The sequence below is a fragment of the Blautia sp. HCP28S3_G10 genome (genome assembly GCF_052065235.1).
Taxonomy (GTDB): Bacteria; Bacillota; Clostridia; order Lachnospirales; family Lachnospiraceae; genus Blautia_A.
Genome location: NZ_JBQHUL010000001.1, coordinates 173,014 through 230,684, shown reverse-complemented (window position 1 = coordinate 230,684; position 57,671 = coordinate 173,014). Strand labels below are relative to the sequence as shown.

At 40.8% G+C, this 57,671-nt stretch carries 52 protein-coding genes and 1 other annotated feature (2 of these 53 only partly in view); of the genes, 49 read left to right on the top strand and 3 right to left on the bottom strand.

Annotated features, from left to right (window positions below; translation table 11 throughout):
• The 3 genes in view from ACTNB8_RS01095 to ACTNB8_RS01085 are tightly spaced (at most 36 nt apart) and all read left to right on the top strand, a layout consistent with a single transcriptional unit that may run on beyond the window.
• Window positions 1-842 carry the end of a polyribonucleotide nucleotidyltransferase gene (locus tag ACTNB8_RS01095; protein ID WP_296155595.1) on the top strand. Its footprint begins 1,252 nt before the window's first position, so 842 of the gene's 2,094 nt are visible here — the last part of the coding sequence; its start codon lies beyond the left edge, outside the window; the stop codon is at window positions 840-842.
• A 5-nt stretch (window positions 843-847) separates the two neighbouring features.
• Window positions 848-1,339, top strand: a complete 492-nt coding sequence (gene nrdG / locus ACTNB8_RS01090; RefSeq protein WP_441051540.1) for an anaerobic ribonucleoside-triphosphate reductase activating protein — start codon at window positions 848-850, stop codon at window positions 1,337-1,339.
• A 36-nt stretch (window positions 1,340-1,375) separates the two neighbouring features.
• A complete protein-coding gene (locus ACTNB8_RS01085) occupies window positions 1,376-1,888 on the top strand; it encodes a deoxyuridine 5'-triphosphate nucleotidohydrolase (protein ID WP_441051538.1) in 513 nt (170 codons plus the stop codon).
• 119 nt (window positions 1,889-2,007) lie between these two features.
• Here the strand turns inward: ACTNB8_RS01085 and ACTNB8_RS01080 are convergent, their stop codons facing one another.
• Entirely contained in the window at window positions 2,008-2,382 is a 375-nt protein-coding gene (locus tag ACTNB8_RS01080) for a DUF1292 domain-containing protein (RefSeq protein WP_441051536.1), read from the bottom strand.
• 204 nt (window positions 2,383-2,586) lie between these two features.
• Here ACTNB8_RS01080 and ACTNB8_RS01075 point away from each other — a divergent pair, with 204 nt between their 5' ends.
• Genes ACTNB8_RS01075 through ACTNB8_RS01060 form a run of 4 tightly spaced genes read left to right on the top strand, consistent with a single transcriptional unit; the run spans window position 2,587 to window position 6,923 of the window.
• Window positions 2,587-3,357 carry an exodeoxyribonuclease III gene (locus ACTNB8_RS01075; RefSeq protein WP_441051533.1) on the top strand — a complete coding sequence of 257 codons (771 nt, stop codon included), beginning with the start codon at window positions 2,587-2,589 and terminating at the stop codon, window positions 3,355-3,357.
• 24 nt (window positions 3,358-3,381) lie between these two features.
• Window positions 3,382-5,274, top strand: a complete 1,893-nt coding sequence (locus ACTNB8_RS01070; RefSeq protein WP_441051530.1) for a Type II secretory pathway, pullulanase PulA and related glycosidase — start codon at window positions 3,382-3,384, stop codon at window positions 5,272-5,274.
• On the top strand, window positions 5,234-5,788 hold the full coding sequence (locus tag ACTNB8_RS01065; protein ID WP_441051528.1) for a DUF5662 family protein: 555 nt from the start codon (window positions 5,234-5,236) through the stop codon (window positions 5,786-5,788). The genes ACTNB8_RS01070 and ACTNB8_RS01065 overlap by 41 nt, the downstream gene beginning before the upstream one ends.
• 43 nt (window positions 5,789-5,831) lie before the next feature.
• Entirely contained in the window at window positions 5,832-6,923 is a 1,092-nt protein-coding gene (locus ACTNB8_RS01060; RefSeq protein WP_441051527.1) for a DUF362 domain-containing protein, read from the top strand.
• Window positions 6,924-6,969: 46 nt separating this feature from the next.
• Here the strand turns inward: ACTNB8_RS01060 and ACTNB8_RS01055 are convergent, their stop codons facing one another.
• Complete coding sequence (locus ACTNB8_RS01055) at window positions 6,970-7,563, bottom strand: AAA family ATPase (RefSeq protein WP_441051525.1); 594 nt, start codon at window positions 7,561-7,563, stop codon at window positions 6,970-6,972.
• 215 nt (window positions 7,564-7,778) lie between these two features.
• On the opposite strand from ACTNB8_RS01055, the gene ACTNB8_RS01050 reads away from it, so the two are divergent.
• From ACTNB8_RS01050 to ACTNB8_RS00990, 13 genes are all read left to right on the top strand, one after another.
• Entirely contained in the window at window positions 7,779-8,189 is a 411-nt protein-coding gene (locus ACTNB8_RS01050; RefSeq protein WP_441051590.1) for an ABC transporter permease, read from the top strand.
• A 265-nt stretch (window positions 8,190-8,454) separates the two neighbouring features.
• Window positions 8,455-9,300: a cell wall hydrolase gene (locus tag ACTNB8_RS01045; RefSeq protein WP_441051523.1), complete on the top strand. Its 846-nt coding sequence runs from the start codon at window positions 8,455-8,457 to the stop codon at window positions 9,298-9,300.
• A 103-nt stretch (window positions 9,301-9,403) separates the two neighbouring features.
• Window positions 9,404-10,894: a threonine synthase gene (gene thrC / locus ACTNB8_RS01040; RefSeq protein ID WP_441051521.1), complete on the top strand. Its 1,491-nt coding sequence runs from the start codon at window positions 9,404-9,406 to the stop codon at window positions 10,892-10,894.
• 82 nt (window positions 10,895-10,976) lie between these two features.
• Complete coding sequence (locus tag ACTNB8_RS01035; protein WP_441051519.1) at window positions 10,977-11,321, top strand: anti-sigma factor family protein; 345 nt, start codon at window positions 10,977-10,979, stop codon at window positions 11,319-11,321.
• Window positions 11,322-11,351: 30 nt separating this feature from the next.
• Entirely contained in the window at window positions 11,352-13,991 is a 2,640-nt protein-coding gene (gene polA, locus ACTNB8_RS01030; protein ID WP_441051517.1) for a DNA polymerase I, read from the top strand.
• A 1-nt stretch (window position 13,992) separates the two neighbouring features.
• The gene (gene coaE / locus ACTNB8_RS01025; RefSeq protein ID WP_441051516.1) at window positions 13,993-14,583 is read left to right on the top strand and encodes a dephospho-CoA kinase; all 591 of its coding nucleotides are present in this window, start codon (window positions 13,993-13,995) and stop codon (window positions 14,581-14,583) included.
• A complete protein-coding gene (locus tag ACTNB8_RS01020; protein WP_441051514.1) occupies window positions 14,580-15,377 on the top strand; it encodes an MBL fold metallo-hydrolase in 798 nt (265 codons plus the stop codon). Before coaE ends, ACTNB8_RS01020 begins: the two co-directional genes overlap by 4 nt.
• A 15-nt stretch (window positions 15,378-15,392) precedes the next feature.
• Entirely contained in the window at window positions 15,393-15,665 is a 273-nt protein-coding gene (locus ACTNB8_RS01015; protein WP_441051512.1) for an ACT domain-containing protein, read from the top strand.
• Window positions 15,666-15,710: 45 nt separating this feature from the next.
• Window positions 15,711-17,075: a PFL family protein gene (locus ACTNB8_RS01010; RefSeq protein WP_296155628.1), complete on the top strand. Its 1,365-nt coding sequence runs from the start codon at window positions 15,711-15,713 to the stop codon at window positions 17,073-17,075.
• 159 nt (window positions 17,076-17,234) lie between these two features.
• Window positions 17,235-18,146 carry a hypothetical protein gene (locus ACTNB8_RS01005; protein WP_441051510.1) on the top strand — a complete coding sequence of 304 codons (912 nt, stop codon included), beginning with the start codon at window positions 17,235-17,237 and terminating at the stop codon, window positions 18,144-18,146.
• A 43-nt stretch (window positions 18,147-18,189) separates the two neighbouring features.
• Window positions 18,190-18,436, top strand: a binding site (T-box leader).
• A 126-nt stretch (window positions 18,437-18,562) separates the two neighbouring features.
• The gene (locus tag ACTNB8_RS01000) at window positions 18,563-19,585 is read left to right on the top strand and encodes an ABC transporter substrate-binding protein (RefSeq protein ID WP_441051508.1); all 1,023 of its coding nucleotides are present in this window, start codon (window positions 18,563-18,565) and stop codon (window positions 19,583-19,585) included.
• A gap of 37 nt (window positions 19,586-19,622) precedes the next feature.
• Entirely contained in the window at window positions 19,623-20,534 is a 912-nt protein-coding gene (locus ACTNB8_RS00995; protein ID WP_441051587.1) for an ABC transporter permease, read from the top strand.
• Between the two features lie 2 nt (window positions 20,535-20,536).
• Window positions 20,537-21,331 (top strand): ABC transporter ATP-binding protein, encoded by a 795-nt coding sequence (locus ACTNB8_RS00990; protein WP_441051506.1) that lies wholly within the window; start codon window positions 20,537-20,539, stop codon window positions 21,329-21,331.
• Window positions 21,332-21,346: 15 nt separating this feature from the next.
• On the opposite strand, the gene ACTNB8_RS00985 is transcribed toward ACTNB8_RS00990, so the two are convergent.
• A complete protein-coding gene (locus ACTNB8_RS00985; RefSeq protein WP_441051504.1) occupies window positions 21,347-22,555 on the bottom strand; it encodes a nucleotidyltransferase in 1,209 nt (402 codons plus the stop codon).
• Window positions 22,556-22,819: 264 nt separating this feature from the next.
• Between ACTNB8_RS00985 and pta the strand changes: the two genes are divergently transcribed.
• From pta to ACTNB8_RS00840, 29 genes are all read left to right on the top strand, one after another.
• Window positions 22,820-23,827, top strand: a complete 1,008-nt coding sequence (pta, locus tag ACTNB8_RS00980) for a phosphate acetyltransferase (protein ID WP_296041827.1) — start codon at window positions 22,820-22,822, stop codon at window positions 23,825-23,827.
• 41 nt (window positions 23,828-23,868) lie between these two features.
• A complete protein-coding gene (locus tag ACTNB8_RS00975; protein ID WP_441051501.1) occupies window positions 23,869-25,059 on the top strand; it encodes an acetate/propionate family kinase in 1,191 nt (396 codons plus the stop codon).
• 193 nt (window positions 25,060-25,252) lie between these two features.
• Entirely contained in the window at window positions 25,253-25,780 is a 528-nt protein-coding gene (locus tag ACTNB8_RS00970) for a YceD family protein (protein ID WP_441051498.1), read from the top strand.
• Window positions 25,781-25,783: 3 nt separating this feature from the next.
• Window positions 25,784-25,966, top strand: a complete 183-nt coding sequence (gene rpmF, locus ACTNB8_RS00965; RefSeq protein WP_077610953.1) for a 50S ribosomal protein L32 — start codon at window positions 25,784-25,786, stop codon at window positions 25,964-25,966.
• 82 nt (window positions 25,967-26,048) lie between these two features.
• Window positions 26,049-27,404 carry an MATE family efflux transporter gene (locus tag ACTNB8_RS00960; RefSeq protein WP_441051496.1) on the top strand — a complete coding sequence of 452 codons (1,356 nt, stop codon included), beginning with the start codon at window positions 26,049-26,051 and terminating at the stop codon, window positions 27,402-27,404.
• On the top strand, window positions 27,401-29,233 hold the full coding sequence (locus ACTNB8_RS00955; protein ID WP_441051493.1) for an ABC-F family ATP-binding cassette domain-containing protein: 1,833 nt from the start codon (window positions 27,401-27,403) through the stop codon (window positions 29,231-29,233). Before ACTNB8_RS00960 ends, ACTNB8_RS00955 begins: the two co-directional genes overlap by 4 nt.
• Before the next feature lie 126 nt (window positions 29,234-29,359).
• The gene (gene plsX, locus ACTNB8_RS00950; protein ID WP_441051490.1) at window positions 29,360-30,412 is read left to right on the top strand and encodes a phosphate acyltransferase PlsX; all 1,053 of its coding nucleotides are present in this window, start codon (window positions 29,360-29,362) and stop codon (window positions 30,410-30,412) included.
• A 4-nt stretch (window positions 30,413-30,416) separates the two neighbouring features.
• Entirely contained in the window at window positions 30,417-31,115 is a 699-nt protein-coding gene (rnc, locus tag ACTNB8_RS00945; RefSeq protein ID WP_441051488.1) for a ribonuclease III, read from the top strand.
• Between the two features lie 27 nt (window positions 31,116-31,142).
• Window positions 31,143-34,703: a chromosome segregation protein SMC gene (gene smc / locus ACTNB8_RS00940; protein WP_441051486.1), complete on the top strand. Its 3,561-nt coding sequence runs from the start codon at window positions 31,143-31,145 to the stop codon at window positions 34,701-34,703.
• Window positions 34,704-34,718: 15 nt separating this feature from the next.
• Complete coding sequence (gene ftsY / locus ACTNB8_RS00935; RefSeq protein WP_441051484.1) at window positions 34,719-35,672, top strand: signal recognition particle-docking protein FtsY; 954 nt, start codon at window positions 34,719-34,721, stop codon at window positions 35,670-35,672.
• Between the two features lie 17 nt (window positions 35,673-35,689).
• Window positions 35,690-36,901 carry a threonine ammonia-lyase gene (ilvA, locus tag ACTNB8_RS00930; RefSeq protein WP_441051483.1) on the top strand — a complete coding sequence of 404 codons (1,212 nt, stop codon included), beginning with the start codon at window positions 35,690-35,692 and terminating at the stop codon, window positions 36,899-36,901.
• A 126-nt stretch (window positions 36,902-37,027) separates the two neighbouring features.
• Window positions 37,028-38,947: a BMP family ABC transporter substrate-binding protein gene (locus tag ACTNB8_RS00925; RefSeq protein WP_441051481.1), complete on the top strand. Its 1,920-nt coding sequence runs from the start codon at window positions 37,028-37,030 to the stop codon at window positions 38,945-38,947.
• 8 nt (window positions 38,948-38,955) lie between these two features.
• The gene (locus ACTNB8_RS00920; protein WP_441051479.1) at window positions 38,956-39,573 is read left to right on the top strand and encodes a metallophosphoesterase family protein; all 618 of its coding nucleotides are present in this window, start codon (window positions 38,956-38,958) and stop codon (window positions 39,571-39,573) included.
• Between the two features lie 63 nt (window positions 39,574-39,636).
• A complete protein-coding gene (ylxM, locus tag ACTNB8_RS00915) occupies window positions 39,637-39,960 on the top strand; it encodes a YlxM family DNA-binding protein (protein WP_296155656.1) in 324 nt (107 codons plus the stop codon).
• Between the two features lie 3 nt (window positions 39,961-39,963).
• The gene (gene ffh, locus ACTNB8_RS00910; protein WP_441051478.1) at window positions 39,964-41,310 is read left to right on the top strand and encodes a signal recognition particle protein; all 1,347 of its coding nucleotides are present in this window, start codon (window positions 39,964-39,966) and stop codon (window positions 41,308-41,310) included.
• A 45-nt stretch (window positions 41,311-41,355) separates the two neighbouring features.
• Window positions 41,356-41,601, top strand: coding sequence for a 30S ribosomal protein S16 (gene rpsP, locus ACTNB8_RS00905; protein ID WP_005424344.1), 246 nt, complete (start codon window positions 41,356-41,358; stop codon window positions 41,599-41,601).
• A gap of 59 nt (window positions 41,602-41,660) precedes the next feature.
• A complete protein-coding gene (locus ACTNB8_RS00900; protein WP_296155661.1) occupies window positions 41,661-41,891 on the top strand; it encodes a KH domain-containing protein in 231 nt (76 codons plus the stop codon).
• Between the two features lie 54 nt (window positions 41,892-41,945).
• On the top strand, window positions 41,946-42,452 hold the full coding sequence (gene rimM / locus ACTNB8_RS00895; RefSeq protein WP_441051475.1) for a ribosome maturation factor RimM: 507 nt from the start codon (window positions 41,946-41,948) through the stop codon (window positions 42,450-42,452).
• Complete coding sequence (gene trmD / locus ACTNB8_RS00890; protein ID WP_441051473.1) at window positions 42,453-43,208, top strand: tRNA (guanosine(37)-N1)-methyltransferase TrmD; 756 nt, start codon at window positions 42,453-42,455, stop codon at window positions 43,206-43,208.
• Window positions 43,209-43,221: 13 nt separating this feature from the next.
• Window positions 43,222-44,247, top strand: coding sequence for a tRNA preQ1(34) S-adenosylmethionine ribosyltransferase-isomerase QueA (queA, locus tag ACTNB8_RS00885; RefSeq protein ID WP_441051470.1), 1,026 nt, complete (start codon window positions 43,222-43,224; stop codon window positions 44,245-44,247).
• Between the two features lie 91 nt (window positions 44,248-44,338).
• On the top strand, window positions 44,339-44,920 hold the full coding sequence (locus tag ACTNB8_RS00880; RefSeq protein WP_441051467.1) for a DUF6553 family protein: 582 nt from the start codon (window positions 44,339-44,341) through the stop codon (window positions 44,918-44,920).
• 54 nt (window positions 44,921-44,974) lie between these two features.
• Window positions 44,975-47,896, top strand: coding sequence for an insulinase family protein (locus tag ACTNB8_RS00875; RefSeq protein ID WP_441051465.1), 2,922 nt, complete (start codon window positions 44,975-44,977; stop codon window positions 47,894-47,896).
• Between the two features lie 27 nt (window positions 47,897-47,923).
• The gene (gene era / locus ACTNB8_RS00870; protein ID WP_441051463.1) at window positions 47,924-48,832 is read left to right on the top strand and encodes a GTPase Era; all 909 of its coding nucleotides are present in this window, start codon (window positions 47,924-47,926) and stop codon (window positions 48,830-48,832) included.
• A gap of 3 nt (window positions 48,833-48,835) precedes the next feature.
• Window positions 48,836-49,597 (top strand): DNA repair protein RecO, encoded by a 762-nt coding sequence (recO, locus tag ACTNB8_RS00865; RefSeq protein ID WP_441051460.1) that lies wholly within the window; start codon window positions 48,836-48,838, stop codon window positions 49,595-49,597.
• 92 nt (window positions 49,598-49,689) lie between these two features.
• Window positions 49,690-51,084 (top strand): glycine--tRNA ligase, encoded by a 1,395-nt coding sequence (locus ACTNB8_RS00860; protein WP_441051458.1) that lies wholly within the window; start codon window positions 49,690-49,692, stop codon window positions 51,082-51,084.
• 713 nt (window positions 51,085-51,797) lie between these two features.
• The gene (locus ACTNB8_RS00855) at window positions 51,798-53,048 is read left to right on the top strand and encodes a 6-phosphofructokinase (RefSeq protein WP_441051456.1); all 1,251 of its coding nucleotides are present in this window, start codon (window positions 51,798-51,800) and stop codon (window positions 53,046-53,048) included.
• Window positions 53,049-53,198: 150 nt separating this feature from the next.
• Window positions 53,199-55,829 carry a pyruvate, phosphate dikinase gene (ppdK, locus tag ACTNB8_RS00850; RefSeq protein WP_441051454.1) on the top strand — a complete coding sequence of 877 codons (2,631 nt, stop codon included), beginning with the start codon at window positions 53,199-53,201 and terminating at the stop codon, window positions 55,827-55,829.
• A 143-nt stretch (window positions 55,830-55,972) separates the two neighbouring features.
• Entirely contained in the window at window positions 55,973-56,656 is a 684-nt protein-coding gene (locus ACTNB8_RS00845; RefSeq protein ID WP_441051452.1) for a hypothetical protein, read from the top strand.
• A gap of 43 nt (window positions 56,657-56,699) precedes the next feature.
• Window positions 56,700-57,671 carry the 5' portion of a DNA polymerase Y family protein gene (locus tag ACTNB8_RS00840; RefSeq protein WP_441051449.1) on the top strand. The gene runs 264 nt beyond the window's last position, so 972 of the gene's 1,236 nt are visible here — the first part of the coding sequence; it begins with the start codon at window positions 56,700-56,702; the stop codon falls past the right edge of the window.

The following is a 57,671-nucleotide window of genomic DNA, read 5'->3' as shown; positions in this document are numbered from 1 at the left end:
AGTTCCCATATGCAATTCGTACTGTTTCTGAAACATTTGAGTCCAACGGTTCCACATCTCAGGCAAGTATCTGTGCATCTACCATGTCTCTGATGGCGGCTGGTGTACCTATTCATAAACCGGTTGCAGGTATTTCCTGTGGTCTGGTAACAGGTGCAACAGATGATGACTATATTGTTCTGACTGATATTCAGGGTCTGGAAGACTTTTTCGGAGATATGGACTTTAAGGTGGCAGGTACACATGATGGTATCACAGCTATCCAGATGGATATCAAGATTCATGGTCTTACAAGAAATATTGTTGAAGAAGCTATTCGCAGAACAAAAGAAGCGAGAGAGTATATTCTTTCAGAAGTTATGGAAAAATGTATTGCACAGCCTCGTGAGCATGTAAACAAATACGCACCGAAAATCATTCAGATCCAGATCGATCCTCAGAAAATTGGTGATGTTGTAGGCCAGAGAGGAAAGACTATAAATGCAATCATCGAGCGTACAGGTGTTCAGATTGATATTACAGACGAAGGTGCAGTATCCATCTGTGGTGTAGATCAGCATGCAATGGATGAAGCTTCAAAAATGATCAGAACGATTGCTACTGATTTTGAAGCAGGACAGATCTTTGAAGGTACTGTTGTAAGCATTAAGGAATTTGGAGCATTCGTAGAATTTGCACCTGGAAAAGAGGGAATGGTACACATTTCCAAGATCAGTGATCACAGAATCAATCATGTTGAAGATGTTCTCACACTTGGTGACAAAGTTAAAGTTATCTGCCTTGGAAAGGATAAAATGGGCAGAATCAGCTTCAGCATGAAGGATGTACCGAAAGAAGCATAAAAATTATGAGATATCACAATATAACAAAGGATGACATGCTCAATGGTGATGGCCTGAGAGTTGTTCTCTGGGTTGCCGGCTGCAATCATTGCTGCCGGGAATGCCAGAATCCTGTTACCTGGGATCCTAATGGAGGCCTTCCGTTCACAGAAAAAGAGAAAAATGAGATTTTTACAGAGCTTGAAAAAGATTATATAAGCGGAATTACTTTTTCAGGAGGAGATCCTCTTCATCCTTCCAATATTTCAGCTGTTACACGACTTGCAAAGAAAATCCGTGAGAAATATCCGGACAAAACAATCTGGCTTTATACAGGTTCTGTATGGGAAGAAATCAGCCATGAAGAGATCATACGCTACCTTGATGTATGCGTAGATGGAGAATTCGTGGTGGAACAGAAGGATATCAGCCTGAAATGGAAAGGATCATCAAATCAGCGTGTTATCGATGTTCCTGCAACACTCAGAGAAGGCAGGATCATATTACATGCCAGTTAACTATATATCTGAAAACAGATATACAGGAGGAAAATTTTGAGAAGAATAGCAAAATTTCATAAAGTAAGTGAAACACGTTTCACAGAAGACTGGATTGACAATTTTCCTGGAACTTCAGAATCTGATATCAGGACTATTTACAATAGAATCAAACTTCCGGTACGGGCAACTTCAGGAAGTGCCGGATATGACTTTTTCAGCCCTGTAGATGTCGTTCTAAAACCTGGTGAAGCAGCTAAAATTCCTACGGGTATCCGTGTGGAAATGGAGCAGGACTGGGTTTTAAAATGTTATCCACGCAGTGGACTGGGGTTTAAATATCGTCTTCAGTTGAATAATACAGTAGGTATCATTGACAGTGATTATTTCTATTCTGATAATGAGGGGCATATCTTTGCAAAGATCACAAATGACAGTAACGAGGGAAAAACTGTAGAAATTCCAGCAGGTACAGGTTTTATGCAGGGGATTTTTGTTGAATATGGTATAACTGTGGATGACAGTGCTGACGGAATACGTAATGGCGGATTTGGAAGTACTACAAAATAAAATACAGAGAACCTGCCACTGGCAGCTTCTCTTGCATACTTTGACATTTAAAACGGAGCAGTCAGTTTATTTGTAAACTAACTGCTCCGTTTTCTTGTGTAACAATGACTAATTATATATTATTCCAGTGGCTCACCGGCTGCCTCAGCTTTACGTGCATTATCAAGAACAATATCAAATGCCTGGGCTGCCTTAGCATATTCATCATCGCTTTCAATATTGCTTAAAATAGGATCGCCTTTTTCGGTACGGGCAAAAGAATAAAGATAAACTTCACCAGCCTGATTCTGACCGTTTTCGTCCAGCGGAAGAAGAGCCATATATTCCTTCTCATCTACTGGGAATACTGTCAGGATTGCACATTCTACCTCTGTGTCATCTTCCAGAGTAAGAGTAATCGTGTTGTGCTCGTTGACGGAAGATCCGCTGCAATTTTCCCCACAGGTTGCGCAGTCGCTGGGAGAACATTTTGCACTTATAAATTCATCGCTCATAGTTATTTCCTCACTTTAGAATTAGTAATATGCCTGTTTTATGTGCTTCATCAGCAGTAACAGTAATATTAATATTTTATCAGAATTGTATCTTAAATACAAGAAGATAGAAGAGGCAATCAGAAAATAAAAAAATTTGTTTTATCTGTCAGAAGAATCATGTATAATAAAATTATGCATTTATTTATTTGAAGGAGATTAATAATGAAATTTATTTCATGGAATGTAAATGGAATCAGAGCATGCATCGCAAAGGGATTTGAAGAGCGATTTCAGGAACTGGAAGCAGATATTTTCTGTGTTCAGGAAACAAAATGTCAACAGGGACAGGTTGAACTGAATCTGCCGGGATATTACCAGTACTGGAATTATGCAAACAGAAGAGGCTATTCGGGAACTGCAATTTTTACAAAGGAAGAACCGCTTTCTGTTTTATATGGACTTGGAATTGAGGAACACGACAAAGAGGGCCGAGTAATTACACTGGAATTTCCAAACTTCTATTTTGTAACTGTATATACACCAAACTCACAGAGTGAACTTAAAAGGCTTGATTACAGGATGCTGTGGGAAAAAGATTTCCTTGATTATCTTTTGAAACTCCAGAAAATGAAACCTGTTATCTGTTGCGGAGATCTGAATGTGGCTCATAAGGAGATTGATCTGAAAAATCCAAAAACCAATCGTAAAAATGCAGGTTTTACTGATGAAGAAAGAAGCTGTTTTTCAAGACTTCTTGAAAATGGCTTTATTGATACTTTCCGTTATTTTTATCCTGACAAAGAAGGAATTTACTCCTGGTGGTCCTACAGATTTAAGGCCAGAGAAAAAAATGCAGGATGGAGGATAGACTATTTTCTGATTTCAGCTTCTCTGAAAGACTGTCTTCAGGATGCCAAAATCCATACAGAAATTCTGGGCTCTGATCACTGTCCGGTGGAAATAGATATGGAACTGCCTGTAAAGACAGACTAACAAAGAGCAAAGGAGATATTTATTATGGATAAACATGTCAGTTTTGCTGTCTGTAAGGGAAATCCTGTAATTCTTGGGGCAAACAGAGTTCCTGCAGGGATGAATTTTGCTCTGGAAGTGCCGGTGGAAGCAAAGGCTGCGCTTGTGCTTTATAGGAAAGGTGGGGGAGTTCCATTCAGAGAACTTCCATTTGACAATTCCATGCGTACAGGAAAGCGTTGTGCCATGTTACTGAACGACTTTAATGATAAAAAATTCGAATATAATTTCAGAATTAACGGAAAAATTGTTCAGGATCCATGTGCTTATGGAATCATGGGAAGAGAGAAATTTGGTGTATTGACTAATCAGGAAGATGAACATCAGATTCGCTGTTCTTTTCTTAACAGTGAAGCATATGACTGGAAAGGGGATATTCTCCCACAGATTCCCTATAATGAAGCTGTTATTTATAAGGTTCATGTACGTGGATACACAAAACAGGCACGTATCACACATAAAAAACGAGGGACATTCGCAGGGCTTACAGAAATGATTCCGTACTGGAAAGAGCTGGGTGTTAATGTTATTGAACTTATGCCTGCCTATGAATTCTGTGAAATTTCTTCTGCCTCAAATGAAAACGGATTTATTATCCGTAAACAGCAGGAAGACAGAGTAAATTACTGGGGCTATGTTTCAGGTTTCTATTTCGCACCCAAGAAATCTTACTGTGCAACTTCAGACTCTGAAAATGAATTTCGTGATATGATCAGAGCCATGCATGAAGCAGGAATCGAATGTATAATGGAAATGTATTTTCCTGAAGATATAGCACCTCTTTATGCACTTCAGGCAATATGGTTCTGGAAGATGTTTTATCATGTAGATGGTTTTCACCTGATAGGTGATGGTGTTCCGCAGCAGCTTATAAACGAAGATCATATTCTTTATGGAACAAAGAAAATATTTATGAATATTTCCGGAAATCCGGATTCTTCCAATATGCTCGCCGAATATCAGACAGGATTCCAGCAGGATATGCGACGTTTTCTTAAAAGTGATGAGGGAATGGTTCAGGGAGCTGAATTTCACATCAGAAGAAATGTCGGAAATTTCGGAACAGTTAATTATATGGCAAGTCAGGATGGGTTTACTCTTTATGATACAGTTTCTTATAATTATCGTCATAATGAGGCAAACGGTGAGGGTAATCACGATGGCAGTGATTATAATTACTCCTGGAACTGTGGTGTAGAAGGTTTTACGCGCAAACAGGCTGTCCGTAAAATGAGAGAACAGCAGCTTAGGAATGCATTTCTCATGCTTTTGCTCAGTCAGGGAACGCCTATGATCTACAGTGGTGATGAATTTGGTAATTCTCAGGAAGGAAATAATAACGCTTGGTGCCAGGATAACCCTACGGGCTGGACAGACTGGAAAGCAATGAAAAAGAATCCGTTGCTGTTTTCTTTTGTAAAGAAAGCTATTGCGTTCAGAAAAGAACATCCCATCCTCCATATGAAAAGTGAAATGCGGGGCGTGGACTACATGGCAAAGGGATTTCCTGATATTTCATTCCATGGCGAAAGAGCCTGGTATCTTAATACAGAAAATACCAGCAGACTTCTTGGCGTGATGTATTGTGGAGAATACGCTGTCAGAAAAGATGGCTCACCGGATGATTTTATTTATGTTGGATATAATTTTCACTGGGAAACCAGAAGCATCGCACTTCCAAATCTTCCTGAACATATGGTATGGAAAAAATATGCAGATACATCAGAACAGGCAGAAGACCTGTGGTTCAAGGAAGGAACAGAAGAGTTTAAAAAATCTATACAGATCAGTCCGCGGACAATAGTTGTACTGATTGCAGAACAGGAGGAACAGAAGGATGCATCCATGGCTGCACTTCAAAACGATCACAAAGCATAAACTTCTGGTAATGAAATATTGTTTCAGAATTGGATTATATAAACAGGGGCTTCTTCATGATCTGTCCAAATATTCACCGACAGAATTCCTGGTTGGCTGTAAATATTATCAGGGGACAAGAAGTCCAAATAACGCAGAGAGAGAAGATATAGGTGTTTCAACCTCCTGGCTCCATCACAAAGGCAGAAATAAACATCATTTTGAACATTGGGTAGATTATTCACTGAATAGCGAACAGCCGATAATGGGAGCACAGATGCCGCGCAAATACGTTGCAGAGATGGTTATGGATCGAATCAGTGCTTCAAAAAATTATCAGGGAGATTCATATAATCAGAGTCAGCCTCTTGAATATTTTCTCAAGAGCAAAGAAAAACTGTGGTTCATTCATCCACAGACCAAAAAGGAACTGGAAGCCCTGCTCCGGATTCTGAATGATCATGGAGAAGAAAAATTACTTCATTATATTAAATACAGATACCTGAAAGGGGAAACACATAAAATCAGATACTGATTTTTCCTACTTTCAAAGTTATAAGACTAGGAGATAAATTATTGTGAAAAGAAATCAGATTTTTATCAAAAGCGGCACAGAATACAAAAAAATGACAAAAGAATTGCTTGCTGAAAGCGAACTTGCAGATATGATCGGAGACCGTAGTCTCCGTATTGGCATCAAACCGAATATGGTATCGGCTTCAGCTCCTTCCAACGGGGCAACTACACATACGGAGATCATTGCGGGAATTCTGGAATACCTGAAAGAAAACGGATTCCGTAATATGATGATTCTGGAAGGATCATGGGTGGGTGACAGAACTTCTGATGTATACAAAGTATGTGGATATCAGCAGATCTGTGACGATTATGACGTTGTTTTTCATGATACCCAGAAAGATAAAAGTTTTTCAAAAGACTGCAAAGGTCTTCAGCTCAAAATTTGTGACAGTGTAAAAGACATTGATTTCCTGATTAATGTTCCGGTCCTCAAAGGACACTGCCAGACCAAGATCACCTGTGCACTCAAAAACATGAAAGGACTTATCCCAAACTCTGAAAAGAGACATTTTCATTCAATGGGACTTCATAAACCCATTGCTCATCTGAATACAGGAATTCACCAGGATTTTATTGTGATCGACAATATATGCGGTGATCTTGATTTTGAAGACGGAGGAAATCCGGTCGTTATGAATAGAATTCTGACAGCTGTAGATCCTGTCCTTGTAGATGCTTATGTATGTGATATGCTGCATTATGATGTATCTGAAGTACCTTATGTAGGACTTGCTGAAAGACTCGGGGTCGGCTGTTCGGATATCAGTAAAGCAGACATCCGTGTGTGTGGTGAAAACCTGCAGGTAAATGTTCCGAAACGCCAGAAGGTTGTAGAACTTGCTGATGCAGTAGAAGCAGTAGATTCATGCAGTGCATGTTATGGATATCTGATTCCTGCACTCGATATGCTGAAGCAGGACGGACTTCTCGAAAAATTGCGGGAAAAGATCTGTATTGGTCAGGGGTATCGGGGCAAGACAGGAGAACTTGGTGTAGGGCACTGTACCCGTAATTTTAAATGTCACCTTGAAGGATGTCCCCCAACAGAACAGCAGATATACGAATTTCTTAAAGAATATATCACAAAATAAAAAAGCGGGAGAGGTGTGTTTACACCTCTCCTTGTTTAATATCAAGTCATCTGTCAGCAGCTTCCATAATTAAATTTACTATCTGATCCTGTGAAAAGTGACTGCTGTCTATACAGATATCATACTGTTCCATATCACGCCAGCTTTCATCTGTAAAGAATTCATAATAAGCTCGTCTTTCTTTATCCATCCTTTTTACCAGTTTACGCGCACTTTTCTCTTCTCTGCCCAGACGTTCCATAATAGTCTTTACCCGTGTTTCAAAAGGAGCGTAAATAAAAACACGAAGTGCTCTGTTTCCGAGAATATGATTTGCACATCTTCCGACGATGACACATTCTTCTTTGTCTGAAAGTGAAAGAATAATATCCCGCTGAAGCTCGTAGAGGACATCATTCATGGGCATTACACGATGTTCCGGACTGATCTGTATTTCATGGTCAATCGGAAAATTCCATGCATTTGGTTTTTTTTCATCAACTTCAGCAAGCGTACTGTAAGGAATCTTTTTTTTCCTGCCGGCTATTTCAATCAGTTCTTTATCATAAAAACCAATTTCCATTTTATCAGCCAGTGCTTTTCCTATAATACGTCCGTTGCTTCCAAACATTCTGTTAATCGTAATAATACGTTTACTCATAAAGATTCCTCCTCCCAGTGAAGTTGTTTTTATATTTGTATATATAATAACATATTTATTGATGATTTTCCACAAAATATAAACAGGTATACAAAATACCTTAGACAAATAGACGAAAATTTAAGCTTCAATTAAGAATAATTCATTTGTCTTTCACAGAGCACACAATAAGAAAACACATTTGATGTGTAGAGTGTAGAGTAAAAACAGGGAATCTGAAAATTGCGGACGGAAGATTTTTAAGGAACGCTGATGTGGATAATCATTCTTATGTGATCATACTGTCATATGATACAGCAATTGAGCTGCTTGGCAGGCTAGATGTGGCGGGAGAATCAATTGCCCTGAATGGAAAATCTTTTCTTGCAGCAGGTGTAGTGCAGGAAGACAACAGCAGTTCTGTAAGCAATGGAAATATTCTTTCAGAATCTAATTCTGATGAGGACAGCAGTACAGTAATGCTGAAGGGGTACATACCTTTTTCCATACTTACGAGAATTTCCGACAATATCCTCGATATAACTTCATTCCTTGTTTCAGCAGCAGTCGGAGTTCTTTTTGGTTTGTATCCGGCAGGAAAAGCTGCAGGAAAAAAACCAATTGATGCATTGCGTTACTCAGGATAAAACGTCTTCATCTGTCGAAATATACAGATTTTTTACGACCGAAAATGTTTGACCTCATCTTCAGTTACAGGCTATAATACAGATATATTTCAGTATTGCAGCTGTTTGTCTGACTTTAGTTTTAGCCGACAAAAATCTGCTTCGGAAAATTTTACTTGACATATTGAGCAATATTAAATATAATTTTCCTATGCATTACAGAAATGTTACAAAAGAAATAAATTAAGAAAAAAAGACATAATGAAAATGCAAGGAATGTTAAAGTATGAGGAAAACTGATTTAAAAGCAGGTAATGATCATGACAGAGAAATGAATAATAACAGAAAGGGGAACTCTTCTTTTCGCGGTTTTATATCTCTGAGCGTATGCGCAATTACAGTATTAACTGTAACCGGAGGTTTTAAGCTCGCGGGCAGCGAAAAGCAGAGACAGGTGTATGCTGCGTCTGAATTGCAGGGCGGTTCTTTCTATACATCTGATGCCGGTTATGATTTGCCGACAGGAATTGCAGGTGTGGCATCCGGAGTCAGCGGAACACCATCTGCCGGAATGACTGTCAATCGTATCGGAACATCCTGCGAAGATGTTATTGTGGGACAGCGTGTTCAGAAGATCACCAGTGATGCTGTGGAAATGAATATCAGCGAATCCATGGCAACAACTGTAGATACCTTTGATTCCAAGGTTATGACAATGTCGTCATCAGCAAAAATGATGTCTGACGAAGATTATGAAAATCTTCTGAAAATTGTAGAAGCGGAAGCAGGAACCGAAGATCTGAAAGGAAGAGTCCTGGTCGCCAATGTTATTATGAACAGAGTAAAATATTCTGAGTTTCCTGATAATATAACAGATGTGATCTGGGAATATAATAACGGAGTACCGCAGTTTTCACCGGTAGCTGACGGAAGCATTAATACGGTAAATGTTTCAGATGAAACAAAAGAAGCTGTAAGACAGGTTCTTGAAGGAACTGATTATTCCAAAGGTGCACTGTTTTTTATTCAGAAATCTGCCGCTGAAAAGAAAAATATAGAATGGTTTGAAAAAAATCTGACCAGACTTTTCGGACATGGCGTTCATGAATTTTATACATATCCAAATCAATAATAAGTATAAACCCTGTGGTTTTCCGCAGGGTTTTTTCTTGCAAGTATACTGACGTTGTGGTAAACTGTTTGCAGAAATCAGTAAAGAAAGGCAGGAAAGATACATGCAGGTATTTTACAAAAGCACCAGGGGAAAAGGTGAAGAAGTAACAGCTTCTATGGCTATTTTAAAAGGACTTTCCGAAGATGGAGGTCTTTTTGTTCCAACAAATATTCCTAAACTGGATACCCCGATTGAGAAACTTGCAGAAATGACATATCAGGAAACAGCATATGAAGTAATGAGCCGTTTCCTTACAGATTTTACAGAGGAAGAACTCAAAAACTGTATTGCCAATGCATATGACGATAAATTTGACACCACTGAAATTGCTCCTTTACATGAAGCAAATGGTGCATATTTCCTTGAACTGTTCCATGGTTCCACTATTGCATTCAAAGATATGGCACTTTCTATTCTGCCCCATCTTATGACAACAGCCGCAAAGAAAAATCAGGTTAAAAATGATATTGTAATTCTTACTGCAACATCAGGAGACACCGGAAAAGCTGCTCTTGCAGGTTTTGCAGATGTTCCGGGTACCAAGATTATTGTTTTTTATCCGAAACATGGTGTAAGTCCTATCCAGGAAAAACAGATGGTTACCCAGAAAGGGGATAACACATATGTTGTCGGAATTACAGGAAACTTCGATGATGCCCAGACAGCTGTCAAAAAAATGTTCAATGACCATGAACTGGCTGCCGAGCTTAATGAGGCAGGATTCCAGTTTTCATCAGCAAACTCTATCAATATCGGCCGTCTGGTTCCTCAGATTGTTTATTATGTTTACGCATATGGCAAACTTGTTTACCGCAAAAAAATCAAAGCCGGTGACAAAATCAATGTTGTAGTACCAACAGGTAACTTTGGTAACATCCTTGCTGCATATTATGCAAAACAGATGGGACTTCCGATTAACAAACTGATCTGTGCTTCCAATGAAAACAAAGTTCTTTTTGACTTTTTCCGCACAGGTACATATGACAGAAAGAGAGACTTTATCCTTACAACGTCACCTTCAATGGACATTCTGATCTCGAGCAACCTGGAACGTCTTATTTATCGTATTACAGGCGAAAACGCAGAAAAATGTGCTGAACTGATGCAGGCACTCAGCCAGGGTGGTGAATATACCATAACCGACGAAATGAAAGAAGGTCTTGCTGATTTTTATGGTAATTACTGCAGCGAAGGTGAAACAAAGGAAGCTATCAGTGCGACCTACTATGGCAGCAATTATGTAATTGATCCACATACTGCTGTTGCCGCGGGAGTATATCAGAAATATCTTCGCGATACAGAAGACCATACACCAACTGTGATTGCTTCTACTGCAAGCCCGTATAAATTTACCAGAAGTGTAATGGATGCCATTTCTGACAGATACCAGGGAATGGATGATTTTTCTCTTGCAGATGCACTTTCTGAACTTTCCGGAGTCAGAGTTCCCAAAGCAGTAGAAGAGATCCGTACAGCACCAGTTCTTCATGATACAGTAGTAGATGCACCGGATATGCCTGCAACTGTAAAGAAAATTCTTGGAATTAAATAACAAAAACTGATCATTATTTATCACATTCGGGAACCTGCGGCTACAAGCTGCCGGTTCCCACCGTAATTTAAGGAGTTTTATTATGACAGGTATGACATGTCGAAAAGCTGAAGAAATGGTAAACAAATATATTGCTCATAAACTTTCTGTGGATGAACTGGAAGATTTTCTGGATCATGTAGAATCCTGTTCTTCATGTTATGATGAACTCGAAACATACTTTATTGTACACAGAGCCTTACAGCAGCTGGACGAAAAAGAGGATGGAACTGTCTATGATTTCAGGAAACTCCTTCAGCAGGATATACGTAAATCGCGCAGGTATATCCGTCAGAAAAGAGGACTTCGGTTTGCTGTAATTGTTTTGTTGCTGATTTCGATAGCAGCCTTGCTTGCACTTGTTATTTTTGGTATATTAGGATTATAAATTTCCGAAATGCAACAGGAGGATAGCAGTTTGAGTGAAAAAATTTTATTGATAGATGGACATAGTATTTTAAACCGTGCTTTCTATGGACTTCCTGATCTGACCAATTCAGAAGGAAAACATACTGGCGCGGTTTATGGTTTCCTGAATATACTTTTTCGTATTCTGGAAGAAGAGAAGCCTCAGTATCTGACTGTTGCTTTTGATCTGCATGAACCGACATTCAGGCATAAAATTTATGATGCCTATAAGGGAACCAGAAAACCAATGCCCCAGGAACTTGTACAGCAGGTACCCCTTATCAGGGAGGTCCTCACGGCAATGGGAGTTAAAACGGTTTCCATGGCCGGTTACGAAGCAGATGATCTTCTTGGCACGCTTGCCAGAAAAAGCGAAAAAGAAGGAATGGATGTAACAATTCTGTCAGGTGACCGTGATCTTCTGCAGCTCGCAACAGACAAGGTAATGATCCGGTTACCAAAAACTTCAAAAGGTAAAACAACCATAGAAAATTTTCATGCGGCAGAAGTGCTGGAAAAATATCAGGTTACTCCACCACAGATTATCGAGCTGAAAGCACTTATGGGAGATTCGGCAGATAATATTCCCGGAATTCCCGGAGTTGGTGAAAAAACAGCCACCAAAATGATCACGGAATTTGGCTCCATCGAAAACGCATATGCGCATCTGGAAGAAGTGAAACCAAACAAGGCAAAAGAATCTCTCCGTACGCACTATGACATGGCTTCTTTAAGTAAAACACTGGCTACGATCAACACAGACAGTCCTCTTGAATTTTCTTATGAAGATGCAAAACTTGGAAATCTTTATACACCGGAAGCCTATCAGCTTTGCAAACAACTTGAATTCAAAAATCTTCTCAGCAAATTTGATGTTTCAACTCTGACAGAAGATCCTGTAGAGGAAAATTTTTTCACATGTGCTGATCTTTCAGGGACCGAGGCACTGTTTCAGAAGGCAGCTTGCAGAAGTTATGCCGGAATTGAACTTCTTGCAGACGGTGAAAATGTATTTGGTGCTGCAGTGGCTGTAGACGAAGATGAAGTCTATTATCTTCCGGCAGAAGGACTTGTGACAGGTGAGTATCTCTGTGAAAAAATAAAAAATCTTGCAGAAACGACTGTAATCTGCGCTATGGATATCAAGTCGCTCCTGAAACATGTAGAGCTTACAAAACCATCTCAGATTTTTGATACAGGTATTGGTGTTTATCTTCTGAATCCACTGAAATCTTCTTATACTTATGATGATGTTGCAAAAGAATATCTGGACGGAAAACTTCTTCCTGCAAGGGAAGATCTTCTTGGAAAAACTTCGTTCAGAAAAGCATGGGAAAGTTCTATGGAAGAACTTATGAAATATGCCTGTTATTCTGCATATACTGTTTACTGTTCACGTAAGGCTGTCGAAAATGCCCTTAGAGAAAATGAAATGTGGAAGGTTTATCAGGAAATAGAACTTCCGCTTGTATTTACTCTTGATTCCATGGAAAAATATGGTATCCGTGTCAAAGGAGAAGAACTGAAAAAATACGGAGACAAACTTGAAGTTCGGATTCGTGAACTGGAAAAACTGATTTATGTTCAGGCGGGAGAAGAATTCAATATTAATTCCCCCAAACAGCTGGGTATGATACTTTTTGATAAAATGGGTATCCCTGGTGGTAAAAAAACAAAAACCGGATATTCTACAGCTGCTGATATCCTTGAAAAGCTTGCACCGGAGCAGCCAATTATTAAAGATATTCTTGAGTACCGTCAGCTTACCAAACTTAAATCAACATATGCAGACGGACTGAGTGCGGTTATTGAGGAAGACGGAAGAATTCATTCTACTTTTAATCAGACAATAACTGCTACAGGCCGAATCAGCAGTACAGAGCCAAATCTCCAGAACATTCCTGTCCGCATGGAACTCGGACGTATGATACGCAAGGTTTTTGTACCTGAAGAAGGATATGTATTTCTGGATGCTGATTATTCTCAGATTGAGCTCAGAGTACTTGCACATATGTCAGGAGATGAAAAACTGATACAGGCATATAAAGAAGCGCAGGACATTCACCGTCTTACAGCTTCTCAGGTATTTCACATACCGTTTGATGAGGTAACAGCTCTTCAGAGACGAAATGCAAAAGCTGTAAATTTCGGCATTGTGTATGGAATCAGTTCCTTTGGTCTCAGTCAGGATCTGAGTATAACCCGTAAGGAAGCTGCCGACTATATTGAAAAATATTTTGAAACCTATCCAAAAATCAAGGGATTTCTTGATAGACTCATAGAGACAGGACGGGAAAAAGGCTATGTTTCTACTATGTTTGGAAGAAGACGTCCTGTTCCGGAGTTGAAATCAAGTAACTTTATGCAGCGTTCTTTTGGAGAACGTGTTGCCATGAATTCACCGATACAGGGAACTGCTGCGGATATCATTAAAATTGCAATGAATCGTGTTTATGGACGCCTTATGCAAGAGGGGCTTAAATCAAGACTTGTACTTCAGGTTCACGATGAACTTCTTATAGAAACAAAAATAGAAGAGATTCCGTCTGTTTCCAGAATCCTCGAAGAAGAAATGAAGGGTGCTGCCAGACTTTCTGTTGAGCTTGAGGTTGACATGCACGAAGGAAACAGCTGGTACGAGGCTAAATAATATGAAAGTTATTGGAATAACCGGTGGTGTGGGCGCCGGAAAAAGTACAGTTCTCAGTTATATGCAGGAACACATAGGAGCCTGTATCATAGAAGCAGATAAAGTCGGCCATCTGGTAATGGAGCCAGGACAGATCTGCTACGACCAGGTAATTGCATTATTTGGAGAACAAATCATAAAAAAAGACAAAACTATTGACCGGAAGATGATTTCCGATATAGTATTTGCTAATGAAATATTTCTGGAAAAGCTGAATGAGATCATTCATCCAGCCGTCAGAAATTATATTATAAACAAGATCCAACAGCAGCAGGAAAATGGTTGTCCGATTGTTGTTGTTGAAGCTGCTCTTTTGCTGGAAGATCATTATGATGAATTCTGTGACAGAATCTGGTATGTTCATACAGAAAAAGAAATACGTATCAGCCGTCTGATGAAAAACAGAGGATATTCCAGAGAAAAGGCAGAAAGTATTATTGCAAGTCAGGCTTCTGAGGCATTCTTTATGTCGCATGCAGATTATGTTATCAAAAATAACGATGATCTGAAAAATACCTGGCAGCAGATAGAAGAAGGGATCAGACAGCTATGAGATTTTGCAGTATTGCCAGTGGAAGCAGTGGTAATTGTATTTATGTAGGATCAGAACAGGCACATATTCTTGTGGATATTGGAATCAGTGGCAAAAAAATGGAAGCAGGCCTTAATACACTGGACCTTACCGGACGTGATCTTGACGGAATCCTCATCACACATGAACATTCCGATCATATTAAAGGCCTCGGGGTTATTTCGAGAAAATATGGGGTACCTATTTATGCTACCGGAGGTACTGTTGATGCAATGGAACGTTCAGGAAAACTGGGCAAAATCCCGGAGGGAATCTTCAGAGAAATCAGAGAAGATGAACCTTTTATGATTAAGGATCTCCGGATCAATCCTTTTACAATTCCTCATGATGCGGCACAGCCTGTAGGCTACCGCGTAGAATGTGACAACCATTCCGTCGGGATCGCTACTGACCTTGGAAAATATAATAAATATATAATCGAAAATCTCCAGAATCTGGATGGACTTCTGCTTGAAGCAAACCATGACATTCGGATGCTTCAGGTGGGCAAATATCCGTATTATCTTAAGCAGAGGATTCTGGGGGACAGAGGACATCTGTCCAATGAAAATGCCGGCAGACTTCTTTGCAGACTTCTCCATGACAATATGAAATGGATTTTTCTCGGACATCTCAGTAAAGAAAATAATTATGAAGCACTGGCATATGAAACTGTTTGTTCAGAGGTAACACTGGGAGACAACCCTTACAAATCAAAAGATTTCAGAATTCAGGTAGCGAATCGAGATTTTGCCTCCGAAATAGTTACCGTATAAAGAAAGGAAAAAATCATGAAAAAAACAATCATTACAGTAGTAGGAAATGACACCGTAGGTATCATTGCAAAGGTATGTACATATCTTGCCGAAAACAACGTTAACATTCTGGATATTTCGCAGACTATCGTACAGGGTTACTTTAACATGATGATGGTTGCAGATACCAGCAACTCAGTCAAAGATGCAGCCGCTCTTTCCAGAGATCTTTCTGAAATAGGAGATAAAATCGGAGTAGTTATCCGCTGCCAGCACGAAGATATCTTTAATGTAATGCACCGCATCTGATTTGTCCGGAATTATATTTACATTACATACAAAGGAGAGTTTCACATGATCAATATCTTTGAAGTAAACGAAACAAATAAAATGATCGAACAGGAAAATCTTGATGTGCGTACAATTACAATGGGCATCAGCCTCCTGGACTGCATTGACAGCGATCTCGATATAATGAATGAAAAAATATACCGAAAAATCACCGAAAAAGCCAAAGACCTTGTCGCAACCGGAGATAAGATTGCAACAGAATTCGGAATTCCGGTTGTTAATAAACGAGTTTCTGTAACACCGATCGCACTTATAGGCGGAGTTGCATGTCATTCCACAGATGATTTTGTATCAATAGCCAAAACTCTTGACAAAGCAGCCAAAACAATTGGGGTTAACTTTATAGGTGGTTATTCGGCTCTTGTAAGCAAGGGAATGACTCCTGCCGAAGAACTTCTCATTCGCTCTATTCCGGAAGCTCTGGCGGTCACTGAACGCGTTTGCAGTTCTGTAAACGTAGGCTCGACAAAAACAGGAATCAATATGGATGCTGTTAAGCTTATGGGTGAAATTGTACTGGAAACAGCAGAAGCATCAAAAGATCAGGATTCTCTTGGCTGCGCAAAACTTGTTGTATTCTGTAATGCGCCGGATGATAATCCGTTTATGGCAGGTGCATTTCATGGTGTAACAGAAGCTGACTGCATTATCAATGTAGGCGTCAGCGGTCCGGGAGTTGTAAAAACAGCTCTTGAGCAGGTCAGGGGAGCAGATTTCCAGACTTTATGTGAAATGATCAAACGTACAGCCTTTAAAGTAACACGTGTAGGACAGCTGGTTGCACAGGAGGCTTCCAGACGTCTTGGAGTACCGTTTGGAATTGTTGACCTCTCTCTTGCACCAACTCCGGCAATCGGCGACAGTGTAGCTGAGATCCTTGAGGAGATCGGACTTGAAAGAGTAGGTGCACCTGGAACAACGGCAGCACTTGCACTTCTTAATGATCAGGTCAAAAAAGGTGGTGTAATGGCTGCACAGGCAGTCGGTGGTTTAAGTGGTGCATTTATTCCTGTAAGTGAAGATCAGGGCATGATTGATTCCGTAAATCTCGGAGCACTTACACTTGAGAAACTTGAAGCAATGACATGTGTTTGCTCTGTAGGTCTTGATATGATAGCTATTCCCGGTGATACAAAAGCATCTACGATAGCAGGTATTATTGCGGATGAATCTGCAATCGGAATGATCAATCAGAAGACTACCGCAGTCAGAGTAATACCAGTCATTGGAAAAGGAGTAGGAGAGACTGTAGAGTTTGGCGGACTTCTTGGTTATGCACCGATCATGCCGGTAAATCAGTTCTCCTGTGATGCGTTTGTTGAAAGAGGCGGTCGTATTCCAGCTCCGATCCACAGTTTCAAGAACTAAAATATTTTCCTGGAGCAGATAATATATAACAGTAAAATCCCTAAGTATGTAAAATGCATATTTGGGGATTTTTTGTTGAAAATACTTTATTTAACTTTATATTTATGATATAACATAATTAATGTTATTTTTAAAAAATAAAGATAAAAGGTGGGAAAAATGAAATATATTGAAGATGTCCTGGGTCTTCCTGTAACATATCATCACTGGAAAGGAGAGTTTGAACTGCCTTTCTATATAACAGAACGATACAAAATACGTCTGGTAGAAATTGGCACTTTAAAATGTGTTTTCCTATGGCCATCATGTGAACTGAGCCAGATGGGTTCTCTGCGTAAACAGATTCGCAGGATTCGTATGGAAGAGGCTCTGCCTGTAGTATTTATTCTTGAATCGGTAGACCGTTACAGACGAGGCTCCCTGATATCCGAGGGTATTCCTTTTGTGGTTCCGGACAATCAGCTTTATCTGCCTTTTATGGGTGTTATGCTTCAGGAAAAATATTATGCCAGACAAGCACCACTTGAACAGCTGCAGCCCTCAGCACAACTACTGCTCTTCTACTGGGCATACAGGGAGCAGAAACGTCTGTATATGAATGAAGCAGTAAAATCTCTCGGCCTTTCTGCAATGACCGTAACAAGAGCATTCCGTCAGTTGGAAGAAACAGGATTGTTCACAGTTGGCAAGGAAAAAGTACAAAAATATCTGGAAGGCGATCTGGATACGGAGGCTCTGCTTGCGGCTATGGAAAAGTATCTGGAATCACCCGTTTCTGAAATCTTATATATCAGTCGAAGCGAAGCTGAAACAGCTGATTTTTTGGTTGCAGGAGAAAGTGCTTTGTATAAGCAGAATTTTCGGGATGAAGAGCCCCCTGTTCCATGCACTGCTGTTTTTAAAAAGAAAAGCCACTTATCTGGAAGCAAAGTGTTTCTAGACGCTGCATCTCAGACAAAAGTTGAGTTGTGGAAATATAATCCTGATATACTTGCAAATAACGGAATTGTTGATCCGCTTTCACTTGCTCTCAGTATGGGGATGCCTGTTTTAAGTTTCTGGAAAAAATAAAAAGTCTTGACAACGGCAGTTTTATGTAGTAAAGTATGAAACAACAAAACCGATGAGGAAGAAGAGTAGACAGTTTTGCAACATTCCAGAGAGCAGGGCATGGTGGAATCCTGTATGAAGCAGATTGTTGAATGGCCTTCCGAGGGCAGTCCGAAATTTTAATCTGAAGAGTAGGCACTGACGGGAACCGAACTCGTTATCAATCAGGAGTGTATGTTTGTACATGAGAAAGTGGACGATACGTCAATTTGAGTGGTACCGCGATAATAAGTTTTATTACCGTCTCAAGCATAGCTTGAGGCGGGTTTTTATTTTTACGTAGCACCACAGCTTTCTTTCTCGCAGACAACTGCCGGAAGTTGGCTTGATATTTCCGGTAAACGAATTTTTATTGATGAGAGAGGAGAAACAAAACAATGAAAAAAAGAATGATGGTACTCACAGCAACTTTAATGACAGCTATGATGGCAGCAACTCCGGTTATGGCAGATGATTTTAAAATCGGTATCTGCAATTATGTCGATGATGCTTCCCTTAATCAGATCGTAGACAATATTCAGTCTCATCTGGAAGAACTCGGCGAAGAAAAAGGAGTCACTTTTGATGTTTCTTATGATAACTGCAATGCAGATGCAAGTGTTATGGAACAGATCATCTCTGATTTCCAGGCAGATGGTGTTGACCTGATGGTAGGCGTCGCTACACCGGTCGCAATGCGTATGCAGTCAGCAACAGAAGGAACTGATACACCGGTCGTTTTCTCTGCTGTATCTGACCCTGTCGGTTCAGGACTTGTAGATTCTCTTGAGGCACCAGGTTCAAATATTACAGGTACCAGTGATTATCTGGATACTTCCTCTGTTATGAAACTGATCCAGGCACAGATTCCTGATGTAAAAAAAATCGGTCTTCTTTATGATGTAGGTCAGGATTCTTCCACAACAGCAATCCAGGAAGCAAAAGATTATCTTGACGAGCAGGGTATTGAGTATGTAGAACATACAGGAACAACTACTGATGAAGTTCAGCTTGCAGCTGATGCAATGATCGCAGATGGTGTTGATGCTGTATTTACACCAACTGATAATACCATTATGACAGCAGAACTTTCTATTTATGAAAAATTTATCAAAGCAGGAATCCCGCATTATACAGGTGCTGATTCTTTTGCCCTGAATGGAGCTTTTGTAGGATATGGCGTTGATTACGCAAATCTCGGACAGAAGACAGCTGATATGATTGCGGATATTCTTGTAGATGGTGCTGATCCGGCTTCTACTCCGGTAGAAACATTTGATAACGGAACTGCAACAGTAAATACGGAAACCTGCGAGGCTCTTAATCTTGATTTTGAAACTATCAAAAAAGATTTTGAACCACTTTGTACACAGGTAAATGAAATCACCACAGCTGAAAGCTTTGATGACATCGAAAAATAAAAACTAACTGGAGGAAGTTATTGTGACAGTAGCAACTATGTTCTCACTTGGAGAGACTGCGCTTAAACTCGGACTGATCTGTTCTCTTACAGTTCTTGCCCTGTTTTTGAGTTATTCTATGCTGAATGTTTGTGATCTTTCTACTGACGGCTGCTTTACTTTTGGAGCAGCTGTCGGTGCGGCAGTGGCAGTAAGCGGTCATCCTTTTTTATCTATTCTTGCAGCTATGATCGCCGGCATAGGTTCAGGTTTTATAACAGCAATATTACAAACCAAACTGGGGGTCGACAGCCTTCTTGCCGGAATTATTGTAAATACAGCACTGTATTCTGTAAACATTGCAGTGATGGGTGGTTCGTCTCTTATAAATATGAACAGAACTACCACTGTTTTCACAATGATGAAGGATTTTCTTGCAAGAACACCTTTGAGCGGAAGAGAGGACATTATTGTTGCATTGATCGCAGTTGTCCTCGTTATTGCTTTTCTTGTATTTTTCCTTAAAACAAGACTTGGACTTGCCATACGTGCAACGGGAAATAACCCTGATATGGTAAAATCTTCATCTATAAACCCGGCATTTACTACAGTTATCGGATTATGTATTGCTAATGCATTTACTGCATTATCCGGTTGTCTTCTTTCACAGTCACAGAAGGCTGTTGATATTAATATCGGACAGGGTATGGTTACTATTGCCCTTGCTTCCCTTTTGATAGGAGGAACTCTTCTCGGAAAGGGAGGAATTTTTGTAAGGGCTGTAGGAATGGTGCTCGGATCATTTATTTTCCGTCTTGTATATACAATTGCCCTGCGGTTCAACATGCCTGCATTTATGCTGAAACTGGTTTCGTCTGTCATTGTTGTTCTGGCCATTTCAGGCCCTTACCTGAAAAAACAGTGGCCACAACTTAAAAGACGAATGACTCACAGAAAGGGAGGCAAATGACTATGTTAAAGATCAGTCATATTTCCAAAACCTTCAATCCGGGTACAATAAATGAAAAAAAAGCGATCATTGATCTTTCTCTTGAATTAAAAAAAGGTGATTTTGCAACCATAATCGGATCAAACGGTGCAGGAAAATCAACTCTTTTTAATGCGATCTGTGGAGATTTTCTTACAGATTCCGGTTCTGTTGAGCTGGATGGAAAAGACATTACTTTTACTCCACAGCATAATCGTGCAAGAAATATAGGCCGGCTTTATCAGGATCCAATGCGTGGAACGGCACCTGGAATGACAATTGAAGAAAATCTGGCACTTGCTGCCGGTAAAGGCGGATGGCTTTCGCATATAACCAGACAGGAAAAAGAACGTTTCCATGAAGAACTGAAATTACTGGATATCGGTCTGGAAGAACGTATGAGTCAGCCGGTAGGGCTTCTTTCCGGAGGACAACGTCAGGCATTGACGCTTCTTATGGCAACTATGAATCCACCCAAACTTCTTCTGCTGGACGAGCATACGGCTGCACTTGATCCGGGTACTGCCGAAAAGGTTTTGAATCTTACCAGAAAAATCGTCGAAGAGCATAATCTTACCTGTCTTATGATCACACACAATATGCAGTCAGCACTTGATCTGGGTAATCGGATTTTGATGATGGATTCCGGAAACATTGTACTTGATATAAGCGGAGAAGAGAAAAAGCAGCTGACAGTAGATGGACTTCTTGAAAAATTCAGAATTGGTGCCGGAAAGGCCCTTGATAATGACCGTATCCTTCTGTCAGGTGAAAAATAATCAAAAACAGCTGGTTCAAATAATGACCAGCTGTTTTTTGTATTCATGAACAAATGCTTTTTTTGTCTTGTTTGAAAGAACGCTTTCATATATATTGGAAGCCAGAACATTTTCCCGCCAGACAGGAAGTGCGGATTCAGAAAGCAGAGAAGCAGCATCGGCAGCTTTTACTATGACAGGAATGGAAGTTTCTGCTTTGATTCTTTTCAGAAGCGGAGCAGCTTCCCTCCTGAAGCCTAGAATTCTTCCATAGGGAAGTATCTGTGGAATTTCTCTGGTTCCCAGTACCGTATGAAGCAATGCCCTCTGAATTCTTGCTCTGGTAAGTTCTTTTGTTTTCAGAATATCTGTAAATTGCATAAACGACTGAAACTGATTTCTCCTGCTGATAATCCTTGCCGCAAGATCAGCTGACATGTCTGCATATTGCAGCAGAGATTCTGTTGTTTCATTTAGAAGTCTGTAAGAAAGTAAAAGATCAAAATCATTTTCACAGACAAATTCATTGTTAAGCCTGGCATTTTCCATAATGGACAGACAGATTTCCGGAAGCAGCCCATCAAGATCTTCGGGCGAATTACCTGCTTTAAAAAAATGTCTTATTGCCGAAGCAGACGGAGGCTGATTCTTCCTTATAGCCAGCTGGTGGTAATCTGCACCAATCCGCTTCAGAGTAACTGGTTGTATATTGCTTTTCAGACGAAGCAGTGCCTTACAGTATTCGATCCCAAGAATGTTATTAGGAGTTGAAAGAATACTGTCTACATCATCAAAATATTCTTTCAACGCCAGACTTCTTGCGGCAGGAAATGAAAGGCCTGTTTTGAGAAGCTTTTTCAGCTGCACCTTATAATCTTCCGGCTCATGAACAAGAACTTCTGCCAGAGCCTGCAGTTCTGTCACTTCCCCATTTTCGCTTCCAAAACAGAGACAGTCGGTCACACCAAGTCCATGAAAGAGTGAAACACCGCCCATGGCAAAAGTTTCCGCACTTGCCGTACTGAAAGAAACCGGAAGCTCCAGTACAAGATCCGCGCCGCATCGAAGTGCCATTTCTGCACGGACATGTTTCGGCAGAAGAGCAGGTATTCCCCGTTGAACAAAATCGCCACTCATGGCAATAATAATATAATCTGCATTCAGATTTTTTCTTACATAATCAAACTGATACTGATGACCCTGATGGAAGGGATTGTATTCTGCAATGATTCCGATAATATTCATAATTACTCCTGTTTTCATAAAATCTGTCCTGTCTATTGTATCATTTAATTCCCTGAAAAATCAAAAGTATTTTTATGGAAATTACTGACAGTCGCTTTGTTCACAGTAACAGAATTGCACTTTAAAAAATACCTTTTATTGTAGGAATCTGACATAGAAGCACTTGAAATCATACTGTTCAGGAGGTATAATAATTTCAACTGTGGAGTGTATTAAATCTTCACGTGGTCAGAAGACCGAAATAACGAAAGGAGCCATTTAATCATGGGATTTGTTGATTTACTCAAAAAAAGAGCAAAAGAAAGCGTAAAAACAATTGTACTGCCAGAGACAGAGGATATGAGAACTCTGGAAGCAACTGACAAGATCCTTAAAGAAGGAGTTGCCAAAATTATCCTGATCGGTAATGAAGAAGAAATTAATAAAAAAGCTAAAGAAGGCGGATTTGATATTTCAGGAGCAACTATTGTTGATCCTGAAACTTCCGACAAAACTCAGGCATACATTGATAAATTTGTTGAACTGAGAGCCAAAAAAGGTATGACACCTGAAAAAGCAAAAGAAATTCTTCATACTCAGTATCCATATTATGGTGTTATGATGGTTAAAATGGGTGATGCAGACGGTATGGTATCCGGTGCATGCCATTCTACAGCAGACACACTTCGTCCATGTCTCCAGATTCTGAAAACAAAACCGGGCACAAAACTTGTATCCGCATTTTTCCTGATCGTTGTTCCGGATTGTGAATATGGTGCAAACGGTGCATTCGTATTTGCTGACTCCGGACTGAACCAGAACCCGACTCCGGAAGAACTTTCCGCAATTGCTGCTTCCTCAGCAGAATCTTTCCAGCTTCTTGTACAGGAAGAACCAGTAGTTGCAATGCTTTCACATTCCACAAAAGGAAGTGCAAAACATGCAGATGTTGACAAGATGGTAGAAGCTACAAGAATCGCAAAAGAAGAACATCCGGAACTGAAACTTGATGGAGAATTCCAGCTTGATGCAGCAATCGTACCTAGCGTTGGAGCATCCAAAGCACCAGGAAGCGAAGTTGCTGGTAAAGCAAACGTTCTTATCTTCCCTGACCTTGATGCAGGAAACATTGGATACAAACTTGCTCAGCGTCTTGCAAAAGCAGAAGCTTACGGACCTGTTACACAGGGTATTGCCAAACCAGTCAATGACCTCTCCAGAGGATGCTCTGCTGATGATATCGTTGGTGTTGTTGCTATTACAGCAGTTCAGTGCCAGGCTGAAGACAAATAATTAATACATATTTTGAAACCATATTGAAGGAGAATATTAAAATGAACGTATTGGTAATTAACTGCGGAAGCTCCTCTCTGAAATATCAGCTGATCAACTCTGATACAGAGGATGTTCTTGCAAAAGGTCTCTGCGAGAGAATTGGTATTGACGGAAGACTTGTATATCAGAAAGCTGGCTGTGACAAAGAGATCACAGAAGCTGCAATGCCTACACACAAAGAAGCTATCCAGCTCGTACTCGATGCACTTACAAATGAAAAAACAGGTGCTATCAAGAGCCTCGCTGAAGTAAACGCTATCGGACATCGTGTTGTACACGGGGGAGAGAAATTTGCTTCTTCAGCAGTCATCACCGACGAGATGATAAAAGCAGTAGAAGAGTGCAATGATCTGGCACCTCTTCACAATCCTGCAAACCTGATCGGCATCCGTGTATGCGGAGAACTTATGCCAGGTGTACCACAGGTTGCTGTATTTGATACTGCTTTCCATCAGACAATGCCTCCAAAAGCATATCTGTATGGACTTCCGATTGATTACTACAAGAAATACAAAGTTAGAAGATATGGTTTCCACGGAACCTCTCACAGCTTTGTATCCAAACGTGCTATTGACTTCCTTGGCCTTGACAAAGACAATTCTAAAGTTATTGTCTGCCATCTTGGAAACGGTTCTTCCATCAGTGCTGTTCAGAACGGCAAATGTGTAGATACAACAATGGGTCTTACACCACTTGAGGGCGTTGTAATGGGAACACGTTCCGGTAACATCGATCCTGCTATCATGGAATTCATTGCAAAGAAAGAAAATCTTGACATTGCAGGTATGATGAATGTTCTGAACAAAAAATCCGGTCTTCAGGGAATGTCCGGTGTTTCCAGCGATATGCGTGATATTGATGATGCAATCGCAGCAGGAAATGAAGATGCAAAGAATGCATTCGATGTACTTTGCTATGGTATTGCAAAATTTGTTGGCGGATATGTAGCAGCTATGAATGGTGTGGACGCAATCGTATTCACAGCAGGAATTGGCGAAAACGATTGCAAAGTTCGTGAAACAGTTTGCTCTTACCTTGGATACCTTGGAATCACTATTGATAAAGAGGCTAACGGAAAACGAGGAGAAGAAATGGTTATCTCCACAACTGATTCCAAAGTTAAAGTTGCAGTTATTCCTACCAATGAAGAACTTGCAATCTGCAGAGATACTGTAGCCCTTGTAAAATAATCGTATCTGTCGCAGACAGTACACTTCCCGGAAGGGAAAGCAGATATTTCAGAAAAGATCCGTTTTTCGGCGGGTCTTTTCTGTTCAGTCAGAATTTTTTTGTTCCATTACAAAAAATGGTAAAAATAAAATTTCTCGTTGACAAATGAATTCCTCCTATGTATAATTGTCTGAGTGTGAATAGGAGAGTATTATGCAGATTCATTTATCAGATATTGCAGACAGCGAAGGAAAGAAAATTCAGATTACTTCAGAACTGGAACTTAAAAAAATCAGTTTTCAGTTAGGAGAGTTCCCAATACTTCAGAAAAGTCCTGTAGAACTGACGATCATAAATACAGGTGATCGTGTGCTGGAACTTGAAGGTCAGGGAAACGTTACAGTTGGAATCCCGTGTGACCGTTGTCTCGAAGAGGTATCCGTTGAGATTCCTTACAGTATTGAGAGAAAACTTGATATGAAACAGTCTGATAGCGACAGAGTAAAGAATCTGGACGAGAATGACTATCTCACTGGAATGGACCTGGATGTGGACCGGTTGGTCTATCTTGAGGTACTGATGAGCTGGCCTTTGAAAGTTCTTTGTAAAGACGATTGCAAAGGAATCTGTAGCCAGTGTGGTAAGAACCTGAACAAGGGACCCTGTGGATGTACAGAGGAACCCAAGGATCCCCGCATGGCAGCTATCAGTGATATATTTAGAAAATTTAAGGAGGTGTAACCTATGTCCATATGTCCAAAGAACAAATCATCTAAAGCTAGACGTGATAAAAGACGTGCAAACTGGAAAATGAGTGCTCCGAATCTGGTAAAATGCAGCAAATGCGGCGCCCTGATGATGCCTCACAGAGTTTGTAAAGCCTGCGGAAGCTACAACAAGAAAGAAATCGTGAAAGTTGAAGACTAATCACAAGTGAGAAACAGAATCCTTTTGAGGGTTCTGTTTTTTTCAATAAAAATTTACATTGATGATTATCTGGAGGGATTTTATGGAACAAAAGAATCAGATCACAGAAGGTGTGATCTGGAAACAGCTATTGTTTTTCTTTTTTCCGATTCTGATTGGAACTTTTTTTCAGCAGATATATAATACGGCCGACAGCATTATTGTCGGTCGTTTTGTGGGTAAAGAAGCGCTGGCTGCTGTCAGTGGTTCTGTAAATCAGATTGTAAATCTGATTGTAGAAGTATTCGTAGGTCTTACTTCAGGAGCTTCTGTTATCATTGCACAGTTTTATGGAGCAAAAGACAGGAAAAATCTTGATATCACTTTACATACTTCCTATGCATTCGCACTTACAACAGGTCTTGTGACAGGACTTATAGGGGTGATTATATCTTCACCTGTTCTTCGGCTTATGAAGACACCGGAAGAACTTATGGCTGATTCAGCCATATACCTGCATATATACTTTCTCGGTATTATTTTTAATATAACCTATAATATGGGGGCTTCTGTCCTGAGAGCCTCCGGCGATTCCCGACGTCCTCTGTATGTATTGATCATTTCCTGTGTACTGAACATATTTCTGGATATTCTGCTGGTAGTATTCTTTGGTCTCGGAGTCAGAGGTGTGGCCATCGCCACAGTCACCTGCCAGGGTATCAGTGCTGCACTTGTAACCGCTTTTCTCATAAAAGGAAATGAACTTTTCCGCCTGAATCTGCGCAGAATACGTTTTCATCTGGTCTCTTTTCAGGCTATTACACGTATCGGAGTACCTGCTGCTCTGGAAGCAGCCATGTATACAGTTGCAAATATTGTCATTCAGGTATTTGTTAATGAACTGGGAACAGATACAGTTGCAGCCTGGGGAACACTCGGTAAAATAGATGCTGTATTCTGGATGGTTGTTAACTCTTTTAGCATTGCGATCACGACCTTCGTTGGACAAAATTGGGGGGCAGGCAAAGTAAAACGTATGCGAAAAAGCGTTCTGGTCTGTCTTGCAATGTCTTACGGAGCAGCTTTTCTTGTAAGTGGCAGCCTTTATGGATTTGCAGAACAGCTTTACAGCCTTTTTACAACAGACAGAACTGTAATTACTATCGGACTGAATATGCTTCGTTTTCTTATGCCATCTTATTTTCTGTATGTTGCTATCGGTATTTTGTCAGGTGCACTCCGGGGTGCTGGCAAAGTACTAGTTCCTATGATCCTTACCTGCGGTGGAGTCTGCTTCATACGGATTGTATGGATGTTCGGGGTACTCCCCCGGTATCCGGGTATTAAGACCATCATGATCAGTTATCCGATATCCTGGGGAATCACAGCAATTTTATTTGTTATTTATTATCTGAATAAATTTCCAAAAGTCGGAAACATTCAAGGAGAAACAGAATGAATATTTTAAATCTTGAACACATCAGCAAAGTTTATGGTGACAAAGTTATCTTTAATGATATATCATATGGGGTTCACCAGGGAGACAAAATTGGAATTATCGGTATAAACGGAACAGGAAAAACTACTTTTCTGAAGATTCTTGCAGGACTGGAAGAAGCGGATGAAGGACAGGTGATCACACAGAATGGATTACGAATCTCTTACCTTTCACAACATCCTGCTTTTCCCGAAAATACAACTATTCTTTCCTACGTCACTGCCGGACAGATAGAACAGACCTGGAATCCTGAAACAGAAGCGCACATGGTTCTTAACAGACTTGGAATAAAAAATCATGAAGAAGAGATCAGCCATCTTTCGGGCGGGCAGAAAAAAAGAGTTGCACTTGCTGCGGTACTTGTAAATCCTTCTGACGTTCTGATCCTTGATGAACCCACTAACCATCTGGATAATGAGATGGCTTCCTGGCTGGAAGATTTCCTGAACAATTACAAGGGTGTAGTTATTATGGTTACTCATGACAGATATTTTCTGGATCGTGTTACAAATAAAATCCTGGAAATAAGTCATGGCAAACTTTACAGTTATGAAGCAAAATATTCACGGTTTCTGGAAATGAAAGCGGAAAGAGAAGAAATGGAGCTTGCTTCTGAACGAAAACGCCAGAGTATTCTCAGAATGGAAATTGAATGGGCCAAACGAGGATGCAGGGCAAGGAGTACGAAACAGAGAGCAAGACTTGACCGTCTGGAAGCTCTGAAAAACGGTGGGGCTCCTGTTCGTGACAAAAATATTGAAATTGATTCCGTAGAAACACGAATGGGTAAAAAAACAATCGAGCTTCATCATATTTTCAAAAGTTTCGGTGACAGAATCTGTATACGCGATTTTAACTATATTGTACTGAAAAATCAGCGGCTTGGTATCATCGGACCCAATGGTTGCGGAAAATCCACGCTTCTGAAAATCATTGCCGGAATCATCCAGCCGGACAGTGGCGAGGTGGAAATTGGCGATACTATAAAAATCGGTTATTTTTCACAGGAAATTGAAGATATGAACAGCAGTCAGCGAGTTATTGATTACATCAAAGAGGTTGCAGAATATATTCCGACAAAAGACGGCCTGATAAGTGCCTCCAAACTTCTGGAACAGTTCCTTTTTGATTCAGCCATGCAGTATTCTCCGATTGAAAAACTTTCCGGTGGCGAGAAAAAAAGACTCTATTTACTGAAAGTTCTGGCTGCCGCACCAAATGTACTTCTTCTGGACGAGATAACAAACGATATTGACATCCCGACACTGACAATTCTTGAGGATTATCTGGATTCTTTTGCCGGAATTGTCATTGCAGTTTCTCATGACAGATATTTTCTTGATAATGTGGCTGATCGTATTTTTGAATTTGACGGAAATGGAAATCTTACACAATATGAGGGTGGTTACACTGATTATCTTGAGGCAAAAGCGCGTAAAGAAAATGTTTCTGGAAATGAAACTGACTGTGGCAGAACTTCTGTTCAGGCAGCTGATGCAGATGTTAAAAAAAGTTCTGCCAAAACATGGAAGCAGAACCGTCCGGCAAAACTAAAATTCTCCTTCAAAGAGCAGCGGGAATATGAAACAATTGATGATGATATTGCAGGTCTTGAAGACAGAATCCGGAAACTGGAAGAAGATATTATGGCAAATGCCACCAATTCCGGAAAGTTGAATGAATTAACACAGGAAAAAGAAGAAGCAGAAAAACTTCTCGAAGAAAAAATGGACCGCTGGGTATATCTGAATGATCTTGCAGAACAGATTGAAGCGCAGAAAAATAGCTGACAATATGTGAGAAGATGGAACTTTTCCATGTTTATATTGATTTTCCAACGTTTCTTTAGTATGATAAAGTTTGAACTTTTAACAAAATATCCGAATTCGATAAACAATTATTTCAGGAGGTATAAAATGGCTGAATTAGTAAAAGTTGTTGTGGATGCCATGGGCGGTGACTATGCACCGGAAGAGCCTGTAGAAGCAGCTGTTGAAGCAGTAAAAGAACGTGATGACATACTTGTGATCCTCACCGGACAGGAAGAAGTAATCCACGCAGAACTCAAAAAATATCAGAATTTTCCTGAGGACAGAATACAGATTGTTAATGCAACTGAGGTCATTGAAACAGCAGAACCTCCGGTATATGCGATACGTAAGAAAAAAGATTCTTCCATAGTTGTTGGTCTCAAAATTGTTAAAGAACAGAAAGCAGACGCATTTGTTTCTTCCGGAAGTACCGGTGCCGTTCTCGTAGGTGGCCAGGTTCTTGTAGGACGCAGTAAAGGCGTTGAACGTCCGCCGCTTGCTCCTCTGATTCCAACGATCGATGGAGTTTCTCTTCTTATCGACTGCGGTGCAAATGTGGATGCCCGTCCTTCTCACCTGGTACAGTTTGCGAAGATGGGATCTATTTATATGGAACACGTGGTTGGAATCAAAAATCCAAGGGTGGCTATCGTAAATAATGGCGCAGAGGAAGAAAAAGGAAACGCTCTTGTCAAGGAAACGTTCCCTCTTCTTAAAGAAACAGAAGGAATTAATTTTATCGGAAGTATTGAAGCAAGAGAAATTCCTATGGGATATGCGGATGTTGTTGTCTGCGAGGCTTTTGTCGGTAATGTTATTCTTAAATTATACGAAGGTGTCGGCGCAGCACTGATCAAAAAAATAAAATCCGGGATGATGAAAGATCTCCGTAGCAAAATAGGTGCGCTTCTCGTAAAGCCGGCTCTTAAAGAAACGTTGAAAGATTTCGATGCCTCCGAGTATGGCGGAGCACCACTTCTTGGTCTTAAAGGGCTTGTAGTCAAAACACACGGAAGTGCAAAAGCCGTTGAAATTCGCCATGCAATTTTCCAGTGTGTGCAGTTCAAACAGCAGAAAATAAATGAAAAGATTGCAGAACGTATCCAGCCGGTACATTTTGCAACAGCTGAAGAGCAAAAAACAGAAAAAGAAGGATAAAAAAATGGAACAATTAGAACAGCTTGAACAGATTATAGGATATACATTTCATAATAAAAAACTTCTCCGTCAGGCACTTACTCACAGTTCCTATGCAAATGAGAAAAAGCTTGGAAAACTTGGCTGTAATGAGAGACTGGAATTTCTCGGTGATGCAGTTCTGGAGCTGATCAGCAGTGATTTTTTGTACAAAAATTTCACACAGATCCCTGAAGGTGAACTTACAAAAAAGAGAGCCAGTCTTGTCTGTGAACCAAGTCTGGCTTACTGCGCAAGGCAGTTCGGCCTTCCGGCATTTCTTCTTCTTGGAAAAGGTGAAAACATGACAGGTGGAAGAAACCGGGACTCTATTGTTTCTGATGCTACTGAGGCTCTTCTGGGGGCTATTTACCTTGATGGTGGCTTTGCTAACGCAAAGGAGTTTGTACTGAAATTTATTCTTAATGACATAGAACGAAAGCAGCTCTTTTACGATAGCAAAACCATCCTGCAGGAACTGGTTCAGGAAAATGGAGTACAGCCAGTAGAGTATGTCCTGACTGACGAAAAAGGTCCGGATCATGACAAGCAGTTTACTGTAGCAGCTCTGATCAACGGAGTGACCACCGGAACAGGAACCGGACATACAAAAAAAGCAGCAGAACAGGCAGCTGCATATCAGGCAATTCGCAGCATTCAGAAAAACGGATCCGAAAAAGCCTGACAAAAACCAACACACAGCAGGTGAAATATGTATTTAAAAAACATTGAAGTATATGGCTTCAAGTCTTTTGCGCAGAAAATTAATTTTGAATTTCATAATGGTATTACAGGTATTGTAGGTCCTAATGGCAGTGGTAAAAGTAATGTTGGTGATGCCGTTCGCTGGGTTCTTGGTGAACAGAGTGCCAAACAGCTTCGAGGAGGAAATATGCAGGATGTTATTTTCTCCGGAACAGAAAACCGTAAACCTCTGAGTTTTGCTTCTGTATCCATTACCCTTGATAACAGTGACCACAAACTTCCTGTGGATTTTAATGAGGTCACTGTAACCAGACGCCTTTACCGTTCCGGTGAAAGCGAATATAAAATCAACGGAACAACCTGTCGACTGAAAGATATTCAGGAAATGTTTTATGATACCGGTATCGGTAAAGAAGGATATTCAATCATCGGACAGGGACAGATTGACAAAATTCTGAGTGGTAAACCAGAGGACAGAAGAGAACTTTTTGATGAAGCCGCAGGTATCGTTAAATTTAAAAGGCGGAAAAATACTACCATCAAAAAACTGAATGAAGAACGCCAGAATCTTGTGCGTGTCACAGACATATTAAGTGAACTTACCAAGCAGTTGGGTCCTCTGGAGAAACAGTCTGAAACAGCCCGTATTTATCTTGCCAAAAGAGACGAACTTCGTGAACTGGATGTGAATCTGTTCCTTCTTGATAATCAGCAGACTGGTGAACTTCTGAAAGAATTTGAAGAAAAACTCTCTACTGCGCAGAAAGAACTTGAAGAAGCACAAAGTGCCTATGAACAGACAAAAATCGAATATGACCGTCTCGAACAGGAACTTGAAGAACTGAACAGCAATCTGGATAATCTCAAAGAACAGCAGCAGGAAAATGCTCTTCAGAAACAGCAGTATGAAGGCCAGATCCAGGTGCTTGAAGAACAGATTCTCTCCGGCAAACAGAACAGTGAACATTACCAGTCAAGGCTTCTCTCTCTGAAAGAAGAACTGTCAAAACGTGAAGAAGAAAAACTGTCTCTTACCGAACAAAAAGAAGAGCTGCGAAGCAGTCTGAAAGAAATCAGTGCACGACTGAATAAAGAAGAAGATACTCTCGAAAATATTACTGCCAATGTTGCAGACTGCACCAGAGCAGTAGAAGAAGGCAAAAATGAGATTATAGAGATCCTCAATGACCGCGCTACCACTAAAGGTAAAGCTCAGCGTTTTGATGCTATGATGGAGCAGCTTGATATCCGTAAAGCAGAAGTAAATCAGAAAATCCTTCGCCTGAAAAGTGAAGAAGAAGAACTGGAAATAGAGCAGCATAAAATCGAAGCCCAATATAACGGCATTACAGAAATGATAAATTCCATGAATCAGGAATGTTCCCGTCTTAACAAAGAAGTTCATGAGATTCAGGAAAAACTTCAGAAGCAGAATGCACAGCTGGAAAACGGCCAGACTGCCTATCACAGAGAAGCTTCACGACTCGAATCTCTGCGAAATATCACAGAAAGATATGACGGCTACGGAAACAGTATCCGCCGCGTTATGGAGCAAAAAACAACAGAACCTGGCATAAAAGGTGTTGTCGCAGATATTATCCATGTGCAGAAAGATTATGAAATTGCAATTGAAACTGCTCTTGGCGGCAGTATCCAGAATATCGTCACGGATAATGAGCAGACTGCAAAAAGAATGATCGGCTTTCTCAAAAAAAACCGGTATGGCCGGGCAACTTTTCTGCCTCTTTCCAATATCAGCAGCAGAGGCGGCTTTTCTCAGAAAGATGCTCTGGCGGAACCAGGAGTAATAGGTACTGCCGATACTCTTGTACAGGCAGACGCACAGTATTCCCAGCTGGTTCAGTATCTTCTTGGAAGAACACTTGTTATTGATAATATTGATCATGCCATTGCTATTGGCAAAAAATATCATCACAGTCTCCGTATGGTCACAACAGAAGGAGAATCACTGAATCCTGGTGGTTCCATGACAGGCGGTGCCTTCCGCAATAACAGCAACCTTCTTGGAAGGCGTCGCGAAATCGAAGAACTGGAAAAAAAAGTAAAAGATCTGAAAGAAAATCTTGAAAATATACAGAAATCAATCGGTGACAATCGAAGCCGGAGAAATATCCTCCGTGATACAATTGCTGATTTTCAGGATAAACTCCGTCTTCAGTATATTGAGCAGAATACTGCCAAAATGAACCTTGAACAGCTGAAAGAAAAGGAAGAAAATATCCGCAGCAGTTACCGGAAGATTGACCGTGACCAGGAAGATCTGCGCAGACAGTCCGGTGAACTTCGTGAAGATCACAGTAATATTACCAGAGAACTGGAATCTTCCAGGCAGGATGAAAAGGAACTTGAAACATTCATAGAAACAAGACAGAAAGAACTGGAAGAATGGAAAGAAGAAGAAACTGCCAAAACCAGGGAGCTGGAACAGATCCGTCTGGAAAAATCCACCCTGGAACAGCAGGTTCAGTTTCTTCAGGAAAATCTTAATCGTATTATCACCGAAACAGAAGCTTTTCAAAATGAAAGCGAAGAGCTAAAAAAAGATTTAAGTGAAAGTAAAGATGAGATTTCCCGAAAAGAAGAAGGCATCCAGGAGCTGAAAACAGCTGCTTCAGGATGTGAAAAAAAAGAGCAGGAACTTGCAGGTCAGAGAGAAAAATGCCAGAAGGAAATAGAACAGCGTACTCTCAGTCATAAATCTTTCTTTGAAAAAAGAGATCATCTTTCCGAAAAAACTACTCTTCTTGATAAAGAATGTTACCGTCTGAAAAGCCAGGCCGAAAAACTGGAAGATCAACGTGAATCTCAGGTCACTTATATGTGGGAAGAATATGAAATCACACCTAACAATGCACTTCAGTACAGACGGGAAGATCTGACTGACAGACAGGCAATGAAAAAAGATGTAAGCCGCATCAAGGATGAAATCCGTAAGCTTGGATCCGTCAATGTCAATGCTATTGAAGATTATAAGGAACTACTGGAACGTCATACTTTCCTTTCAGGACAATATGATGATTTGGTCACAGCAGAAAAAACTCTTGAAGAAATTATTCAGCAGCTTGATGAGGGAATGCGTAAACAGTTCTCTGAGAAATTTCATGATATCCAGAGAGAATTCGACAAGGCATTTAAAGAACTTTTCGGAGGCGGAAAAGGAACTCTGGAACTTGCAGAAGATGAAGATATTCTTGAAGCAGGAATCAGGATTATTTCACAGCCGCCCGGTAAAAAGCTCCAGAATATGATGCAGCTTTCAGGTGGCGAAAAAGCACTGACGGCAATCGCTCTTCTTTTTGCGATTCAGAACCTGAAACCGTCCCCATTCTGTCTTCTTGATGAAATCGAAGCGGCACTGGATGATTCAAACGTAGGACGTTTTGCATCTTATCTTCAGAAGTTGACGAAGAACACACAATTTATTATAATAACTCATAGACGCGGTACCATGAATGCCGCTGACAGATTATATGGAATCACAATGCAGGAAAAGGGTGTTTCCACTCTGGTTTCTGTAGATCTGGTTGAAAACCAGTTAACGAAATAACGAGGAGGAATGAGTATGCCTGAAGAAAAAAAAGGATTTTTTAAACGGCTTGTCAGTGGTTTGACCAAAACAAGAGATAATATTGTTGCCGGTTTTGATTCGATTTTCAGTGGTTACTCCAGTATTGATGACGACTTTTATGAAGAACTCGAAGAGATTCTTATCATGGGAGATATCGGGATCAATGCAACATCTGCAATTCTTGAAAATCTCAGGAAACAGGTTGCAGAACAGCATATTAAAAATCCAATTGAATGCAAACAGCTTCTGATTAACAGCATCAAAGATCAGATGAAAGTAGACAGCACTGAATATGAGTTTGAAAACAGGAAATCCGTAATTCTTGTCATCGGAGTAAACGGTGTCGGAAAAACAACTTCTGTCGGAAAACTTGCAGGAAAACTGAAAGACCAGGGCAAAAAAGTTATTCTCGCAGCAGCAGACACTTTTCGTGCGGCAGCGGGAGAACAACTGGCTCAGTGGGCCAACCGTGCAGGTGTGGATATTATTGGTGGTCAGCCAGGTGCAGATCCGGCATCAGTAGTTTATGATGCAGTTGCAGCTGCAAAAGCCAGAAATGCCGATGTGCTTCTCTGCGATACAGCGGGCCGTCTTCATAACAAAAAGAATCTTATGGAAGAACTCCGTAAGATTTACCGTATCCTCGAAAAAGAATATCCGGAAGCATATCTGGAGACTCTGGTTGTCCTTGACGGAACAACAGGGCAGAATGCGCTTGCACAGGCAAAACAATTCTCAGAAGTTGCAAATGTAAACGGAATTATCCTGACAAAACTTGACGGAACCGCCAAGGGAGGTATCGCAGTTGCAATACAGTCTGAGCTTGATATTCCAGTAAAATATATTGGTGTAGGAGAGACTATTGACGATCTTCAGAAATTTGATGCGGATGCCTTTGTAAATGCCTTGTTTGATATTGACGGAAAAACCACGAACACAGAAGAATAGACAGGAGGAGCATGAATATGCTTACATTAGAGAGCTTTGAACAGGCTTCAGAAATTGTAAAAAAAGTTACTCAGGAAACCAAACTTATCAAAAGCAGTTATTTTTCAGATCTGACAGGAAACAAAGTATTTCTCAAACCTGAAAACATGCAACGTACAGGCGCTTACAAAGTACGTGGTGCCTACTATAAAATCAGCACACTGACCGATGAAGAACGTGCCAAGGGTCTTATAGCGGCATCTGCCGGAAACCATGCACAGGGTGTTGCATATGCTGCACATAAATTTGGTGCAAAAGCTGTCATTGTAATGCCAACAACCACACCTCTCATTAAAGTGGAACGTACTAAGAGTTATGGCGCAGAAGTTATTCTGAAAGGTGATGTTTATGATGAGGCCTGCGCATACGCACTGGAACTCGCCGAGCAGGAAGGATATACATTTATCCATCCATTTGATGACCCGGCTGTTGCCACAGGACAGGGAACAATTGCAATGGAAATCGTGCAGGAACTTCCTCTTGTTGACTACATCCTTGTTCCAATCGGAGGTGGTGGACTGGCAACTGGTGTATCCACTCTTGCCAAACTTCTGAATCCTCACATCAAAGTAATCGGTGTGGAACCTGCAGGAGCTGCATGTATGAAGGCTTCTCTGGAAAAAGGTGAGGTTGTAACTCTTCCTCATGTAAATACAATCGCAGATGGTACAGCAGTACAGACACCAGGCGAACACATTTTCCCGTATATTCAGGAAAACCTTGACGATATCATTACTATCGAAGATGATGAACTGATCGTTGCTTTCCTTGATATGGTTGAAAATCATAAAATGATCGTTGAAAACTCCGGACTTCTTACAGTTGCAGCACTTCGTCATCTGGATTTTACCGGTAAAAAAGTTGTTTCTATCTTAAGTGGCGGTAATATGGATGTTATAACAATGTCATCTGTTGTTCAGCATGGACTGATTCAGAGAGACCGTATCTTTACTGTATCTGTTCTTATTCCGGACAAACCAGGTGAACTGGTTCGAGTTGCTTCTATTATTGCTGAAAATCAGGGTAATGTTATTAAGCTGGATCACAACCAGTTTGTAAGCACTAACCGCTATGCGGCGGTTGAACTTAAAGTTACTCTTGAAGCTTATGGAACAGAACATAAGAACCGCATTGTCAAAGCGCTGGAAGACGCAGGATGCCGACCAAAAGTTATTCGTGCCAGCTTATAAAAGTCAGACTTATTTTCTGTAAATAAAATCCGTTCGGTTGATCACTCAATTCAGATTCCTGTACAGATCCGGATTGTCAGAAATCTGAGCGGATTTTTCAGATTATACACAGAGGGAGGTGCAGATATGAATTTAGATGACTATTTGAAAGCTTACAAAACAGGTAAAAAAGATTATCAGGCAAGATTGATGCGTGGGGAACTTCCTACGCTTCAGGTACTGGATGATATTCTTCCACCCAAAGGATCCTGTTCTGAAGTTCCACTGGGACTGGTACAGATTCCGATTGATCAGATTGTAGGTACCAAAACCGACAGCAGAAGCAATGCTTTTGCCGGAAATTTCATGCCGATTCTGAATGAAGAGACAGAATTTGCCAGGAAATGGGTTGCTTTAAGCGAAAGCCATATTACTGAAGGAATCCGCGATCCGATAACAGCCTACGAATATATGAATAAATTTTATATACAGGAGGGAAATAAAAGAGTCAGTGTGCTGAAATATTATGATGCTGTTTCTGTTCCGGGTTATGTGACAAGGATTTTACCTCCACGTACAAAAGAAAAGGAAAATCAGATTTATTATGAGTTTGTTGATTTTTATGCGCTGTCACAGATCAATTATATCTGGTTTTCAAAGAAAGGCAGTTTTGCAAGACTGCAGGCTGCAGTAGGAAAGGCTCCGGACGAAATCTGGAGTGTGGATGACAGGCTGACTTTCAGCTCCATTTATTCCAGATTTACTTCCGAATATGAAAATGAAGGCGGCAGAAAACTTTCCATAACTGCAGGAGATGCCTTTCTTGCATTCCTTACAGTATACGATTACAAAGATATCTGTGACAAAACAGCCAGTGAACTTAAATCTCTTATTGCAAGAAGCTGGGAAGAATTTAATCTTCTGGAACATAATCAGGAAATTGATCTTAAAATGGCCCCAAACAGAGAAAAGAAACCTCTTCTGAACAGGCTTCTCCCTCTCAGTTCTTCCAGACTTAAGATTGCATTTTTGTATGCAAAGACCCCAAGAACTTCTGCCTGGACTTATGCACATGAGCTCGGACGACTTCATCTGGAACAGACATTTCCTGAAGAAGTTACCACAGAATGTTATGAAAACATTACCAGCGATCTGGCTGACAAGGCAATTGAGGATGCAATTCAAAAAGGCTGTAACATCGTCTTTACGACTACACCAGAATTTGTGCAGGCAAGTGTGCAGGCTGCAATTGCACACCCTGACATACGGATACTGAACTGTTCACTGAACACTTCACACCGGTATATACGAACCTATTATGCCCGTATGCATGAAGCCAAATTTCTTATGGGCGCAATTGCAGGCGCCATGGCTGAAAATGGCCAGCTTGCATATATTGCAGATTATCCGATCTTTGGAACCATTGCCAACATCAACGCTTTTGCGCTTGGAGCAAAGATGGTCAATCCACGGGCAAAAGTATATCTTGAGTGGTCAACGCTTAGGGACAGTGATCTTGGAAAAGTAATGGAACGTCTTTTCCGTAATGGTGTATCTGTTGTATCAGGGAGAGATATGGTAATACCTGAAGAAGCTTCCAGATATTTTGGCCTGTATCGCCTTGTTGACGGAGAACCTCATAATCTTGCAATGCCGCTGTGGCACTGGGGCAAATTTTATGAACAACTGATCCGCACTATAATGGACGGAACCTGGAAATATGATGATAATGCTGCGGAGAAAAAAGCAATTAATTACTGGTGGGGAATTTCTTCCGATGTTGTTGATGTTATCTGTTCTCAAAATCTTCCGGCAGGAACAAAAAAACTTGTAGAACTTCTCAAGAATAATATACGGACAGGAGAATTTTATCCATTTTCCGGAGCTCTTTATTCACAGGAAGGAATGATCCAACCTGAACACAGTGCTAATCTTTCACCGGAAGATATCATTACCATGGACTGGCTTGCAGAAAATGTGATCGGTACTATCCCGACACAACAGGAACTGAAAGAGCAGGCAAAACCTGTAACAATACAGTCCGGCGTAGAACCTAAGAAGGGATAAAGTATCAAATGAAAATAATGGCCATAGCAGATGTAGAATCAAAATATCTGTGGGACTATTTTGAAAAAAGTAAGTTGGAAGGAATTGACCTGATCATTTCCTGCGGAGATCTTGATCCAAGGTATCTTTCTTTCCTTGCAACGTTTACATCAGCCCCTGTATTATATGTACACGGGAATCATGATGACAAATATGAGCGTATTCCTCCTGACGGCTGCACATGCATCGATGACAGGCTGTTTGTATATGAAGGAGTACGTATTCTTGGTCTGGGAGGTTCCATGCGATACAAGCCAGGAACTCATCAGTATACAGAATGGCAGATGAAACAGCGTATTTTGAAACTTCTTCCGAAGCTTATATGGCGGAGAGGCTTTGATATCCTCGTAACACATGCTCCCGCCTATCAGCTTAATGACGGAAGAGACCTCCCTCACCAGGGATTTCGTGTTTTTCGTACACTGATGGAAAAATATCATCCAAAATATTTTTTGCATGGACATGTACATATGTCCTATGGCAAGGCTCATAAGCGTTATGACAAATACCAGGATACCCATGTGATTAATGCCTTTGAAAGATGCATTTTTGAATTTGAGGCAGAAGATCCCGAAAAATTTTTCTGATTGTCAAGATAAAATACTTGACACTGAAACAGAAATACGATATGATACCCAAGGTGGTTACAGATGGAAAAGTTTGTAGAACAGACATTATTATATGATTTTTATGGAGAATTGCTTACAGAACGACAGCAGCAGGTATATGAGAGCGTTGTCCTTGAAGATTATTCTTTAAGTGAAGTGGCGGAAGATCTCGGAATCAGTCGTCAGGGTGTTCATGATATGATACGGAGATGCAATCATACACTGGAAGAATATGAAGAAAAGCTGCATCTTGTTGAAAAATTTCTCCGTATCCGAAAACAGACACAGAGAATCCGTGTTCTTGCCGAGGGATATCAGGCCCAGGAAATCATAAAACTTTCCAACGAAATATTAGAGGAGTTATAAAGAATGGCATTTGAAAGCTTGACAGACAAATTACAGAATGTATTCAAAAAGCTGCGAGGCAAAGGGCTTCTGACAGAGGAAGATGTAAAGGTTGCTCTGAAAGAAGTAAAGATGGCTCTTCTGGAAGCAGATGTAAACTTTAAAGTCGTCAAACAGTTCACCAAATCTGTACAGGAACGTGCAGTCGGACAGGATGTTATGAACGGACTTAATCCCGGTCAGATGGTTATCAAGATCGTAAATGAAGAACTTGTTAATCTGATGGGAAGTGAAACAACAGAGCTTCCGCTTAAACCCGGTAATGAGATTACTGTCCTTATGATGGCTGGTCTTCAGGGTGCCGGTAAAACAACCACTGTTGCCAAACTGGCTGGTAAGCTGAAATCCAAAGGAAGAAGACCTCTTCTTGTAGCCTGTGATGTTTACCGTCCGGCAGCGATCACACAGCTGCAGGTAAACGGAGAGAAACAGGGAGTGGAAGTATTCTCCATGGGAGATAAGCAGAAGCCTGTTGACATCGCAAAGGCGGCTGTTGAACATGCAAGAAACAATCAGCAGAATGTTGTCCTTTTGGATACAGCCGGACGTCTGCATGTAGACGAAGATATGATGCAGGAACTTGCAGATATCAAAGCAAATATTCAGGTAGATGCCACACTTCTTATTGTAGACGCAATGACAGGTCAGGATGCAGTTAACGTAGCTAAAACCTTTACCGATAAAGTCGGAATTGACGGTGTTATTCTTACTAAAATGGATGGCGATACGCGAGGTGGTGCAGCACTTTCTATCAAAGCTGTTACAGGAAAACCTATTCTTTATGTCGGAATGGGTGAAAAACTTTCCGATCTTGAACAGTTTTATCCGGATCGTATGGCATCCCGAATCCTTGGCATGGGCGACGTAATGAGCCTCATTGAAAAAGCAGAGGCAGCACTTGATAAAGATCAGGCAGCTGAAATGCAGAAGAAGCTCAAAAAAATGGATTTTGACTTCAATGATTATTTAAACAGTATGGAACAGATGAACAAAATGGGTGGTATAGGAAGCGTTCTGAATATGCTTCCAGGCATAGGAAACAAAGCTCAGGAGCTTGAAGACATGATCGATGAAAAAGCAATGGAGCGTACCAAAGCAATCATTCTTTCCATGACACCAAAAGAACGCAGCAATCCATCTATTCTGAATGTTTCCAGAAAGAACAGGATCGCACGTGGTGCAGGTGTTGATATCGTAGAAGTTAACCGTCTGGTCAAGCAGTTTGAACAGAGTAAAAAAATGATGAAACAGATGCCCGGATTAATGGGCGGTAAGATGGGAAAAAGAGGCGGCTTCAAGCTTCCTTTTTAAATAAAAACAAACAATAACCAAAGTTATAAATGGAGGAAAAAAGAAATGGCAGTTAAAATCAGATTAAGAAGAATGGGACAGAAAAAAGCACCTTTTTATAGAATCGTAGTTGCAGATTCCCGCAGCAAACGTGATGGAAAATGCATCGCAGAAATCGGAACATATGATCCGAATATCGAGCCAAGCGCTTACAAAGTAAATGAAGAAGAGGCTAAAAAATGGCTTGCTGCAGGAGCTCAGCCTACAGATGTTGTTGCCAGAATCTTCAAAGAAGCCGGAATCGAGAAATAAGAAATATTTAAGAAGGTATTTCCTATATGTCCTTTCATGGCAATACAGGGAGGTATATAATGAAAGAATTAGTTGAAGTAATTGCAAAATCTCTTGTTGAGCATCCTGACGAAGTTGTCGTTACAGAAGCAGAAAAAGATGATGCAGTTATCATAGAATTAAAAGTAGGACCTTCCGACATGGGTAAGGTGATTGGAAGACAGGGACGTATTGCAAAAGCAATCCGTACAGTAGTAAAAGCGGCTTCTTCAAAGAGCAGCAAAAAAGTAATTGTAGACATTCTGCAATAAAAAAGAAACGGAGCTGTGGAAACATGGCTCCTTTTTTTATCACAAGGAGAATTTATGGAAGATTTATTAAAGGTTGGTGTTATCACCACCACTCATGGCGTTCGCGGTGAAGTAAAAGTTTATCCTACCACAGATGATGCCGAACGTTTTCTCGATCTGGATTATGTGCTCCTGGACACAGGAAGAGAACTTCGACGACTTGATATACAGAATGTGAAATTTTTTAAAAATCTTGTAATTTTGAAATTTGATGGTATTGACAATATCAACGACATAGAAAAATATAAAGGCCACGACCTGTGGATTCCACGTGAAGAAGGTCAGAGTCTGGAAGATAATGAATATTATATTGCGGATCTTCTTGGAATGAGAGTGCTTCTTGAAGACGGCAGCGAATTTGGCACACTGAAAGATGTTATGGAAACAGGTGCTAATGATGTATATATCATAGATTCCAGAGAGCACGGAGAAGTTCTGCTTCCTGCTATCAGAGACTGTATTCTGAACGTTGATCTGGAAAATGAAACTATGACCGTACACTTGATGAAGGGGCTTATATAAATGAATTTTCATGTATTAACCCTGTTTCCGGAAATGATCCGACAGGGAATGAATACCAGCATTATCGGCCGGGCTATTGCCGGTGGTTTACTTTCTGTTGATTCTGTAAATATAAGAGATTTTGCATTTAACAAGCATCAGAAAGTAGATGATTATCCATACGGCGGAGGAGCAGGCATGCTGATGCAGGCAGAGCCTGTTTATCTTGCATGGGAATCGATAAAGGAAAAAATCGGTTATAAACCAAGAGTTATCTACCTTACTCCTCAGGGGAAAGTATTCAATCAGAAAATGGCAAAAGAATTTGCCGCTGAAAAAGATCTTGTATTTCTGTGCGGACATTATGAAGGTATCGATGAACGAGTTCTGGAAGAAGTTGTAACAGATTATGTTTCCATCGGTGATTATGTACTGACAGGCGGTGAGCTTCCTGCAATGGTTATGATTGATTCTATTTCCAGAATGGTCCCGGGAGTTCTTACAAACAAAGAATCCGGTGAGACTGAATCTTTTTCTGGAAATCTTCTTGAGTACCCTCAGTACAGCCGTCCGGAAGAATGGCACGGGAAAAAGGTTCCACCTGTACTGATGTCAGGTCATCATGCAAACATTGAAGCCTGGAGACGGGAGCAGTCTGTTCTGAGGACAGCCAAATGGCGGCCGGATCTTTTAAAACAGGCAGATCTGACTAATAAGGAATGGAATCAGGTCAGACAGTGGAAAAAACAGTGGCGTGAGGAGAACAGCAAGGAATAAAGGAGTAATCTGTATGAAAACATCCGATTTTTATTATGATCTTCCAAAGGAACTGATTGCACAGGATCCTCTGGAAGACAGAAGTTCATCCAGACTTCTGCATTTATCTATGAATGATGGTTCTATTGAACACAGACATTTCACAGATATTCTGGAATATCTGAAAGAAGGAGACTGTCTGGTTATTAATGATACCAGAGTTATCCCGGCACGTTTGTACGGACACAAAGAAGAAACCGGTGCTCTGATTGAAATTCTTCTTCTTAAGAGAAAAGAAAATGACATCTGGGAATGTCTTGTAAAACCTGGTAAAAAAGCACGTCCCGGAGCAAAGATCACTTTTGGTGACGGTATCCTGAAAGGTGAAATTATTGATGTTATAGATGAAGGAAACAGGCTGATACAGTTCCATTACGACGGGATTTTTGAGGAAATTCTCGATCAGCTCGGTGAAATGCCTCTGCCTCCGTACATTACACACAAATTAAAAGATAAAAACCGCTATCAGACTGTATATGCCAAAAATGACGGTTCCGCCGCTGCACCTACTGCCGGTCTCCATTTTACAAAAGAACTTCTGGAACAGGTAAAAGCGAAAGGTGTAAATATTGCGCATGTGACTCTTCATGTTGGTCTTGGTACTTTCCGGCCTGTAAAAGTGGACGATGTAGAAAACCATCACATGCATTCGGAATTTTATATGGTGGAAGAAGACCAGGCTAAACTGATTAATAATACCAAAAAACAGGGTGGACGTGTAATTTCTGTCGGAACAACCAGCTGCCGTACACTTGAATCAGCAACCGACGAAAATGGAATTCTTCATGCCGGAAGCGGCTGGACTGAAATTTTTATCTATCCTGGTTATCATTTCAAAATGATCGACGGACTTATTACTAACTTTCATTTACCTGAATCTACACTTCTTATGCTTGTCTCAGCACTTGCAGGGAAAGAATACATCATGGCAGCCTATGAGGAAGCTGTAAAGGAAAGATATCGCTTCTTTTCATTTGGGGATGCGATGCTGATTTTGTAAACAGGACTACCCTTTTTTCTCCTGATTTGCTATAATTGGGAGAAAGAGGGTTTTTTATATTTATAATAAAGACAGAACAAAGGAGAATTATATGGATACACCAGTTATTGCACAGTATTACAGAGAATCAGATCCACTAAAACGAAAAGAACTTCTGGATCAGGCAATTGCCTCCGGTGAAGATAAAGAAGCCAATGAAATCCGGCAGGAAATCTGGAACGCAAGATATGGCACGAAATCAGAACAGGGTGGACCGGCAGACGGTTTTCTCCGTCTCTGGATGATTCTTGAATTCAACCGTAATACAGCCAAAAAGTGGTTTGGAGTCAAAGGAGCCTGCAAGGAAATCCGTAAAGAAATGGACAGTGTGAATTTTCATGATTTTCTTTCCAGAGGTGGCCTTTATGAAGAACTTATGTACAGAGAGTGTAAACATCTGGTCACTGTATATATTGATCTCTGTGAAAAAGATAAAACATACAACAGTATTCTTCTGGGGATGATGACCATGAAAAAAGAAAACGCCCAAGCAAAACTGAAACGTGATCTTTATGAGACCGCAGTATGTGTACCAAGAGATCTTGGTCTTCAGAAAGAACTTGAACTGATTACACGTGCTGCACGCGAATTATATGAAGTACAATTTCCGGGCGAGGGCGGAATGCCTGAATAATATTCTTGCATAAATACCTCAGAAAAAGAAATACTATCTCAAACGGAGGTCACAATGGACATAAATAAAATACCTGCTTATGAACTTATTAATTCCAGTAAATTACCGGACATCCGTTCTACAGGTTACATGCTCAGACACCGCAAAACAGGTGCAAGAGTAATGCTGATCGAGAACGATGATGAAAACAAAGTCTTCAATATTGCATTTCGCACACCGCCTGCAAACAGTACCGGTGTCGCACATATCCTGGAGCACAGTGTTCTTTGCGGATCCAGAGAGTTTCCTCTGAAAGATCCTTTTGTAGAACTCGTCAAAGGTTCCCTGAACACTTTTCTGAACGCCATGACCTATCCGGATAAAACATGTTATCCGGTAGCCAGCTGTAATGATCAGGATTTTCAGAATCTGATGCATGTTTATCTTGATGCGGTTTTTTACCCGAATATTTACAAAAAAGAAGAAATATTCCGTCAGGAAGGCTGGAGCTATCATCTTGAAAATGAAAAAGGTCCTCTTACCTATAACGGTGTTGTATACAACGAAATGAAAGGTGCCTTTTCCTCACCGGATGATGTTCTCGAAAGGGAAATAATGAATTCCCTTTTTCCTGATATTACCTATGGTTGTGAATCAGGAGGAGATCCGTCAGATATTCCAGCTCTAAGCTATGAAGAATTCCTGAATTTCCACAGAACTTATTATCATCCTTCTAACTGTTATATTTATCTTTACGGAAATATGAACATGGAAGAAAAGCTGGAATTTATCGACAGTCATTATCTTTCTTCTTTCGAACCTCTCTCTGTTGATTCAGAGATCAGACTGCAACCGTCATTTGCTAAAATGCATGATCTTGTTATGGAATATCCGGTTGCAGAAAGTGAGAGTGAAGAAGAAAATGCCTACCTTTCCTACAACGTAGTTGTCGGTACAGCGACAGATACTCTTACCTGTGTGGCTTTTGATGTTCTTGATTATGCACTTTTAAGTGCACCGGGAGCCCCTCTGAAAAAAGCACTTCTGGATGCAGGACTCGGACAGGACATATATGGTTCTTATGAAGACGGAATTCGTCAGCCGTATTTCAGTATCATTGCAAAAGGTACAAATGCTGACAGAAAAGAAGAATTTGTATCGGTGATCCGACAGGTACTGGAGGACATCATCAGCAAAGGCATTGATCCGAAATCAATTGAAGCCGGTATCAACTGTATGGAATTCCGTTACAGGGAAGCAGACTTTGCTTCTTATCCGAAAGGACTTATCTACGGACTGGATATACTGGATAACTGGCTTTACGATGATACCCATCCTTTTGCACAGGTGGAACTCAGTCACGTATTTAATCAGCTTAAAGTTCAACCGGCAGAATACTGGAGACAGCTTATTAAAGAATATCTTCTTCACAATCCTCATGGTTCTGTTCTTACACTAAAACCTTCCAGAGGTCTTGCAGCGCAGAAGGCCAGAGCACTGGAAGAAAAACTGTCCGAGTATCTTGACAGTCTTACAGAAGAAGAGAAACACACTCTTGTTGAACGTACACAAGAACTGGAAGCCTATCAGGAAGCACAGGAAGATCCTGAGGCTGCCAGATGTATACCTATGCTCAAAAGAGAAGATATCCGCCGTAAAATAACTCCATTTACCAATGAAGAACAGAAGATCGGAGACAGTCTTTTTCTGTACCATGAAGTTCCGACCAACGGTATCGGATACCTGGATATTATGTTTGATCTTAATGATCTTGATGCAGAAAAAATCCCTTATCTTGGACTTCTGAAATCAATTCTGGGCTATGTTGATACTGAACACTACACCTACAGCGAGCTTACTAATGAGATCAATGCTGAAACCGGTGGTATTGCATGCGGAATAGAAGTTTTTGAAGATGTTGCTTTCACAGATGATTTCCGTGCTTTTTTCGGTATTCGTGGAAAAGTCATGTATCCCAAAATTGATATTCTTTTCAAAATGATCAGAGAGATACTGAATACTTCAAATCTCACTGATAAAAAAAGGCTTCATGAAATCATATCACGGGTAAAATCAAGATCCCAGTCCAGTCTTGTAAGTGCAGGACATTCCACGGCAGTTCTCAGAGCTGCATCATACAGCTCACCGATGGCTGCATTTCAGGATCGTATGGCAGGAATTGCCTATTATCAGTTTATCGAAAAACTTGATCATAACTTTGACGCAACTGCAGAGGCGGTTATTGATACACTCAAATCTCTGATGGCAGAAATCCTTTGTCCGGAACGTATCTGTTTCAGCTATACCGGTGAAAGGGAATCTCTTGATGAAATACGGAAGCAGTGTGAATCTCTGAAAAATACTTTTGCTTCCGGAACACGGGATATTTCTTCCACACCTGTTGTCTGCCATAAATCAAACGAAGGATTTATGACTGCGGGACAGGTTCAGTATGTGGCACAGACCGGTAATTTCCGCAAAAAAGGATTTGAATATACAGGTGCACTGAATATCCTGAAAGTTGCACTCAGCTATGATTATCTGTGGATTAATATACGTGTGAAAGGCGGCGCATATGGCTGTATGAGCGGTTTCAAACGCAGCGGTGAAAGTTTCTTCGTATCATACCGTGACCCGCATCTGAAACGCACTCTTGACGTATTTGCAGGAATTCCGGATTATGTCCGCAATTTCCGGGCCGACGAACGCGAAATGACCAAATATATCATTGGAACTGTCAGCAGCCTTGATGTACCACGTACACCACAGATGCAGGGAAATATTTCCAAAAGAGCTTATTTTTGCGGAATAAGTGAAGAAATGATGCAAAAAGAACGAGACGAGATCCTTACTGCTCAGGAGAATGATATACGGGAACTTGCTCCTCTTATCGGAGCAGTCCTTTCTGATGAAGCACTTTGTGTTGTCGGAAGTGAGCCGGTTCTTCAGAAAGATAAAGAACTCTTGGGCAATATTCTTCCCCTTATCAACGGATAAAAGATATTAAGATAAAAAGAGGAAAAAATGAAAGATAATTATAAATCAGGATTTGTTGCCATCATTGGCAGACCAAATGTAGGAAAATCCACTCTGATGAATCACCTGATCGGACAAAAAATTGCCATCACTTCCAAAAAACCTCAGACAACAAGAAACCGTATACAGACAGTATATACCTGTGAAGACGGACAGATTGTTTTTCTGGATACTCCTGGCATCCACAAAGCCAAAAACAAACTTGGTGAATATATGGTACAGGTGGCAGAACGTACCCTGAAAGATGTGGATGTTATCCTTTGGCTTGTTGAACCGACTACCTTTATTGGTGCCGGAGAACGTCATATTGCAGAACAGCTTTCCGGTCTTAAACTTCCGGTTATCCTTATCATTAACAAAGTGGATACTGTTGACAGGGACGAAATTCTCAAAGCTATCGACACTTATCGTAAACTATATAACTTTGATGAAATCATCCCCGTTTCTGCCCTACGTGCGCAAAATACAGAAGATATTATTCCAAGTATCCTTAAATATCTTCCATATGGACCGATGTTTTATGATGAAGATACTGTTACAGATCAGCCTCAGAGACAGATTGCAGCAGAAATCATCCGTGAAAAAGCTCTCCATGCACTGGATGCGGAAATCCCTCACGGAATAGCCGTGGCAATTGATACCATGAAAGCACGTCCCGGCAAAAAAAATCTCATCGACATTGATGCCACGATCATCTGTGAACGTAATTCACATAAAGGTATCATTATCGGTAAACAGGGTGCCATGCTGAAAAAAATCGGAAGTAATGCACGATATGAACTTGAAAAAATGCTGGATGCGAAAGTTAATCTGAAACTGTGGGTCAAAGTCCGCAAAGACTGGCGAGACAGTGATTTTATGATCAAAAACTTTGGTTACGACAAAAAGGAAATCTGATGAATGAGTGATCTGATTACAGTGCAGGGTGTGGTAATCTCTGCAATGCCCGTGGGTGAATATGATAAACGGCTTGTGCTTCTTACAAGAGAGCGGGGAAAAATCTCCGCTTTCGCAAAAGGCGCACGTCGTATGAACAGTCCCTTTATGGCTGCGGCAGATCCTTTCGTGTTTGGCTCCTTTACGCTTTATGAGGGACGTACCAGCTACAATTTGAATCAGGTGTCTGTTTCTCATCATTTTGTTGAACTCGCGACTATGCAGCCAGGTGTTTATTATGGTTATTATTTTCTTGAACTTGCTGATTATTTCGGAAGAGAAGGTACAGATGAACGTGAAATGATGAATCTTCTTTATGTTACTGTAAAAGCGCTTCTTAATCCGGCAGTGAATGACCGTTTGATCCGCTGTATCTATGAACTCAGAACTATGGCCGAGCAGGGGTTGTGTCCTCAGTTATATCAGTGTACCTGCTGTGAAAAAGAAAATTCATTTTCTGAAACAGCAGAGAACTGGTTTTTCTCTCAGGAATATCATGGTGTTCTTTGTCCACATTGTGCTGCCGTACAAAAAGATGCCAGAAGAATTTCATCTTCAGTGCTTTACACAATGCGCTACATAGTCACTTCTCCGATGGGAAAGCTTTATACATTTAATGTCAGTCCTGATGTACTCCTTGAGCTGGAGCAGATCATTCATCTATACACAGCCCGTAACACAGACCGCAGATTCAAAAGTCTGCAAATTCTGGAGGTTATGAAATAAAAACATTGAAAAAAAATGTGAGTGCGGTATAATGTAAAAAAGCCTGTCCTTTTCAGGTAAAATGTCACTAAATAAACTAGAGGAGAGATACTATGGAAAAAACAATGGAAAAAATTGTTGCTCTGGCAAAAGCCAGAGGATTCGTTTATCCGGGATCCGAAATTTACGGTGGCCTTGCAAACACATGGGATTACGGTAACCTTGGTGTAGAACTCAAAAACAATGTAAAACGTGCCTGGTGGCAGAAATTCATTCAGGAGTCCCCATACAATGTAGGTGTTGACTGTGCGATCCTAATGAATCCTCAAACATGGGTTGCTTCCGGACATCTGGGAGGATTTTCCGATCCTCTTATGGACTGCAAGGAATGTCATGAACGTTTCCGTGCCGACAAACTTATCGAAGATTTCTGTGCTGATCATGATATTGCAATCGAGGGAAGCGTAGATGCCTGGTCTCAGGAACAGATGATGAATTTCATCAAAGAACATGAAGTTCCGTGTCCTTCCTGTGGAAAACATAACTTCACAGACATCCGTCAGTTCAACCTGATGTTCAAAACTTTCCAAGGTGTTACAGAAGATGCCAAAAACACTGTTTACTTAAGACCTGAAACAGCTCAGGGTATTTTTGTAAACTTCAAAAATGTTCAGAGAACTTCCAGAAAGAAAATTCCTTTTGGAATTGGTCAGATTGGAAAATCTTTCCGTAATGAAATTACTCCTGGTAACTTTACTTTCCGTACACGTGAATTCGAGCAGATGGAACTTGAATTCTTCTGTGAACCAGATACAGACCTTGAATGGTTTGCTTACTGGAAAAAGTTCTGTCTTGACTGGCTCAGCTCTCTTGGTCTGAAAGATGATGAAGTACGTTATCGTGACCATGACAAGGAAGAACTGAGTTTCTACAGTAAAGCCACTACAGATGTGGAATTCCTGTTCCCGTTTGGATGGGGAGAACTGTGGGGAATCGCCGATAGAACCGATTATGACCTTACACAGCATCAGAATGTGTCCGGGCAGGATCTGACATATTTTGATGATGAAAAGAAACAGAAATACATCCCGTATGTTATTGAGCCTTCTCTTGGAGCTGACCGTATGGTTCTTGCATTCCTGTGCAGTGCTTATGATGAAGAAGTTCTCGATGCAGAGAAAAACGATGTACGTACCGTACTTCGTTTCCATCCGGTACTTGCCCCTGTTAAGATCGGTGTCCTTCCACTTTCCAAGAAACTGAACGAGGGTGCTGAAAAGATTTATCAGCAGCTGAGTAAGAAATATAACTGCGAATATGATGACCGTGGAAATATCGGTAAACGTTACAGAAGACAGGATGAGATCGGTACTCCGTTCTGCATTACTTATGACTTTGAGTCAGAAAATGACGGAGCTGTCACAGTACGTGACCGTGATACTATGGAACAGGTACGTATCAAGATAGATGAACTTGACGCATATTTCGCTGATAAGTTTACATTCTAAATAAAACGGATGATATATATTCACCCACAGAGTAATATATAATGCATGCAAACAGGCTTCAGAACCTGTCAGTTCTATGACTGAGACTGCACTGCTAAAAAGCATATAGATAAATCAAAAACTCGCTGACGCTCAGACAGTTTGATTTATCTATATAACGCAGTTTATCTCAGCCTGAGAACTGGCAAGGTTCTTGCAGAGCGTTTGCCACATTATATATTATCTGCGGGTGTTTTACGTTATCCCTATATTTATACCTATATTTATACTTAGATGTGACGTCTCAGCAAAGATATGCTACCGGCGGGCGTAGGACCGCGGCGAAGCCGTGATGCGCGAAGCGCAAACGAAATCTCCCGTCAAGAATCTGTTTGGGCAGAAGAGTGAGGAAAACCGATAAACAGAAAGCAGGTATGTGTTACAGTTCTGCGGCCTTGAGATATTTCGTTAATATACTTGACAGGTAAAAATATATGTTGCCATGAAAAATGACATTGTCTGAGCGTAAGCGAGTTATGTCATTTTTTGTGGCGCTTTTAGTATATTTTTAACTGTTATAGTATATTAGAAATCTCTCACCTTAGCAGAATCGTAACACACATACCTGCTTTCGTGATCACACATTCAACATTCTGCACAAAAAACCTTGACTATTTCATATTCTATTGGTAAAATTGAAACAATATATCCGATATAGAAAGGGAGATGACATTATGGCAAATAAACGCAATATCATCGTAGGACAGTCAGGTGGACCCACTTCAGTAATCAATTCCAGTCTGGCAGGAGTTTACAAAAACGCCATCGAAAGAGGATTTAACAAAGTATACGGAATGTTTCACGGCATCCAGGGACTTCTCGACGAACAATACATTGATCTTTCCACGCAGATCCATTCCGAACTGGACATCGAATTGCTGAAACGTACACCATCTGCATTTCTGGGTTCCTGTCGTTTTAAACTTCCGGAAATTCACCAGGATAAAGCAATTTACGAAAAAATCTTCGAAATTCTTAATAAACTCAGCATTGAAGCCTTTATCTATATCGGTGGCAATGATTCCATGGACACCATCAAGAAACTTTCCGATTATGCAATCCTTACAGGACAGACACAGAAATTTCTTGGTGTTCCCAAAACAATCGACAATGACCTGGCTCTTACTGACCATACTCCTGGTTTCGGAAGCGCTGCAAAATATATCGGTGCCTCTACAAAAGAGGTAATCCGTGATGCACAGGGCCTCACATACAAAAAGAGCATGATCACCATTATGGAGATCATGGGACGAAATGCCGGATGGCTTACAGGTGCAACAGCACTTGCACGAACGGAAGACTGCGACGGACCGGATCTTATCTATCTTCCGGAAGTGCCGTTTGATATCGATAAATTCCTCGTAAAAGTAAAAGACCTGCTTAAGAAAAAATCTTCTGTTGTTATTGCTGTTTCAGAAGGAATCCGGCTTGCTGACGGACGCTATGTATGTGAACTTGGAAGTTCCGGAGATTACGTTGATGCATTTGGTCATAAACAGCTTGCAGGCACAGCAACCTACCTTGCAAACTTCCTTGCGGCAGAATGTGGCTGCAAAACAAGAGCTGTTGAACTTTCAACCCTGCAGAGAAGTGCTTCACACATGGCTTCCAGAGTTGATATCGATGAAGCGTTCATGGTAGGTGGAGCAGCAGTAAAGGCAGCTGATGAAGGTGATACAGGCAAAATGGTAGTTATCGACCGTGTTTCTGATGATCCATACATGGCCAAAACCGGAATCTATGATGTACACAGAATTGCAAATGAAGAAAAACTGGTTCCGAGAAACTGGATGAACAAAGATGCAACCTATGTTACCAAAGACTTTGTAGATTATATCAGTCCTCTGATCCAGGGCGATTACCAGCCAATCATGGTTAACGGACTTCCACGACATCTTGTTCTTAATCTCAAAAAGAAAAAATAACAGACATTACAAATGGGGAAACGACGAAAAGTTTCCCCATTTTTTGACAGTTTAACCTTGACTATTTGTACTAAAGTCTATACAATAACTATGTGCGTATAAAACATAGTTTTTATGTGAAAAGAACAAATAATAGGAGGAAAATGTAAAATGGCAAAATGGGTTTACATGTTTACAGAAGGTAACGCTAATATGAGAAACCTTCTGGGTGGTAAAGGTGCCAACCTTGCTGAAATGACAAACCTTGGTCTTCCTGTACCGCAGGGCTTTACAATCACAACTGAAGCCTGCACTCAGTACTACGAAGATGGAAGACAGATCAATGATGAGATCATGGGTCAGATCATGGAAGCAATCACAAAAATGGAAGGAGTTACCGGCAAAAAATTCGGTGACAAAGAAAATCCTCTGCTTGTTTCCGTTCGTTCTGGTGCCAGAGCTTCCATGCCTGGTATGATGGATACTATCCTGAACCTTGGTTTAAATGAAGAAGTAGTTAATACTCTTGCTGAAAAATCCAACAACCCACGCTGGGCTTGGGACTGCTACAGAAGATTCATCCAGATGTATTCTGACGTAGTTATGGAAGTTGGTAAAAAATATTTCGAAGAACTGATCGACGAAATGAAAACTAAGAGAGGCGTTAAACAGGACGTTGAACTTACAGCTGAAGACCTTAAAGAACTTGCAGAACAGTTTAAAGCTGAATATAAAGAAAAAATCGGCGCAGAATTCCCAACTGATCCTAAGGAACAGTTAATGGGAGCTATCAAAGCCGTATTCCGTTCATGGGACAACCCGCGTGCAAACGTTTATCGTCGTGACAATGATATCCCGTATTCCTGGGGTACAGCTGTTAACGTACAGATGATGGCATTTGGTAACATGGGTGATGACTGTGGTACAGGTGTTGCCTTCACACGTGACCCTGCTACAGGAGCTAACGGTCTGTTCGGTGAATTCCTGACAAATGCTCAGGGTGAAGACGTTGTTGCCGGTGTTCGTACACCTATGCACATCACCGAAATGGAACAGAAATTCCCAGAAGCATTTGTACAGTTCAAACAGGTTTGCAAAACTCTGGAAGATCACTACAGAGATATGCAGGATATGGAGTTCACTGTAGAACATGGTAAACTTTACATGCTGCAGACACGTAATGGTAAGAGAACTGCTCAGGCTGCTCTGAAGATCGCTTGTGACCTTGTTGACGAGGGAATGAGAACAGAAGAAGAAGCTGTTGCAATGATCGACCCACGTAACCTTGATACTCTGCTTCATCCTCAGTTTGATGCAGCTGCTCTTAAAGCTGCTACACCGATGGGCAAAGGTCTCGGAGCTTCTCCTGGAGCTGCTTGCGGTAAAATCGTATTCACAGCTGATGATGCTGTTGAATGGGCTGAAAGAGGAGAAAAAGTCGTTCTGGTTCGTCTTGAGACATCTCCGGAAGATATCACAGGTATGAAATCTGCTCAGGGTATCCTGACAGTTCGTGGTGGTATGACTTCTCATGCAGCAGTTGTTGCCCGTGGTATGGGTGAGTGCTGTGTATCCGGTTGCGGTGATATCGCAATGGATGAAGAAAACAAGAAATTCACACTGGCTGGAAAAGAATTCCATGAAGGAGACTTCATCTCCATCGATGGTACAACAGGTAACATCTACGACGGAATTATCCCGACTGTAGACGCTACAATCGCTGGTGAGTTCGGCCGTATCATGGCTTGGGCTGACAAATACAGAACTATGAAAGTTCGTACAAATGCAGATACACCGGCTGACGCTAAGAAAGCAGTTGAGCTTGGTGCAGAAGGTATCGGTCTTTGCCGTACAGAGCATATGTTCTTCGGTGAAGGACGTATCGATGCATTCCGTGAAATGATCTGCTCCACAACAGTTGAAGAAAGAGAAACAGCACTTGCAAAAATTCTTCCATATCAGCAGGAAGACTTCGAAGGACTGTTCGAAGCACTGGAAGGTAACCCGGTTACAATTCGTTTCCTGGATCCGCCGCTTCATGAATTCGTTCCTACAGAAGAAGCTGACATCAAGAAACTTGCAGATGCTCAGGGCAAAACTGTTGAAGAAATCAAAACTATTATTGATTCCCTCCATGAATTCAACCCGATGATGGGTCATCGTGGATGCCGTCTTGCAGTCACATATCCTGAAATCGCAAAGATGCAGACAACAGCTGTTATCCGTGCAGCAATCAAAGTTAAAAACGCTCATCCGGATTGGACAATCAAACCGGAAATCATGATCCCGCTTGTTGGCGATATCAAAGAGCTTAAATATGTTAAGAAATTCGTAGTTGAAACTGCTGATGCTGAGATCAAAGCAGCCGGTTCCGACCTTCAGTACGAAGTTGGTACTATGATCGAGATCCCGAGAGCAGCTCTTACAGCTGACGAAATCGCTAAAGAAGCTGACTTCTTCTGCTTCGGTACAAACGACCTTACTCAGATGACCTACGGCTTCTCCCGTGACGACGCAGGTAAATTCCTGAATGCTTACTATGATGCTAAGATCTTTGAGAACGATCCATTTGCAAAACTGGATCAGGTTGGTGTTGGAAAACTTATGAAGATGGCTATCGAACTTGGCAGACCGGTTAACCCGAATCTGCATGTAGGTATCTGTGGAGAACATGGTGGAGATCCGTCTTCTGTAGAATTCTGCCACAAGATTGGTCTTAACTATGTATCCTGCTCACCGTTCCGTGTACCGATCGCTCGTCTTGCAGCAGCACAGGCAGCTATCGCAGAAAAGAACGCATAAGAACAGCTTGCAGATCAAAATATATTCAGGTGAATTCCTGAAATGTGTCCAAACGGAGTAATACCAGCCCTCACAGTTTTATCTGTGGGGGCTTTTTTCAAAACACATTTACGATATCCAACAGAGAAGGGGTTATAATAATTATGAAAAAGATTCTCAGACAGGGAATACTATTATTCGCAGCAATTATCATGTTCTGTAATATGACTGCAACAGATGTAAAAGCAGCTACACCATACATGAAAAAAATGAATGTAAGCTGGGATTTAAAACCTCGCAAAGAAATCACATATAAGAACAGATATGTTGCCTTAGGTTTACGAAATGAATCTGCCAAAATAGTAAGATATAAGAAAAAATCAGTTGGAAAAAAATATAAACTTACTTTAAAAGTCAGGTTTGAATGTATAAAAACCATTCAGAATATGACGCAGGAAGAAAGAGATACATTTCTGGAATATGATGACGGAGATGGCATGATCGGCGATTACAATGTAGTAATTGCAGACTATAAAACAGGTAAAAGCCTTTATGCCCGCAACTCTTACGGAGTAAAAGCCAAGTGTTCTTATAAAACATTCAGAAAAAAACATTTTTATTCTTCAGATTATATGTATGATGATTCTTTTGTTGACTCATATGCCACAGTAACAATTACATATCCAAAATCTTACAAAAATTTATGTATTGGAATTGGCGGAAGTAATTCTTATCATGGTTCAACAAAGGCTGATGACAAATACTATGATGGACGTGGTTCCTTCAAAAAGACCTCCTTCTATAATAAAAAAGATAAAGGAGTCATGCATTTTATGAGAATAAAATAGTATATTGGGATATTTTTCAAATAGTATAGATTTGAGGATTTTTATGAAACGTTTGATCTTTCATGTAGATGTAAACAGCGCTTTCCTTTCATGGGAAGCATCCAGAAGAGTAAAAGAGGGCCTTCCTGACCTTCGGGATGTGCCTTCCTGTATCGGTGGGAATCCACAGAAACGAACAGGAATTGTGATAGCAAAATCTATTCCTGCCAAAAAATACGGTATCCAGACGGGTGAACCTGTTTCCATGGCATTACAGAAATGTCCGCACCTGATATGTGTACCAGGTGATTTCCGGCTGTACGACAGATGTTCCAGAGCCTTCAAATCCATCTGTGCGTCCTATGCACCCGTAATGGAATCATTTTCTATTGATGAAGTATTTCTTGATATGAGCGGCACGGATCTCATCTACCCTGATCCATACGGACTTGCAGTTCATATAAAAGATCAGATTCACAGAGAACTGGGGTTTACAGTTAATATAGGAATTTCTACTAATAAACTTCTTGCAAAAATGGCATCCGACTTCGAAAAGCCCGACAAAGTACATACTTTATACCCATCAGAAATAGAGTCAAAAATGTGGCCGCTTCCAGTCCGTGACCTTCTCTTTCTTGGTAAAGCTTCTGAAAAAAAGCTGCTTCAGAACGGAATCCGCACCATTGGTGAACTTGCCCATGCGGATGAAAATGAAATCCAGCTGCTGCTTGGGACAAAAACAGGGCATCTACTTTATCAATATGCCAATGGTATTGATGCTTCACCTGTAAAAGCAGAAAAAGACGAATCTAAAGGAATCAGCGTGGAAACCACTTTTGATGAAGATATCATTTCATATGAACAGATTTTTCCGATTCTCCTCAGCCAGTGCGACATTGTTGCAGCCAGAATGCGTCGTGAAGGAAAAAAGTGCAATTGCGTAGCTGTTTCTTTCCGCACTCTTGATTTTATTAATAAATCTCATCAGTGCAGACTGAATAACCCAACAGATGTCACAGATGAGATCTATCAGAAA

Excerpts from the sequence above, each read along its gene's own strand:
- nrdG (WP_441051540.1), top strand. The coding sequence starts at position 848 with ATGAGATATCACAATATAACAAAGGATGACATGCTCAATGGTGATGGC.
- ACTNB8_RS01080 (WP_441051536.1), bottom strand. The coding sequence starts at position 2,382 with ATGAGCGATGAATTTATAAGTGCAAAATGTTCTCCCAGCGACTGCGCA.
- ACTNB8_RS01075 (WP_441051533.1), top strand. The coding sequence starts at position 2,587 with ATGAAATTTATTTCATGGAATGTAAATGGAATCAGAGCATGCATCGCA.
- ACTNB8_RS01070 (WP_441051530.1), top strand. The coding sequence starts at position 3,382 with ATGGATAAACATGTCAGTTTTGCTGTCTGTAAGGGAAATCCTGTAATT.
- ACTNB8_RS01065 (WP_441051528.1), top strand. The coding sequence starts at position 5,234 with ATGCATCCATGGCTGCACTTCAAAACGATCACAAAGCATAAACTTCTG.
- ACTNB8_RS01055 (WP_441051525.1), bottom strand. The coding sequence starts at position 7,563 with ATGAGTAAACGTATTATTACGATTAACAGAATGTTTGGAAGCAACGGA.
- ACTNB8_RS01045 (WP_441051523.1), top strand. The coding sequence starts at position 8,455 with ATGAGGAAAACTGATTTAAAAGCAGGTAATGATCATGACAGAGAAATG.
- thrC (WP_441051521.1), top strand. The coding sequence starts at position 9,404 with ATGCAGGTATTTTACAAAAGCACCAGGGGAAAAGGTGAAGAAGTAACA.
- ACTNB8_RS01035 (WP_441051519.1), top strand. The coding sequence starts at position 10,977 with ATGACAGGTATGACATGTCGAAAAGCTGAAGAAATGGTAAACAAATAT.
- coaE (WP_441051516.1), top strand. The coding sequence starts at position 13,993 with ATGAAAGTTATTGGAATAACCGGTGGTGTGGGCGCCGGAAAAAGTACA.
- ACTNB8_RS01020 (WP_441051514.1), top strand. The coding sequence starts at position 14,580 with ATGAGATTTTGCAGTATTGCCAGTGGAAGCAGTGGTAATTGTATTTAT.
- ACTNB8_RS01015 (WP_441051512.1), top strand. The coding sequence starts at position 15,393 with ATGAAAAAAACAATCATTACAGTAGTAGGAAATGACACCGTAGGTATC.
- ACTNB8_RS01010 (WP_296155628.1), top strand. The coding sequence starts at position 15,711 with ATGATCAATATCTTTGAAGTAAACGAAACAAATAAAATGATCGAACAG.
- ACTNB8_RS01005 (WP_441051510.1), top strand. The coding sequence starts at position 17,235 with ATGAAATATATTGAAGATGTCCTGGGTCTTCCTGTAACATATCATCAC.
- ACTNB8_RS01000 (WP_441051508.1), top strand. The coding sequence starts at position 18,563 with ATGAAAAAAAGAATGATGGTACTCACAGCAACTTTAATGACAGCTATG.
- ACTNB8_RS00995 (WP_441051587.1), top strand. The coding sequence starts at position 19,623 with ATGTTCTCACTTGGAGAGACTGCGCTTAAACTCGGACTGATCTGTTCT.
- ACTNB8_RS00990 (WP_441051506.1), top strand. The coding sequence starts at position 20,537 with ATGTTAAAGATCAGTCATATTTCCAAAACCTTCAATCCGGGTACAATA.
- ACTNB8_RS00985 (WP_441051504.1), bottom strand. The coding sequence starts at position 22,555 with ATGAATATTATCGGAATCATTGCAGAATACAATCCCTTCCATCAGGGT.
- pta (WP_296041827.1), top strand. The coding sequence starts at position 22,820 with ATGGGATTTGTTGATTTACTCAAAAAAAGAGCAAAAGAAAGCGTAAAA.
- ACTNB8_RS00975 (WP_441051501.1), top strand. The coding sequence starts at position 23,869 with ATGAACGTATTGGTAATTAACTGCGGAAGCTCCTCTCTGAAATATCAG.
- ACTNB8_RS00970 (WP_441051498.1), top strand. The coding sequence starts at position 25,253 with ATGCAGATTCATTTATCAGATATTGCAGACAGCGAAGGAAAGAAAATT.
- rpmF (WP_077610953.1), top strand. The coding sequence starts at position 25,784 with ATGTCCATATGTCCAAAGAACAAATCATCTAAAGCTAGACGTGATAAA.
- ACTNB8_RS00960 (WP_441051496.1), top strand. The coding sequence starts at position 26,049 with ATGGAACAAAAGAATCAGATCACAGAAGGTGTGATCTGGAAACAGCTA.
- ACTNB8_RS00955 (WP_441051493.1), top strand. The coding sequence starts at position 27,401 with ATGAATATTTTAAATCTTGAACACATCAGCAAAGTTTATGGTGACAAA.
- plsX (WP_441051490.1), top strand. The coding sequence starts at position 29,360 with ATGGCTGAATTAGTAAAAGTTGTTGTGGATGCCATGGGCGGTGACTAT.
- rnc (WP_441051488.1), top strand. The coding sequence starts at position 30,417 with ATGGAACAATTAGAACAGCTTGAACAGATTATAGGATATACATTTCAT.
- smc (WP_441051486.1), top strand. The coding sequence starts at position 31,143 with ATGTATTTAAAAAACATTGAAGTATATGGCTTCAAGTCTTTTGCGCAG.
- ftsY (WP_441051484.1), top strand. The coding sequence starts at position 34,719 with ATGCCTGAAGAAAAAAAAGGATTTTTTAAACGGCTTGTCAGTGGTTTG.
- ilvA (WP_441051483.1), top strand. The coding sequence starts at position 35,690 with ATGCTTACATTAGAGAGCTTTGAACAGGCTTCAGAAATTGTAAAAAAA.
- ACTNB8_RS00925 (WP_441051481.1), top strand. The coding sequence starts at position 37,028 with ATGAATTTAGATGACTATTTGAAAGCTTACAAAACAGGTAAAAAAGAT.
- ACTNB8_RS00920 (WP_441051479.1), top strand. The coding sequence starts at position 38,956 with ATGAAAATAATGGCCATAGCAGATGTAGAATCAAAATATCTGTGGGAC.
- ylxM (WP_296155656.1), top strand. The coding sequence starts at position 39,637 with ATGGAAAAGTTTGTAGAACAGACATTATTATATGATTTTTATGGAGAA.
- ffh (WP_441051478.1), top strand. The coding sequence starts at position 39,964 with ATGGCATTTGAAAGCTTGACAGACAAATTACAGAATGTATTCAAAAAG.
- rpsP (WP_005424344.1), top strand. The coding sequence starts at position 41,356 with ATGGCAGTTAAAATCAGATTAAGAAGAATGGGACAGAAAAAAGCACCT.
- ACTNB8_RS00900 (WP_296155661.1), top strand. The coding sequence starts at position 41,661 with ATGAAAGAATTAGTTGAAGTAATTGCAAAATCTCTTGTTGAGCATCCT.
- rimM (WP_441051475.1), top strand. The coding sequence starts at position 41,946 with ATGGAAGATTTATTAAAGGTTGGTGTTATCACCACCACTCATGGCGTT.
- trmD (WP_441051473.1), top strand. The coding sequence starts at position 42,453 with ATGAATTTTCATGTATTAACCCTGTTTCCGGAAATGATCCGACAGGGA.
- queA (WP_441051470.1), top strand. The coding sequence starts at position 43,222 with ATGAAAACATCCGATTTTTATTATGATCTTCCAAAGGAACTGATTGCA.
- ACTNB8_RS00880 (WP_441051467.1), top strand. The coding sequence starts at position 44,339 with ATGGATACACCAGTTATTGCACAGTATTACAGAGAATCAGATCCACTA.
- ACTNB8_RS00875 (WP_441051465.1), top strand. The coding sequence starts at position 44,975 with ATGGACATAAATAAAATACCTGCTTATGAACTTATTAATTCCAGTAAA.
- era (WP_441051463.1), top strand. The coding sequence starts at position 47,924 with ATGAAAGATAATTATAAATCAGGATTTGTTGCCATCATTGGCAGACCA.
- recO (WP_441051460.1), top strand. The coding sequence starts at position 48,836 with ATGAGTGATCTGATTACAGTGCAGGGTGTGGTAATCTCTGCAATGCCC.
- ACTNB8_RS00860 (WP_441051458.1), top strand. The coding sequence starts at position 49,690 with ATGGAAAAAACAATGGAAAAAATTGTTGCTCTGGCAAAAGCCAGAGGA.
- ACTNB8_RS00855 (WP_441051456.1), top strand. The coding sequence starts at position 51,798 with ATGGCAAATAAACGCAATATCATCGTAGGACAGTCAGGTGGACCCACT.
- ppdK (WP_441051454.1), top strand. The coding sequence starts at position 53,199 with ATGGCAAAATGGGTTTACATGTTTACAGAAGGTAACGCTAATATGAGA.
- ACTNB8_RS00845 (WP_441051452.1), top strand. The coding sequence starts at position 55,973 with ATGAAAAAGATTCTCAGACAGGGAATACTATTATTCGCAGCAATTATC.